Origin of the sequence: Stutzerimonas stutzeri (genome assembly GCF_024448695.1) — a bacterium.
GTDB lineage: Bacteria > Pseudomonadota > Gammaproteobacteria > Pseudomonadales > Pseudomonadaceae > Stutzerimonas > Stutzerimonas stutzeri_T.
This window is the reverse complement of the sequence record NZ_JAMOHY010000009.1, coordinates 1-57,671: the sequence shown is the minus strand read 5'-3', so window position 1 is coordinate 57,671 and position 57,671 is coordinate 1. Positions and strand designations below refer to the sequence as shown.

42 protein-coding genes are annotated in these 57,671 nt (G+C 61.0%); 22 read left to right on the top strand and 20 right to left on the bottom strand.

All coding sequences use genetic code 11. From position 1 onward, the window contains the following. The first annotated feature begins 124 nt into the window (after positions 1–124). Positions 125–502, top strand: coding sequence for a DUF6746 family protein (locus NAV32_RS09505; RefSeq protein ID WP_256052552.1), 378 nt, complete (start codon positions 125–127; stop codon positions 500–502). 23 nt (positions 503–525) lie between these two features. Here the strand turns inward: NAV32_RS09505 and NAV32_RS09500 are convergent, their stop codons facing one another. Next, on the bottom strand, positions 526–2,115 hold the full coding sequence (locus NAV32_RS09500; protein WP_256052551.1) for an ABC-F family ATPase: 1,590 nt from the start codon (positions 2,113–2,115) through the stop codon (positions 526–528). Between the two features lie 182 nt (positions 2,116–2,297). On the opposite strand from NAV32_RS09500, the gene zapE reads away from it, so the two are divergent. Continuing rightward, positions 2,298–3,437 (top strand): cell division protein ZapE, encoded by a 1,140-nt coding sequence (zapE, locus tag NAV32_RS09495; RefSeq protein WP_256052550.1) that lies wholly within the window; start codon positions 2,298–2,300, stop codon positions 3,435–3,437. On the opposite strand, the gene NAV32_RS09490 is transcribed toward zapE, so the two are convergent. From NAV32_RS09490 to xthA, 4 genes are all read right to left on the bottom strand, one after another. Then, on the bottom strand, positions 3,425–3,703 hold the full coding sequence (locus NAV32_RS09490; RefSeq protein ID WP_256052549.1) for a peptidylprolyl isomerase: 279 nt from the start codon (positions 3,701–3,703) through the stop codon (positions 3,425–3,427). The genes zapE and NAV32_RS09490 overlap by 13 nt on opposite strands. A 77-nt stretch (positions 3,704–3,780) precedes the next feature. Further along, positions 3,781–4,689: a LysR family transcriptional regulator gene (locus NAV32_RS09485; protein ID WP_256052548.1), complete on the bottom strand. Its 909-nt coding sequence runs from the start codon at positions 4,687–4,689 to the stop codon at positions 3,781–3,783. Between the two features lie 122 nt (positions 4,690–4,811). Then, complete coding sequence (locus tag NAV32_RS09480) at positions 4,812–6,182, bottom strand: substrate-binding domain-containing protein (protein ID WP_256052547.1); 1,371 nt, start codon at positions 6,180–6,182, stop codon at positions 4,812–4,814. A 72-nt stretch (positions 6,183–6,254) separates the two neighbouring features. Continuing rightward, on the bottom strand, positions 6,255–7,067 hold the full coding sequence (gene xthA, locus NAV32_RS09475; RefSeq protein ID WP_256052546.1) for an exodeoxyribonuclease III: 813 nt from the start codon (positions 7,065–7,067) through the stop codon (positions 6,255–6,257). Between the two features lie 183 nt (positions 7,068–7,250). Between xthA and NAV32_RS09470 the strand changes: the two genes are divergently transcribed. Both NAV32_RS09470 and NAV32_RS09465 read left to right on the top strand, forming a co-directional pair. Then, positions 7,251–8,972 carry an autotransporter assembly complex protein TamA gene (locus tag NAV32_RS09470; protein ID WP_256052605.1) on the top strand — a complete coding sequence of 574 codons (1,722 nt, stop codon included), beginning with the start codon at positions 7,251–7,253 and terminating at the stop codon, positions 8,970–8,972. Between the two features lie 8 nt (positions 8,973–8,980). Beyond that, positions 8,981–12,658: a translocation/assembly module TamB domain-containing protein gene (locus NAV32_RS09465; RefSeq protein ID WP_256052604.1), complete on the top strand. Its 3,678-nt coding sequence runs from the start codon at positions 8,981–8,983 to the stop codon at positions 12,656–12,658. Between the two features lie 2 nt (positions 12,659–12,660). Here NAV32_RS09465 and murJ read toward each other — a convergent pair whose 3' ends face one another. Further along, positions 12,661–14,127 (bottom strand): murein biosynthesis integral membrane protein MurJ, encoded by a 1,467-nt coding sequence (murJ, locus tag NAV32_RS09460; RefSeq protein ID WP_256052545.1) that lies wholly within the window; start codon positions 14,125–14,127, stop codon positions 12,661–12,663. Between the two features lie 264 nt (positions 14,128–14,391). On the opposite strand from murJ, the gene NAV32_RS09455 reads away from it, so the two are divergent. The 5 genes from NAV32_RS09455 to NAV32_RS09435 all read left to right on the top strand — a co-directional run bounded on the left by NAV32_RS09455 (position 14,392) and on the right by NAV32_RS09435 (position 25,126). Beyond that, positions 14,392–15,627 (top strand): MdtA/MuxA family multidrug efflux RND transporter periplasmic adaptor subunit, encoded by a 1,236-nt coding sequence (locus NAV32_RS09455; protein ID WP_256052544.1) that lies wholly within the window; start codon positions 14,392–14,394, stop codon positions 15,625–15,627. Beyond that, positions 15,624–18,704: an MdtB/MuxB family multidrug efflux RND transporter permease subunit gene (locus NAV32_RS09450; RefSeq protein WP_256052543.1), complete on the top strand. Its 3,081-nt coding sequence runs from the start codon at positions 15,624–15,626 to the stop codon at positions 18,702–18,704. Before NAV32_RS09455 ends, NAV32_RS09450 begins: the two co-directional genes overlap by 4 nt. 10 nt (positions 18,705–18,714) lie before the next feature. After that, positions 18,715–21,819, top strand: a complete 3,105-nt coding sequence (locus tag NAV32_RS09445) for an efflux RND transporter permease subunit (RefSeq protein WP_256052542.1) — start codon at positions 18,715–18,717, stop codon at positions 21,817–21,819. Positions 21,820–21,830: 11 nt separating this feature from the next. Further along, positions 21,831–23,303, top strand: a complete 1,473-nt coding sequence (locus tag NAV32_RS09440; RefSeq protein ID WP_256052541.1) for an efflux transporter outer membrane subunit — start codon at positions 21,831–21,833, stop codon at positions 23,301–23,303. A 626-nt stretch (positions 23,304–23,929) separates the two neighbouring features. Then, positions 23,930–25,126, top strand: coding sequence for an MFS transporter (locus NAV32_RS09435; RefSeq protein WP_256052540.1), 1,197 nt, complete (start codon positions 23,930–23,932; stop codon positions 25,124–25,126). On the opposite strand, the gene NAV32_RS09430 is transcribed toward NAV32_RS09435, so the two are convergent. The 4 genes from NAV32_RS09430 to NAV32_RS09415 all read right to left on the bottom strand — a co-directional run bounded on the left by NAV32_RS09430 (position 25,106) and on the right by NAV32_RS09415 (position 29,182). Beyond that, entirely contained in the window at positions 25,106–26,092 is a 987-nt protein-coding gene (locus tag NAV32_RS09430) for a lysylphosphatidylglycerol synthase domain-containing protein (protein ID WP_256052539.1), read from the bottom strand. The genes NAV32_RS09435 and NAV32_RS09430 overlap by 21 nt on opposite strands. Next, positions 26,089–27,324 (bottom strand): cardiolipin synthase ClsB, encoded by a 1,236-nt coding sequence (gene clsB / locus NAV32_RS09425; protein ID WP_256052538.1) that lies wholly within the window; start codon positions 27,322–27,324, stop codon positions 26,089–26,091. Before clsB ends, NAV32_RS09430 begins: the two co-directional genes overlap by 4 nt. After that, on the bottom strand, positions 27,321–28,124 hold the full coding sequence (locus NAV32_RS09420) for an endonuclease/exonuclease/phosphatase family protein (protein WP_256052537.1): 804 nt from the start codon (positions 28,122–28,124) through the stop codon (positions 27,321–27,323). Before NAV32_RS09420 ends, clsB begins: the two co-directional genes overlap by 4 nt. Positions 28,125–28,261: 137 nt before the next feature. Further along, positions 28,262–29,182, bottom strand: a complete 921-nt coding sequence (locus NAV32_RS09415; protein WP_256052536.1) for a LysR family transcriptional regulator — start codon at positions 29,180–29,182, stop codon at positions 28,262–28,264. Between the two features lie 104 nt (positions 29,183–29,286). Here NAV32_RS09415 and NAV32_RS09410 point away from each other — a divergent pair, with 104 nt between their 5' ends. From NAV32_RS09410 to NAV32_RS09380, 7 genes are all read left to right on the top strand, one after another. Further along, positions 29,287–30,141, top strand: coding sequence for a DODA-type extradiol aromatic ring-opening family dioxygenase (locus NAV32_RS09410; RefSeq protein WP_256052535.1), 855 nt, complete (start codon positions 29,287–29,289; stop codon positions 30,139–30,141). Continuing rightward, positions 30,131–30,925, top strand: coding sequence for an SDR family NAD(P)-dependent oxidoreductase (locus tag NAV32_RS09405; protein WP_256052534.1), 795 nt, complete (start codon positions 30,131–30,133; stop codon positions 30,923–30,925). The genes NAV32_RS09410 and NAV32_RS09405 overlap by 11 nt, the downstream gene beginning before the upstream one ends. Continuing rightward, a complete protein-coding gene (locus NAV32_RS09400) occupies positions 30,909–31,226 on the top strand; it encodes a DUF2218 domain-containing protein (RefSeq protein WP_256052533.1) in 318 nt (105 codons plus the stop codon). The genes NAV32_RS09405 and NAV32_RS09400 overlap by 17 nt, the downstream gene beginning before the upstream one ends. A 31-nt stretch (positions 31,227–31,257) precedes the next feature. Next, a complete protein-coding gene (locus tag NAV32_RS09395; RefSeq protein WP_256052532.1) occupies positions 31,258–31,779 on the top strand; it encodes a cytochrome b in 522 nt (173 codons plus the stop codon). Between the two features lie 178 nt (positions 31,780–31,957). After that, positions 31,958–32,542 (top strand): Fe-S biogenesis protein NfuA, encoded by a 585-nt coding sequence (nfuA, locus tag NAV32_RS09390; protein WP_256052531.1) that lies wholly within the window; start codon positions 31,958–31,960, stop codon positions 32,540–32,542. 137 nt (positions 32,543–32,679) lie between these two features. Continuing rightward, complete coding sequence (locus NAV32_RS09385; RefSeq protein ID WP_256052530.1) at positions 32,680–33,663, top strand: response regulator; 984 nt, start codon at positions 32,680–32,682, stop codon at positions 33,661–33,663. 2 nt (positions 33,664–33,665) lie between these two features. After that, positions 33,666–34,631: a sensor domain-containing diguanylate cyclase gene (locus NAV32_RS09380; RefSeq protein ID WP_256052529.1), complete on the top strand. Its 966-nt coding sequence runs from the start codon at positions 33,666–33,668 to the stop codon at positions 34,629–34,631. Here the strand turns inward: NAV32_RS09380 and NAV32_RS09375 are convergent. The 7 genes from NAV32_RS09375 to putA all read right to left on the bottom strand — a co-directional run bounded on the left by NAV32_RS09375 (position 34,624) and on the right by putA (position 43,822). Further along, the gene (locus NAV32_RS09375; RefSeq protein WP_256052528.1) at positions 34,624–35,712 is read right to left on the bottom strand and encodes a DNA topoisomerase IB; all 1,089 of its coding nucleotides are present in this window, start codon (positions 35,710–35,712) and stop codon (positions 34,624–34,626) included. The two genes, NAV32_RS09380 and NAV32_RS09375, sit on opposite strands and share 8 nt — an antisense overlap. A gap of 86 nt (positions 35,713–35,798) precedes the next feature. Continuing rightward, entirely contained in the window at positions 35,799–35,963 is a 165-nt protein-coding gene (locus tag NAV32_RS09370) for a hypothetical protein (protein WP_256052527.1), read from the bottom strand. Between the two features lie 80 nt (positions 35,964–36,043). Further along, entirely contained in the window at positions 36,044–36,736 is a 693-nt protein-coding gene (locus NAV32_RS09365) for a DUF421 domain-containing protein (protein WP_256052526.1), read from the bottom strand. An 83-nt stretch (positions 36,737–36,819) separates the two neighbouring features. After that, a complete protein-coding gene (locus NAV32_RS09360) occupies positions 36,820–37,101 on the bottom strand; it encodes a hypothetical protein (RefSeq protein ID WP_256052525.1) in 282 nt (93 codons plus the stop codon). 134 nt (positions 37,102–37,235) lie between these two features. Then, positions 37,236–37,505 carry a hypothetical protein gene (locus NAV32_RS09355; protein ID WP_256052524.1) on the bottom strand — a complete coding sequence of 90 codons (270 nt, stop codon included), beginning with the start codon at positions 37,503–37,505 and terminating at the stop codon, positions 37,236–37,238. Positions 37,506–37,864: 359 nt separating this feature from the next. Further along, positions 37,865–39,499, bottom strand: a complete 1,635-nt coding sequence (locus NAV32_RS09350; protein WP_256052523.1) for a methyl-accepting chemotaxis protein — start codon at positions 39,497–39,499, stop codon at positions 37,865–37,867. Between the two features lie 375 nt (positions 39,500–39,874). After that, positions 39,875–43,822 carry a trifunctional transcriptional regulator/proline dehydrogenase/L-glutamate gamma-semialdehyde dehydrogenase gene (putA, locus tag NAV32_RS09345; RefSeq protein WP_256052522.1) on the bottom strand — a complete coding sequence of 1,316 codons (3,948 nt, stop codon included), beginning with the start codon at positions 43,820–43,822 and terminating at the stop codon, positions 39,875–39,877. A 172-nt stretch (positions 43,823–43,994) separates the two neighbouring features. Between putA and NAV32_RS09340 the strand changes: the two genes are divergently transcribed. Together NAV32_RS09340 and hemH are read left to right on the top strand one after the other, a co-directional pair. Continuing rightward, entirely contained in the window at positions 43,995–44,213 is a 219-nt protein-coding gene (locus NAV32_RS09340; RefSeq protein WP_256052521.1) for a hypothetical protein, read from the top strand. Between the two features lie 307 nt (positions 44,214–44,520). Then, on the top strand, positions 44,521–45,546 hold the full coding sequence (gene hemH / locus NAV32_RS09335) for a ferrochelatase (RefSeq protein WP_256052520.1): 1,026 nt from the start codon (positions 44,521–44,523) through the stop codon (positions 45,544–45,546). Positions 45,547–45,617: 71 nt separating this feature from the next. Here hemH and NAV32_RS09330 read toward each other — a convergent pair whose 3' ends face one another. Then, entirely contained in the window at positions 45,618–47,156 is a 1,539-nt protein-coding gene (locus NAV32_RS09330) for a diguanylate cyclase domain-containing protein (RefSeq protein WP_256052519.1), read from the bottom strand. 170 nt (positions 47,157–47,326) lie between these two features. Between NAV32_RS09330 and pqqF the strand changes: the two genes are divergently transcribed. The 4 genes from pqqF (at position 47,327) to nahK (ending at position 55,271) form a co-directional block, all read left to right on the top strand. Then, positions 47,327–49,858: a pyrroloquinoline quinone biosynthesis protein PqqF gene (pqqF, locus tag NAV32_RS09325; RefSeq protein ID WP_256052518.1), complete on the top strand. Its 2,532-nt coding sequence runs from the start codon at positions 47,327–47,329 to the stop codon at positions 49,856–49,858. Between the two features lie 210 nt (positions 49,859–50,068). Further along, positions 50,069–51,259 (top strand): porin, encoded by a 1,191-nt coding sequence (locus NAV32_RS09320; RefSeq protein ID WP_256052517.1) that lies wholly within the window; start codon positions 50,069–50,071, stop codon positions 51,257–51,259. Positions 51,260–51,574: 315 nt separating this feature from the next. Next, a complete protein-coding gene (gene nosP / locus NAV32_RS09315) occupies positions 51,575–52,702 on the top strand; it encodes a nitric oxide-sensing protein NosP (protein WP_272890227.1) in 1,128 nt (375 codons plus the stop codon). Next, positions 52,632–55,271: a hybrid sensor histidine kinase/response regulator NahK/ErcS' gene (gene nahK / locus NAV32_RS09310; RefSeq protein WP_256052515.1), complete on the top strand. Its 2,640-nt coding sequence runs from the start codon at positions 52,632–52,634 to the stop codon at positions 55,269–55,271. The genes nosP and nahK overlap by 71 nt, the downstream gene beginning before the upstream one ends. Positions 55,272–55,833: 562 nt before the next feature. Here nahK and NAV32_RS09305 read toward each other — a convergent pair. Then, positions 55,834–56,499, bottom strand: a complete 666-nt coding sequence (locus NAV32_RS09305; RefSeq protein WP_256052514.1) for a response regulator transcription factor — start codon at positions 56,497–56,499, stop codon at positions 55,834–55,836. 159 nt (positions 56,500–56,658) lie between these two features. Further along, complete coding sequence (locus tag NAV32_RS09300) at positions 56,659–57,450, bottom strand: ABC transporter permease (protein ID WP_256052513.1); 792 nt, start codon at positions 57,448–57,450, stop codon at positions 56,659–56,661. Positions 57,451–57,671: the final 221 nt, after the last annotated feature.

Here is a 57,671-nt window from a genome sequence, read left to right as displayed (position 1 = left end):
GTGTGGCGGGTGGGTCGCAGGATGTTGCGACATTGGGACGCGCTTTGTATCAGTGTGTTTGATTGCGAATAGTTTTCATTGGCGCTATGTTTTCCGCACCTTATCAATGACCAAGAGAACATCAATGCAGACTTCATTTCGCCTGATCACAGGGGCTATTGTCCTCGTCCTGAGTACCGCCAGCTGGGCTGAGAGTCCCCGGCCGGCTCACTATAAGGGCGAGCCTTCAGCAAGCACGCAGCAGGCGACCGTCAACCTGAACGAATACAACCCCAAGCTTGAAGCGATCCTGGCCAAGGATGAGCTGACAGCGATGGACATGCATGAGATCCACCAGCTGACTTATACCCTGGAGAATGCGTTACAGAGAATCCAGGCTGATCTGGAAACCACCGCAGCATTGCTGGAAGAGGTGCATATTGCGTCCGAGACGGACAAGCCTGAAGTCGTCAAGACTCGCGGCAAGGCTTATCTGGAAGGTGCCCGCGCGCTGGTCAAATAGACCGGAACGCGCGGACGAAGGGATCAGACCAGCACGCCCTGGCTGCGCAGGTAATCATCGTAGGTGCCGCTGAAGTCGGTCACACCCGAATCGGACAATTCGATGATGCGCGTGGCCAGGGAGCTGACGAACTCGCGGTCATGGCTGACGAAAATCAGCGTGCCCGGATAATTTTCCAGCGCCAGGTTCAGCGCTTCGATGGACTCCATGTCCAGGTGGTTGGTCGGTTCGTCCATCACCAGCACATTGGGTTTTTGCAGGATCAGTTTGCCGAACAGCATACGGCCCTGCTCGCCACCGGAAATCACCCGGACCGATTTCAGAATCTCGTCATTGGAAAACAGCATGCGTCCCAGCGTGCCACGCACCAGTTGCTCGCCGCCCTGGGTCCAGCGGCCCATCCAGTCGAACAGGGTCATGTCGTCTTCAAAGTCGTCCGCATGATCCTGCGCGTAATAGCCGACTTCCGCGCTTTCGGTCCATTTCACCGAGCCGGTATCCGGCTTGAGTTCGCCCACCAGGGTGCGTAGCAGGGTGGTCTTGCCGATGCCGTTGGGGCCGATGATGGCGACGCGCTCGCCGGCTTCCACGGTAAAGCTGAAGTTCTTGAACAGCGGCTTGCCATCGAAGCCCTTGGCCATGTTTTCCACCGTCACGGCCTGGCGATGCAGCTTCTTGGTCTGTTCGAAGCGAATGAAGGGACTGATACGGCTGGACGGCTTGACTTCATCGAGCTGGATCTTGTCGATCAGCTTGGCGCGCGACGTGGCCTGTTTGGCTTTCGAGGCGTTGGCCGAGAAGCGGCTGACGAAGGTCTGCAACTCGGCGATCTGCGCTTTCTTCTTGGCGTTGTCCGACAGCAGACGCTCGCGACTCTGGGTGGCAGCCGTCATGTATTCGTCGTAGTTGCCAGGGAACAGGCGCAGCTCGCCATAATCCAGGTCAGCCATATGGGTGCAGACCGAGTTCAGGAAGTGGCGGTCGTGGGAAATGATGATCATGGTGCTGTTGCGCACCGTGAGAATGCTTTCCAACCAGCGGATGGTGTTGATGTCCAGGTGGTTGGTCGGCTCGTCCAGCAGCAGCACTTCCGGGTCGGAGAACAGCGCTTGCGCCAGCAATACGCGCAGCTTCCAGCCTGGCGCCACTTCGCTCATCAGGCCGAAATGCTGTTCCAGCGGAATGCCCAGGCCCAGCAGCAGCTCGCCGGCTCGGGATTCGGCCGTGTAACCGTCCAGCTCGGCGAACTCGGTTTCCAGCTCGGCTACCGCCATGCCGTCCTCTTCACTCATTTCCGGCAACGAATAGATGCGTTCGCGCTCGGCTTTGACCTTCCACAGTTCCTCATGACCCATGATCACGGTGTCGATGACACTGAAGTCCTCGTAGGCGAACTGATCCTGGCGCAGCTTGCCCAGACGCACATTGGGTTCGAGCATGACTTGACCGCCGGACGGCTCGAGATCGCCACCGAGGATCTTCATGAAGGTGGACTTGCCGCAGCCGTTGGCGCCGATCAGGCCGTAGCGATTGCCGTTGCCGAACTTGACGGAAACGTTTTCGAACAGCGGCTTGGCGCCGAACTGCATGGTGATGTTAGCGGTGGAGATCAAGGCATTTTTCCAGGGAAAAGAATGAAACGGCCCGGTAGCGTGTCCAGAGAGAGGTTCGAGCAGGCACGCGGGCTAAAAAGGGCCGCTATTGTAGTGTGCTTGCGTGCCAACTGACAGAGCCGAGGGGCAAGCAGCTGCTGTTCGCGCTACCATCGCGGCTGTCTTTTCAGATGGCCGGTGCCATGAAACACCCGTCTCCGCGTGTGCTTTACCAGCAAGCAGTAGCCCGCGAGGGATTCGTCAGCGATGCAGCGCAGTTGCATGCTGTCGAGTCGTTACAGCGCTGCCATGAAAGCCTGCATCGAATCGGAGGCGACACTGAGCCGGCAGGGGTGTATCTCTGGGGGCCGGTTGGGCGTGGCAAGACCTGGCTGATGGACATGTTTCACGGCAGCCTGAGGGTGCCATCGCGCCGGCAGCATTTTCATCACTTTATGCGCTGGGTGCATATCCGCCTGTTCCAGCTCAATGGCACCGCCGATCCGCTGCAGGCTCTTGCCCGTGAACTGGGTGAGGAGATTCGCGTGCTGTGTTTCGATGAACTGTTCGTTGGGGATATCGGCGATGCGATCATCCTTGGACGCCTGTTCCAGGTCCTGTTCGAGCAGGGTGTAGTCATCGTGGCGACCTCCAATCAGCCGCCGCAGCAGCTGTATGCCGATGGCTTCAATCGTGATCGCTTCATGCCCGCCATTGAGGCCATCGTACGTCATATGCAGGTGGTGAGCGTGGATGGCGGTGCGGATCATCGCCTGCGTCCCGGTGCTGCGCTTCAGCGGTACTGGGTGGCCGACGTGGACAGCGATAACACGGCATTGCAGGCGGCATTCGATGAGCTGGCAGGTGCTGCGTATAGCGCCTCGCCGGTGGTTCTCGGCAGGCGTTCCTTGCAGGTGGCACGTTGCAGCGGATCGGTTATCTGGTGCCGTTTTGCCGACCTGTGCGAGCAACCGTTTTCAGCGCTGGATTTCATCGAGCTGTGCGACCGATTCTCCACGATCATGCTCAGTGAGGTGCCGCAGCTTGGCAGCGCGCCGCGCGAAGGGCGTATCGCCCGCGGCACCGAGGATGCCGCCACGCGGGTGGCAGCAGGGGATCGCGAACTGCCGAAACTGGCTGCGCGGGACGATGCCGTCCGGCGCTTTATCGCGCTGGTGGACGAGTGTTACGACCGCCAGATACCGCTGTATCTGCAGGCGCAGGTGCCACTGGACGAACTTTATACCCAGGGCTATCTGTCATTTGCCTTCCGCCGCACATTGAGCCGGCTGCAGGAGATGCAGCTGCAGCGCTTCGCAATGGCGCACCATCAATCCCGATAGAACACTTGCACCAGGTGATAACCAAACTGGCTCTTCACCGGCCCATGCACCTCGCGTAGCGGTTTTTTGAAGATCACCTGGTCGATGCTGTGCACCATCTGGCCGGGGCGTACTTCGCCCAGGTCACCACCGCGCTTGCCGGAAGGGCAGGTCGAGTGTTTCTTCGCCAGCACATCAAAGGCCTCGCCACTGGCGATGCGCTTCTTCAGTTGCGCGGCTTCGGCTTCGGTCTTTACCAGAATATGGCGGGCCATGGCTTTGGGCATTGCAGGTCTCCTCGGATGCGCCGGCCATTGTAGACAATGGCGCGTTGCAGCGCTGCCCTGAGTTCGTTTGCCGAGGCCTACTGCGCCTGCGCGGTGACCTGCTGGGCGATCTCGATCAACTGTTCGCGCATCCAGCGGTTGGCCGGGTCCTGATCGGTGCTTTCGTGCCAATAGATATGGGTTTCCAGTGGAGGGATGTCCACCGGCAGAATGGCCTGGTGCAGGTCGTGGCGAAGGGCGAAGCGCTCCGGCACCGTAACCGCCATATCGGTGTGCGGGATGACTTGCGTTGCCATCATGTAATGCTGTGAGCGCAGGGCGATCCGGCGTTGCAGGCCCATCTTGCCCAGCGCCAGGTCAACCATGCCCAGGCCGCTGCGGCGGCTGGAAATGTGGATGTGCGACAGCGACAGGTATTGCTCGATGCTCAGCTTGTCCTTCGCCAGCGGATGACCGCGGCGCATGGCGCAGATATAGCGGTCCTCCAGCAGCTTGACGTGGCGTACCTGCGGGTCGGTGTTGAGCGGGGCGTCCATGGCGAAGTCCAGCCGTCCGGCTGCCAGTTCCTTGGTGGTTTCCCGGCGCTTGGCCAGCATGCTTTCGATCTTGACGTTTGGCGCCAGGCGGCGCAGACGCTGAAACAGAGGCGGGAAGATCACTGCCTCGGTCAGGTCGGTCATGCTGATGCGGAAGGTCTTGTTCGCCTGCAGCGGGTTGAAGGTACGGCTTTCCTGTACTGACACCCGCAACAGCTGCAATGCATTGCGCACCGGGCCGATGATGTTCTGCGCCATCGGCGTCGGCACCATGCCTTGGGCGGTGCGCACGAACAGGGGGTCATTGAAGGTCTCGCGCAAACGAGCCAGGGCATTGGAGACAGCAGGCTGGGTGATGCCGACTATCTGTCCCGCACGGGTCAGGTTGGCTTCGGTGTAGATGGCGTCGAAGACGATGAACAGATTGAGATCGACCTTGTGCAGGTTCATTTCCGCAGGCACTCCGGCTGGGATATTTGCGTCGATCATATATCGCTTATGAATGAATGTGCACCATGAAAATAGTCTGTGCAAATTATGGTCTGTTCTTGTGGCGACATCTCCTGCAGCGGTCAGTACACCCAGACTTCCACGCGCCTGTTCTTGATACGGCCCATTCCGGTATTGGCCGCTACAGGCAGTCGTGCCCCCAGACCCTCGATTTCCCTGACCAGGATGCCGCCGCGTACCAGCTCACGACGGACTGCCATGGCGCGTAGCTTGGACAGCAATTCGGCCCGTGACGGATCGCTGCGGTCATCGCCAAAACCCACCAGTACGGCCGAACGCATGCTCTTGCCGTTGGCTTTGAGGTAGTCAACCAGCCGCCCGATATCACGCTGGGCCTTGTTGTCCAGCTGTGCGCTGCCTTCGGCGAAACGAAAATTGACGGTCAGGCGCTGCGCTTCGGCGGCCAGCTGTCGATAGGCTGGTGGCAGGTCCGCCTGCGCTGACTGGGTGATCGGAACGATGGTCTGCGCGATGTAGCCGGACGCCTCGACAATGGCCTGGCCGGCGGTGCTGTGAACGAAAGCGAGGTAGTCGCGTGTCCACTGCGATTGCAGGCCGGGGTTGGCATACAAGAACAGGCGTCGCGACAGCGGATAGTCCTCGGTGGCCACCGAGGCGCTGGTAGGCAGCATGGGCAGCGAATCGCCATCGGCAATCGCCAGCGCCCTGGAGTCGCCAATCGAAGCAAGGCCGACGAAACCGATGGCGCCAGGGTGCAGGCTCACGGTGCTGGAAAGCTGATCATTAGATTCGTAACGGGCCGCTGCCGGAGAAAGTGCTTTGCCCTGGGCGCCGAGCACCAGTTCCTTGAAGGTGTCATAGGTGCCCGACTGGTCATCGCGGGCATGTAGTTCAACGGGCAGGTCGCTGCCGCCCAGCTCTCGCCAGTTGCCGATATCGCCGGAAAACAGCCGGGCAACCTGCTCGACGCTGAGCGCTTCGATGGGGTTATCGGGATGGACGATGATCGCCAGGCCGTCGATGGCGATGACCTGTTCGGCACTGGAGTCGCGCAGGTCGCCGAGTGCAGCCAGGCTTTCGTATTCGTTTTGCTTGATGGGTCGCGACGCCGCAGCCAGATCGGCAGAGCCATCCTTGAGTCCCGCAAAGCCAGTACCGGTGCCGTGGGCGGCGACCAGCGCATGAAAGGTGCGGCCGGCGGCATTGCTGGCGATGACGCGCTGCTCGTTTTCGTGCTCGGTCGCCACGATGCGCACCGACTGCAAGCCGCGGGCTTCGAACAGCCCGGCGATCAGCATCGGTGCCAGTTTCGCACCGACCGTATTCGAGCCCTGGATACGCAACACTTCGTTGCTCTTGGTCAGCGCCAGTTCGCTTGCGTTTGCCGCGAGCGAGCCGGCATTCCAGATGCCAATAAAGCCAAGGCACAGCGCCCGGATGCCGATGCTGCGCAAGGTCGCTGAAAGCCTCATCCAGACACTCCCCTGTCAAAGAAGCGGGGAGGTTAGGCGTCTCTGGTTACTGTTATGTGACAGCCACTGCAATCAGCGAAGGTCAATCCAGACCGGGCAATGATCAGAAGGTTTTTCCATGCTGCGGATGTCGTAGTCCATCCCGGCGTCAACGACCCGTTGGTGCAGGCTGGCGGTGGTCAGGATGTAGTCGATGCGCAGACCGCGACGTGGATCATCCTCGAAACCACGGCTGCGGTAGTCGAACCAGCTGAAGCGATCCACGACATCCGGGTTGAGTGTGCGGAAGCTGTCCTGCAGGCCCCAGCCCTTGAGCCGCGCCAGCCACTCGCGCTCTTCCGGCAGAAAGCTGCACTTGCCCGTGCGCAGCCAGCGTTTGGCGTTCGCTTCACCTATGCCGATATCGCAATCCTGGGGCGAGATATTGAAGTCGCCCATAATCGCCACCTGCTGATCCGGGGTGAAGCGTTCTGCCAGCAGGGCCTGCAGGTCGGCATAGAACCGGGTCTTGGCTGGGAATTTGGTGGGATGATCGCGGCTTTCACCCTGGGGAAAATAGCCGTTCATGACGGTCACCGACTGCCCCTGGGCATCGGCGAAGCGTCCCCAGATAAAGCGCTTCTGCGACTCGTCGGTATCACCGGGAAAGCCCTTGTGGACTTCCAGCGGCGCCTGGCGCGACAGCAAGGCAACACCGTAATGGCCTTTCTGACCGTGGTAGTGCACGTGATAACCCAGGGCCTCAATGGCTGCCTGGGGAAACTGCTCGTCGGCGACCTTGGTTTCCTGCAAGCCGATGACGTCCGGCTGGTGCTTTTCGATGATCGCCTCCAGCTGATGAGGCCTTGCCCGCAATCCATTGATATTGAAAGAAACAAGTTTCATCAGTGGCTCTCCGGAAAAAGCGTGATTCTAGCAGTCCTCATGGTCGAGAATTCTCCCAGCTGCCAGCAGTCCAAGCGGTGAATGGCAGCGATGAATCCTTCCCGATGCCTATCTGCATCGTATGCGCCGTTGTTGTCTTACCAGGATTGGGTTTATGCCGTGCTAGCATTCCGCGCCATGCGTATCTCTTTCATGGGCCGATTCGTAACGGCCGGCCTTGCCCTGCTTGTTGCATCATCTGCTTTCGCTGCGCGGCTGGAGGTGAATATCGAGCCCTCCAGCCGCGCCTTGCGCGAGAACGTGGAAAACCATATCGGTGATCTGGGTGACCGAGACGAGCGCGAATTGCTGCGTTACAGCCGCATCGCCCGACAGCAGGCGGAAAAGGCCATGCAGGCGCTGGGTTACTACAACGCCACAATTGAAACCGAAGTGCTGGGGGGCGACGAGCCCCGGCTGGTGCTGCGTATTGCGCGCGGTGAACCGGTGCGATTGCGCGCCATCAATGTGAGGGTAGATGGGCCGGCGGCGCAGCTGAGCGCCTTTGAGGTCCCGCGCGATATGCTCAAGAGTGGCGCCGTGCTCAATCATGGCCGCTATGAGGGGGTCAAGCAGCGTATCCTCAACCAGGCTTCGCGCTACGGTTTTTTCGATGGCCGCTTCGCCTACCAGCGCCTGGCCATCGATCCGGTGGAAAATGTTGCCGATGTCGAATTGATCTTCGACAGCGGACCGCGTTACCTGTTGGGCGAGGTGAGTTTCGAGGGTGACTCGCCGTTCGATCCTGATCTCTTGGCGCGCATGGTGCCGTTCGAGACCGGCACGCCTTATGATTCGGAGCGTGTCGCCGAACTCAACCAGGCGATGCAGGCCAGCGGTTATTTTGAAGGTGTTCGCGTGGATGCCAACCCGGCCAATGCCGTGGAACAGCGCATTCCTGTGGTAGTCCAGCTGGCCACGCGAGACCCGCGCACCCTGGGCCTTGGGCTGGGCTTTTCCACCGACGTCGGGCCACGCATGCGTTTTGATTTCCGTCGCCACTGGGTCAACCCGCAGGGCCATAGCTACGGCCTGGAAAGCGAGCTGTCGGCGCCCCGGCAGAATGTTGGCCTCTGGTACGACGTGCCGCTGGATCCTCCGCTTACCGATAAGCTGCGTTTCGCCGGTGGTTATCAATATGAAGAACTGGGCGACAACGACAGCCTCAGCCGACTACTGACCGTCGGGCCCGAATGGCATCGCAAACTGCCCAACGGCTGGCAGCGCGTCTGGTCGCTGAAGTGGCGGCATGAACAATACAACCTGGGCGACGATTCGGGCTTGAGCAACTTGCTGATGCCGGGCATCGCCTACAGCTTCCTGCGCAGCGATAGCCGCATCGACCCCAGCCAGGGCTACCGGCTGGAGTTCGAGCTGGGTGCGGCCAAGGATGGGGTCTTTTCCGATGCCGACCTGATCCATGCCAACGCCATGCTCAAGGGGCTGGTGACGGTGTTCGACCGGCACCGCTTGCTCGGACGCGCGCAGATTGGTGGCAACTGGACCAATGAATACACCAACGTGCCGCCCTCGTTGCGCTACTTCGCGGGTGGCGACCAGAGCGTACGCGGCTACGACTACCAGAGCCTGTCGCCGACCAACTCAGATGGCGACCGCATCGGTGGCCGCTATCAGCTCGCCCTCAGCGCCGAATACCAGTACGAGGTGGTCGAGAAGTGGCGCGTGGCGACCTTCTACGACCAGGGCAACGCCTTCAATTCGCTGGATTTCCCGACGCTCAAGAGCAGCGTGGGCCTGGGGCTGCGCTGGGTGTCGCCAGTAGGGCCGATCCGTATCGACCTGGCCCATCCGCTGGATGGTAACGGCGGTGTGCGCCTGCACTTTTCCATGGGACCTGAACTGTGAGGCGAGGGCTGAGAGTACTTTCCTGGACGCTGGGGCTGCCGCTTGCGCTGGTACTGCTGGTGGTTCTGGCGCTGGGTATGCTGCTGGGCACCTCAGCTGGCGGCAGCTGGGTGCTGGGGCTGGTTCCCGGTTTGCAGGTCGAGCAGTTTCAGGGGCGACTGGGCAGCCGCTGGCAGGCTGAGCGGCTGGTCTGGGAGCAGGATGGCAACCGCGTGGAAGTGGCATCACCCCGGCTGGACTGGTCGCCGCGTTGCCTGCTGCGCATGGCGCTCTGTATCGAGGCGCTGCAGGCAGGTGATATCGACCTGGTATTCCCGCCCGGCAGCGATGAAGCCGGCAGCGAGCCCTTCAGCCTGCCGCAGCTCCAGCTGCCGCTGGAACTGCGCATCGGGCGGATCGAGGTAGGGCGGGTCAGACTGAATGCGGTCGAGCAGGCGCAGACCCTGCAATTGCGGGCTGATTGGCGTCGTGATGGTCTGAATATCCGGGCACTGCAGCTACGCCGCGAAGACCTCACGCTGGACCTCGCCGGACGTTTGCGTCCCGAGGGTGACTGGCCGCTGGAGTTGCGCGGCGATGCAGCAATCCATCTGCCCGAGCTGCCGGCCTGGGCACTGAAAATCGCCGTGGACGGCGAGTTGCGCGAACACCTTGTGCTGGCCGTACAGAGCCGTGGCTATCTAAATGGCGCGCTCAGCGGTCGGGTACGGCCGCTGGAAACCGACCTCCCGGCGAACCTGCGGCTGACTGTGGAGGGCTTCAAGGTCAGCCCTGACCTGCCCGACGCGATGCGCCTGGAACGACTCGAACTCAGCGCCCAGGGCAATCTGGATGATGGTTATCGGCTGGCGGGTGACGGCAGCCTGCAAGGCGAGGGCGGAGCGGTTGCCATCGTGCTGGATGCCTTGCTCGATGCCGCCCAGGTGCGTGTTGATGCGTTGCAGCTGGACGCCGGTCAGGAGCAGCGCATCGATCTGAAGGGACAGCTGGGCTGGACCGAAGGCATTCGAGGTGAAGCCGAGCTGGCCTGGCAGGACTTCCCCTGGTGGCGGCTCTACCCGCAAATGGACGAGCTGCCCGTGGCACTGCACCGCCTGTATGCGCAGGTGCAATATGACGATGGCAACTATCTGGGGCACTTCGATGCGGCATTGACCGGTCCGGCAGGCGACTTCAGCCTGCGCAGCCCGGTCAGCGGCGATCTGGGCATCGTGCATCTGCCCCAGTTGCAGCTGATCGCCGGACAGGGTCAGGCCAGCGGCAATCTCAGCCTGGGCTTCGCCGATGGTATCGACTGGAATACGACGTTGACCCTGAGCGCCTTCGATCCCTCCTACTGGGTGGCCGAATTGCCCGGCCAGCTCGGTGGCACCCTGGCCAGCCGTGGCACCCTGCGCGATGAAGCCTTGCAGGCTGAGGCGCAGCTGGATATCAACGGCGCCCTGCGCAGGCAGCCGCTGCAGCTGCAGCTGGACGCCAGCGGCCAGGATGCCGCCTGGGACGTGCCTCGGCTGGAGTTGCGCCTGGGCGACAACCGCATTAACGGCAGCGGCCGTTGGGCTGAAACACTGCATGCCAACCTGAACCTCGATCTACCCCGTCTGGCGCAGCTCTGGCCGCAGTTGCAAGGGCAGCTGGCGGGCAACCTCGCATTGGCAGGCACGCCGCAGGCACCGCAGGGCAACCTGCAACTCAAAGGCAGCCGCATTGCCATGCAGGACAACCGGATTGAGCGTCTGGAACTGAGTGCTGCACTGGCTGAAGGTCAGCGCGGTCAGCTTCGGCTGAGCGCCGGGAATCTGCAGGCAGGAGACACCGAGCTGGGCGATCTGCAACTGGCTGCCGATGGCACGCCGCAGGCGCACCAGGCCACGATGCAAGTCGAGGGCGGGCTGCTCGACTTGTCACTGGCTGTCGATGGCGGGCTGGGTGGCGATAACTGGCGCGGGCGTCTGCGCAGCGCCGAGCTGCAGGCCGAAGGGCATCAATGGGCGCTGCGCCAGCCGGCATCTCTTGAGCGGCTGGCCAGTGGGCAGCTTACAGTCGGGGCCCACTGCTGGGTGAGCGGTCCGGCCAGCCTGTGCGCCGACAATCAGCGCCTGCTGCCCGATCCGCAACTGCGCTATCGCCTGCGTGATTTTCCGCTGCAGTCTCTGGCTGGTTATCTGCCCGACAACCTGCGCTGGTTGGGCGAAGTCAATGCCAATCTCACGCTGGACCTGCCCGCTGCCGGCCCCAGCGGTAACATTCGTGTGGACGCCGGCCCCGGCACGCTGGCACTGCGTGACGGCGAGCAATGGCTGGAATTCCCCTATGCCACCCTGACCCTCAACAGCGAGCTGTTGCCCCAGAGCATCGACAGCCATCTGCGTTTCGAAGGCGGCGAGCTTGGTGCGCTGGAGCTGCGTCTGTCCATCGACCCAAGCAGTGCAGCCAAAGATATCGCCGGAGACTTTCGCCTGAGCGACCTTGACCTGTCGGTGGCGCGACCCTTTGTTTCCGTAGTCGAACGACTCGAAGGCCAGCTCAACGGCAGTGGCCAGCTCTCCGGCTCGCTTCAGCAGCCCTGGATTCGCGGCGAGCTGCGGCTCGACGACGGTGAAGTTGCGGGCAGCGAATTGCCGGTGAGTTTCGAGCAATTGCAGGTTCGTGCGCTGATCGACGGCGAACGGGTACGGATCGACGGAGGGTGGCGCAGCGGTGAGCAGGGCCGCGGTGAAATCGCCGGCACCCTGGACTGGCGTGATGCGCCGGATCTGGATGTCGCCGTGCGTGGCAGCCGCCTGCCAGTGATCGTCGAACCCTATGCAGAACTTGAGATCGAGGCTGATCTGCGCCTGCGCCTGGCCAATGAAAAGCTGGCCGTGAGCGGCAAACTGAGCGTGCCCCGTGGCGAGATCGTCGTGCGTGAACTGCCGCCGTCCACGGTGACGGTTTCCCAGGATGCGCAGATCCTCGGCGAGGAAGCCAAAGAGGCGAGCACGCCGCTGGCGATCCACATGGACATCGATGTCGAGGTCGGTCAGGAGCGCCTGCGCTTTTCCGGTTTTGGCCTTAGCGCCGACCTGGCCGGTCATCTGCATATCGGCGACAACCTCGATGCCCGTGGTGAGCTCAATCTCAACAATGGCCGTTACCGAGCCTATGGCCAGCGTCTGACCATCCGTCGCGCGCAACTGCTGTTCACCGGCGTGCTGACCCAGCCATTCCTGAACATCGAGGCTATCCGCCGCATTGAGGCCGACAATGTCACCGCCGGTCTGCGCGTCACTGGAAGTACCGAGCAGCCTCGGATCGATGTCTTCGCCGAACCGGCCATGAGCCAGGAGCAGGCGCTGGCCTATCTGGTGCTGGGACGTCCACTGGGTGCCGATACCGGGGACAACAATATGCTGGCGCAGGCGGCGCTGGGGCTGGGTTTGGCGGGGAGTGCCTCAATCACCGGCAACGTCGCGCAGCGCCTCGGCATCCAGGATTTCCAGCTCGACACCGAAGGCAGCGGCGGCGACACCAGCGTGGTAGCAAGCGGACGTCTGACAGATCGCCTGACCCTTCGCTACGGCGTCGGCGTATTCGAGCCGGCCAATACCGTTGCGTTGCGCTATCAGCTGACCCGACGCATCTTCCTCGAAGCCGCCAGTGGCTTGGCGAGTTCGCTGGATATCTTCTATCGCCGCAACTTCTGAACTCAGGGTTTTTTCAACGACCAGTAAGCGGGTTTGAACAGGTCGCGCTCACCCAGTAGCAGCACTCCTGCGGCGTATGCGGCCAGCACCAGTGCGATATACAGACACAGCTGAATCAGGCCGTGGGGCATGGGTACCCAGTGCAACACCACGGCAATTGCCGCGCCTGTAACCAGCCAGCGCAGGAGAACGCCAAGCGCCAGGCTGTGGGGGAGCGAGCGGTAGACATACAGCCCCATCAGGACCGCTTGCAGGATCGCACCGCTGGAAAATGCAACGGCCAGCCCCTCCGCCCCGTAGGCGCGATAGAGCAAGGCATCGAGGGCGATGGTCAGCGCGGAGCTGGCCAGCGTGATCATCAGAAACAGGCGTGACCGATTTTGGGCGAGGAGGGCGCGGCCCCAGAGCAGAGCCAGCCCCATCGCGGTAAGGCCCAGCGCATACAGGACCACCAGGGATGCGGTGGCTTCTGTCTGGGCGGCGCCAAACTGACCGCGTTCCAGCAGCACGGATACCACCGATTCAGGGAAGGAACAGAGCACAATCGTGGCCGGAAGCAGAAACAGCAGTGTTGCAAGCAACCCCTTGCGCACGACTGTGGCGTAGCCGTTCAGGTCCCCGTCATTCCAGTTTGCAACGAAGCGCGGAAAAAGCACTGACAGCACCGAGAGTGCATAAAGCGTGAGCGGAATGGTGACGATGCGGAAGGCAAACGACAGCATGGTGATGCTGCCTTCTTCCAGATAGGAGGCAAATATCCGTTCGGCAAGAATGCAGCTCTGCTGCGCACTGGCTGCCAGAAGGACAGGGGCGAAGGCCAGGCTGAAGCTGGCGCCATGCCCGCCAGCCACTGTCTCGGTCTGGCCTCGCAGATAGGCGATGCGGCGATGCTGCACCACGATCAAGCCCAGCTGGGGCAACAGCATGCCGATGAAGATCGCCATGTCGGTGGGTTGGAAAAACAGAATGCCGATGATGGCGCCGGTGTTGAGCAATACCGTGCGGGTCATCGGTAAAAGGAATATTTCATCCATATTGAGTAGCGCGCCCTGGCAGTAAAGCGCTGCCTGAGCCGCGATCAGCAGGGCGCCGGCACAGAACACGAGTTGGCCGGCCTCGATCTGAGCGGTTGTCCAGCCGGGGGCAAGCAGATTGAGAATCCAGTAGCTGCCGACAATGGCGAGGGTGCTGGCCAGGACACCCAGCAGCATGACGCGCCAGTAGAGCCAGCGGCTGACGGCCTCGAACAACGCCTGGGACTGGCTGCGCAATTTTTGCAGGTAGGGAATCATCGCGTCGCGCAGAGCGAGGCCCAGGAAATTCTCGAAGAAGATGGGCAGGATCAGCGCCACGAAGATCAGGTCCGCTTCCCAGCTCAGCCCGAAGGTCTTGGCGATAAACAGGTCTCGCAGAAAACCGAGAAGGAAGCTGGTGATGGCCAGCACCAGGATGATCAGTGATGTGTTCATTCCATTGATCCTGTACAGACCACGGTCGGCGGGCCTGATTGAGTGGCGTATGGCATCGGTGCGATGCGCTGGATTCCTGAGCTGCGCTTGTCGGCAAGCGTTCTCTAGACTGGTTGTTCAACTCAGGGTTCCGCCCGCCCGTTCAGCATTGACGAGCGGTTAATCCCCCAGACAGACGCCGATACGTAAAAATGCCGTAAATCCCCTTTGCGAGCGGACCGCGACTGCTTATGGTTCACGCTCTTAACCAGGCGAACCGCGTTCATGTCCGAGGCAAACACTTCTTCCAACAGCTCCTTTCGGCGCTGGGCGATCATCATTTTGGTGCTGGCAGCCGCCGTGCTGCTGGTCTGGTGGCTATGGCCCGGCGCCGATGAAAGTCCCCAGCAACCCAGAGGACCGCGCGGCATGCTCGGTGGTCCGACACCGGTGCGCGTGGCGCCGGTGGAGCAGGGCCGCTTCGAGGTATACGTCAAGGCGCTTGGCACTGTCACGCCGCTGAACACGGTCAACGTTCGTAGCCGCGTGGCCGGCGAGCTGGTTGAGGTGCGTTTCGATGAGGGGCAGCGGGTCACGGCAGGCGATCTGTTGGCCGTGATCGATCAGCGTCCCTATCAGATCGCGCTGCAGCAGGCTGAAGGCACCCTGCAGCAGAACCGTGCCCTGTTGCAGAACGCTCAAGTCGATCTGAAGCGTTATCAGGGGCTGTTCGCCGATGACAGCATTGCCAAGCAGACCCTGGATACCCAGCAGGCGCTGGTCAGTCAGTACCAGGGCACCCTGGCGTCCAACCAGGCGGCGGTCAACGAGGCCCGTCTGAATCTGAAGTTCACCGAGATCCGGGCGCCTATCGACGGTCGTGTGGGCTTGCGTCAGCTGGATCAGGGCAACCTGGTCGCGGCCAACGATGCCACGCCGCTGGTGGTCATCACCCAGACCCAGCCAATGGCGATCAGCTTCACCTTGCCCGAAGGGGAGCTGCCGCCGGTCATCAGCCGTTTCCGGCGCGGTGATGAACTCCAGGTACAGGCCTGGGACCGTGGTGAACGGATGCTCTTTGGCGAGGGCGTGCTGGAGAGTCTGGACAACCAGATCGATGTGACCACCGGCACCCTGAAGCTCAAGGCGCGTTTCGACAACGAAGCGGAACTGCTGATCCCCAACCAGTTCGTCAACGTCCGGCTGCGGGTGGAAACCCTCGGTGATGCCATTCTGATCCCCTCCGAGGCTCTGCAGTTCGGCTCGCGCGGTCATTTCGCCTATGTCGTCGGCGAGGACAACAAGGTCCAATTGCGGATTCTCGAGGTGGGGCCCGGCAATGGCGAGAAGACCGTGATCAACAGCGGGCTGGTCGCGGGTGAGCGGGTCGTCATGGAAGGCACGGACCGTCTGCGTGACGGCTCCGAGGTGGAAGTGGTCGATCGCCGGAAGCTGGCCGACGAGGCTGCGGAAAGCCCCGTGATCGAAACTCAAGGTGGGCAAGGACGTCCCGCGCGATGAACATTTCGCGGCTGTTCATCCTGCGGCCCGTGGCGACCACGCTGAGCATGGTCGCGATTCTGCTGGCCGGTCTGATCGCCTACCGCATGCTGCCGGTGTCGGCGCTGCCACAGGTGGACTATCCGACCATCCGGGTCATGACGCTGTACCCCGGCGCCAGCCCGGATGTGATGACCAGTGCCGTCACTGCGCCGCTGGAGCGCCAGTTCGGGCAGATGCCCGGTCTGACCCAGATGTCCTCGACCAGCTCCGGTGGCGCCTCGGTGATTACCCTGCGTTTCTCCCTGGAAGTGGCGCTGGATGTGGCCGAACAGGAAGTGCAGGCCGCCATCAACGCCGCCGGCAACCTGCTGCCCAACGATTTGCCGTCGCCGCCGGTGTACAACAAGGTCAACCCGGCGGACACCCCGGTCATGACCCTCGCCATCACCTCGGAAAGCCTGGCGCTGCCGCAATTGCACGACCTGGTCGACACGCGCATGGCGCAGAAACTGGCGCAGGTCAGTGGCGTGGGCATGGTCAGCATTGCCGGTGGTCAGCGACCGGCGGTGCGCATCCGGGTCAATCCCGAGGCATTGGCGGCCTATGGCTTGTCGCTGGCTGACGTGCGCTCGCTGGTGACCAGTTCCAACGTCAATCAGCCCAAGGGCAACTTCGACGGCCCGACGCGGGTGTCCATGCTCGACGCCAACGACCAGCTGAAGACGCCGGAGGAATACGCCGAGCTCATCCTCACCTACGACAACGGCGCCACGCTGCGTCTCAAGGACGTTGCCGATATCATCGACGGCGCCGAAAACGAACGCCTTGCCGCCTGGGCCAACGAAAGCCAGGCCGTGCTGCTCAACATCCAGCGCCAGCCGGGCGCCAATGTCATCGAGGTAGTCGAGCGCATCCAGGCCCTGTTGCCTGAGGTCAATGCCAGCATGCCGGCGGGACTCGACGTGGTGGTGCTGACCGACCGTACCCAGACCATCCGTGCCGCCATCACTGACGTCCAGCACGAGCTGCTGCTGGCGACCTTTCTGGTGGTGATGGTCACTTTCGTCTTCCTCAAGCGGCTTTCAGCCACCATCATCCCCTCGATTGCCGTGCCGCTGTCGCTGATCGGCACCTTCGCGGTCATGCACCTGGCCGGCTTTTCGCTGAACAACCTGACATTGATGGCCCTGACCATCGCCACCGGCTTTGTGGTGGACGACGCCATCGTCATGTTGGAAAACGTCGCCCGTCACGTCGAGGAAGGTGAAACACCCCTGCAGGCCGCGCTCAAGGGCGCGCGGCAGATCGGTTTCACCCTGATTTCGCTGACCCTGTCGCTGATCGCCGTGCTGATCCCGCTGCTGTTCATGCAGGACGTGGTGGGGCGGCTGTTCCGCGAGTTCGCCATTACCCTGGCGGTGGCTATCCTCATTTCCCTGGTGGTGTCGCTGACGCTGACGCCGATGATGTGCGCCAAGCTGCTCAAACCGGCTACCGTCGATAAGGCCAAGCCTGACTGGGTCGAGCGCCTGATCGGCGGTTACGCCGGATGGCTGACCTGGGTGCTGAAGCACCAGACACTGACGCTGCTGGTGGCGGTGGGAACCCTGGCGCTGACCGTGGTGCTCTATCTGATGGTGCCCAAGGGCTTCTTTCCGGTGCAGGATACCGGCGTGATCCAGGGCATCAGCGAGGCGCCACAGTCGATTTCCTTCCGCGAGATGAGCGAGCGCCAGCAGTCGCTGGCGCGGGTGATTCTGGACGATCCGGCAGTGGTCAGCCTGTCGTCCTATATCGGTGTGGACGGCGACAATGTCACGCTCAACAGTGGCCGGCTGCTGATCAACCTCAAGCCCCACGGCGAGCGCGACGTGACCGCCAGCCAGGTCATCGACCGGCTGCGACCGGAGCTGGCCAAGCTGCCGGGTATCGAATTGTACATGCAGCCGGTGCAGGACTTGTCCATCGAGGATCGGGTCAGCCGCACCCAGTTCCAGTTCAGCCTGGAATCGCCGGATTCCGAGTTGCTGCAGGAGTGGACGCCGCGTCTGGTGGCGGCGCTGCGCGAGCATCCCGAACTGACCGATGTCGCCAGTGACCTGCAGAGTGACGGCCTGCAGATTTTCCTGGATATCGATCGCGACGCCGCCGCCCGTCTGGGTATCGGGATTTCCGCGATAACCGACGCGCTCTACGACGCCTTCGGTCAGCGGCAGATTTCCACCATCTTCACCCAGGCCAGCCAGTATCGCGTGGTGCTGGAAGCCGAGGCGGGTAACCGCTTAGGCCCGCAGGCGCTGGAACAATTGTTCGTGCAGAGCGAGGGCGGCACACCGGTGCGGCTGTCGAGCCTGGCGCGACTGGAGCAGCGCAATGCGCCGCTGCTGATCAACCATATCGGCCAGTTCCCGGCGGTAATGCTGTCGTTCAACCTGGCCGATGGCGTGTCGCTGGGGCATGCGGTCGAGATCATCGAAGGAGTGGAGGCCGAGATCGGGCTGCCGGCCGGTATCCAGACGCGCTTCCAAGGCGCGGCTGCAGCCTTCCAGGCGTCGCTGTCGAGCACGCTGCTGCTGATTCTGGCGGCGGTGGTGACCATGTATATCGTGCTGGGCGTGCTCTACGAGAGCTATATCCACCCCATCACCATTCTCTCGACGCTGCCCTCGGCGGCGGTCGGTGCGCTGCTGGCGCTGCTGCTGACCGGCAACGACCTGGGTCTGATCGCCATTATCGGCATCATCCTGCTGATCGGTATCGTCAAGAAGAACGCGATCATGATGATCGACTTTGCGCTGGAGGCCGAGCGCCATCAGGGCATGAGCCCGCATGACGCCATCTACCGGGCTGCGCTGTTGCGTTTCCGTCCGATCCTGATGACCACGCTGGCCGCCCTGTTCGGGGCGGTGCCGCTGATGCTGGCCTCGGGTTCGGGTGCTGAACTGCGCCAGCCGCTGGGGCTGGTGCTGGTGGGCGGCCTGTTGCTTAGCCAGTTGCTGACCCTCTTTACCACGCCGGTCATCTATCTGTTCTTCGACCGGCTGGGCGCTCGCTTTGGACACAGGGACGTGGCAGGGCGAGAGGCGCAAGCGTGAGCAGCATGCCATGAACCTTTCGGCCCCCTTTATCGCCCGTCCCGTGGCGACCATGCTGATGAGCCTGGCGATCCTGCTGCTGGGTGGGGTGAGTTTCGGCTTGCTGCCGGTGTCGCCGCTGCCAAATATGGATTTCCCGGTGATTACCGTGCAGGCCAGCCTGCCGGGTGCCAGCCCGGAAATCATGGCGTCCAGCGTGGCGACGCCGTTGGAGCGCTCGCTGGGCAGTATCGCCGGGGTCAGCCAGATGAGCAGCCGCAGCAGCCAGGGATCGACACGGATCATCATCCAGTTCGACCTGGAGCGCGACATCAACGGCGCGGCGCGAGAGGTACAGGCAGCGATCAACGCTGCGCGCAACCTGCTGCCCAGCGGCATGCGCAGCATGCCCAGCTACCGCAAGGTCAACCCGGCGCAGGCACCGATCATGGTGCTGTCACTGACCTCCGAGGTACTGGACAAGGGCCAGCTGTACGATATCGGCTCGACCATCCTGGCGCAGAAGCTCTCGCAGGTGCCCGGCGTCGGCGAGGTGCAGGTGGGTGGCAGCTCGCTGCCGGCGGTGCGGGTCGAATTGCAGCCGCAACAGCTGGAGCAGTATGGGGTTTCCCTGGACGAGGTACGCCAGACCATCGCCGACGCCAACGTGCGCCGACCCAAGGGCATGGTCGAGGACGAGCACCGTCACTGGCAGGTACAGGCCAGCGACCAGCTGCATCAGGCGGAGGACTACCTGCCCCTGATCATTCGCTACCAGGAGGGCGCAGCCCTGCGTTTGAGCGATGTGGCCAAGGTGCGCGATGCGGTGGAAGACCGCTACAACGACGGTTTCTTCAATAACGACCGTGCGGTGCTGTTGATCATCAACCGTCAGGCCGGCGCCAATATCATCGAGACCATCGAAGGCATCCGTCAGGAGCTGCCTGCGTTGCAGGCCATCGTGCCCGGTAGCGTCAATCTGGCGGTGGCCATGGATCGCTCGCCCGTGATCCGCGCCACGCTGCAAGAGGCTCAGCGTACCTTGCTGATCGCTGTGGGGCTGGTCATCGTGCTGGTGTTTCTGTTTTTGGGGCGCCTGCGTACCGCGCTGATCCCGGCACTGGCGGTGCCGGTGTCGCTGGTGGGCACCTTCGCGGTGATGTATCTGTTCGGGTTTTCGCTCAACGTGCTGTCGCTGATGGCGCTGATTCTCGCTGCCGGCCTGGTGGTGGACGATGCCATCGTGGTGCTGGAGAACATCGCGCGGCATATCGATGATGGCGTGCCGCCGATGCGCGCCGCCTATATCGGTACACGCGAGGTGGGCTTCACGCTGCTGTCGATGAACCTCTCGCTGGTGGTGGTGTTCGTTTCCATCCTGTTCATGGGCGGCATCGTCGAACGCCTGTTTCGCGAATTTTCCATCACTCTGGCGGCAGCCATTCTGGTGTCGTTGCTGGTATCGCTGACGCTGACGCCGATGCTCTGCGCCCGCTGGCTGAAGCCCCACGATCCTCAGGATGAGGGACGCCTGTATCGCTGGAGTCACGATGCTCATCAGTGGCTGTTGCGCCATTACGACCGATCCCTGGGCTGGGCGCTGCGGCATCGGCGCATCACTCTGATCAGCCTGCTGGCGACCATCGGCCTGAACGTCTTCCTGTATATCGAGGTGCCGAAGATTCTGCTGCCGCAGCAGGACACGGGCCAGCTGACGGGGTTCATCCGCGGCGACGATGGTCTGTCGTTCCAGGTCATGCAGCCGAAGATGGAAATCTACCGTCAGGCCGTGCTGGCCGATCCGGCTGTGGAAAGCGTCGCCGGCTTTATCGGGGGCAGTGGTGGCATCAATAACGCCTTCATGATCGTCCGTCTCAAGCCGCTGGATGAGCGCCGGATTTCCGCGCAGAAAGTCATCGAGCGGATTCGCGCCAACCAGCCGAAAGTGCCGGGCGGGCGCATGTTCCTGATGGCCGATCAGGATTTGCAGTTCGGTGGAGGCCGCCAGAGCAGCTCGCAGTATTCCTACAACCTGCTGGCCAGCGACCTGGCTGATCTGCGCACCTGGACACCACTGGTGACGCGGGCGCTGATGGCCTTGCCGGAACTGACCAGCATCGATGCCAACGACGGCGAGGGCGCGCAGCAGATCAGCCTGAAGATCGACCGCGACGAAGCCAAGCGCCTGGGCATCGACATGAGCACGGTGACGACGTTGCTCAACAACGCCTTCAGCCAGCGACAGATTTCCACCATTTATGAATCGCTCAATCAGTATCGGGTGGTGATGGAAATCGATCCGGCTTACGCCCAGCATCCGGAGGTGCTGGAGCAGATCAATGTCATCACCAGCGATGGCAGGCGGGTGCCGCTGTCAGCGTTCGCCCGCTACGAGCGCAGCCTGGAAGAGGACCGTGTCAGCCATGAAGGTCAGTTTGCGGCGGAAAATATCGATTTCGATCTGGCACCGGGCGTCAGCCTTGACCAGGCGACGCGGGCGATAGAGCGTGCGGTGGCGGCCATCGGTATGCCCAGTGAAGTACAGGGTCGCCTGGGCGGCAGCGGTAGCGCCTTTGAAAGTACCCAGCAGGGGCAGCCGCTGATGATTCTCGGCGCGCTGGTGCTGGTGTATATCGTGCTGGGCATTCTCTACGAGAGCTATATTCATCCGCTGACGATCCTCTCGACGCTGCCATCGGCAGGTGTCGGTGCACTGCTGGCGATCATCCTGACCGGCGAGCAGTTCAGCCTGATTTCGCTGCTTGGCCTGTTCCTGCTGATCGGCGTGGTGAAGAAGAACGCGATCCTGATGATTGACCTGGCGTTGCAGTTCGAGCGCAACGACAAGCTGCCGCCCGCGGAGTCGATCCGCCGCGCCTGCCTGCTGCGTTTCCGCCCGATCCTGATGACCACCATGGCGGCGATTCTCGGTGCGTTGCCTCTGCTGATGGGCGGCGCGGAAGGTGCCGAAATGCGCCAGCCACTGGGCCTGACCATCATTGGGGGGCTGATCCTCAGCCAGATTCTCACGCTCTACACCACGCCGGTGGTCTACCTGTACCTGGATCGCCTGCGTCATCGCTTCAACAGCTGGCGCGGTGTTCGCACCGATGCCGCACTGGAAAATCCGTTATGAGTTCGTTGCGCATGAAATGCTCCCTGCGTCCCCTGGCCGTGCTGGCCATGAGCCTGTCACTGGGCGCCTGCACCCTCGGTCCTGATTATCAGCGTCCGGATCTGCCGACGGCTGGCCAGTTCAAGCAGGCCGAAGGCTGGAAGCCGGCCACGCCTGCCGACGAATTTCTCGGTGGGCCGTGGTGGCAGCTGTATGAGGATGCCGAGCTGAATGCACTGGTGGAACGGTTGAACGTTTCCAATCAGAACCTTGCAGCAGCCGAGGCCCAGTACCGCCAGGCCAGGGCGTTGGTGCGTGGTGCCAGGGCCGGTTTCTTCCCGTCGCTGTCCGGCAATGTCGGCAAGACACGTTCCGGTCGTGGCACCGGCAGCAGCACTACTACGGTGGATGGCTACGCGGTCAGTAGCTCGGGGGGCGGCGGGATTTCCCAGAGCTACGACCTGAACGTCGCCGCCAGCTGGGAACTGGACCTCTGGGGGCGCCTGCGCCGGGGGCTGGAATCCAGTCAGGCAAGCATGCAGGCCAGCTCCGCCGACCTCGCGGCGGTGCGTTTGAGCCTGCAATCGGAGCTGGCGCAGAACTACCTGCAACTGCGTGTGCTTGATGCCCAGAAACGACTGCTTGACGCAACAGTGCAGGCCTACGCGCGTTCACTGCGCATCAGCGAGAACCAGTACCGCGCCGGGATCGTGCCAAAGTCCGACGTCACCCAGGCGACCACTCAGCTGAAGAGCACACAGGCCCAGGCCATCGATCTTGAGTACCAGCGCGCCCAGCTGGAACATGCCATCGCCGTGCTGATCGGCGTGCCACCCTCGGCGCTGTCAGTGGCCGAGGTGGACGATATCCCGCGCCTGCCGCAGATCCCCGGCCTGCTGCCGTCGCAACTGCTGGAGCGGCGCCCCGATGTAGCGGCTGCCGAACGTTCTGTCATGGCCGCCAATGCCGAGATCGGTGTGGCCAAGACCGCCTGGTTTCCCAGTCTCAGCTTGAGTGCCGCGGGTGGTTATCGCAGCGGCACCCTGGACAACTGGATCCAGACGCCCAACCGCTTCTGGTCCATCGGCCCGGAATTCGCCATGACCCTGTTCGACGGCGGGCTGATCCGCTCGCGGATCGAACAGGCCGAAGCCAGCTACGACCAGACAGTGGCCAGTTACCGGCAGACGGTGCTGGACAGCTTTCGCGAAGTCGAAGACAACCTGGTGCAGCTACGGGTAATGGCCGAGGAAGCGCAGGTGCAGCGCGAAGCGCTGGAGGCCGCACAGGAATCGCTGCGGCTGATCGAGAACCAGTATCGCGCCGGGACTGTGGACTTCCTCAGCGTGGTGACGGTGCAGACTACAGCGCTGAACAACGAGCGCACCAACCTGAGCTTGCTGGGTAGTCGCCTGGCGTCCAGCGTCCAGCTGATAACTGCTCTGGGCGGTGGCTGGCACAGCGATGAACTGGCACAGGTACCCGCGTCGGCAACCGAGCGGTAGCGTGGCTGAACACCGCAGACAGGCACCGGTTTTTCTACATCATCTTCGGCGGTTGATCGGTGCGGCGATCAACTGTCACGGAATTTATGAAAAATGTGATTTAAGGTCGTCGAAGATGTGACTCTTTTGGTTCTGTGAAGTCTCAACTGACATGCAGGCCATTGAGCACTCAGTTGTGCTTCGGTTGGCCTGCATGGCGTCACCAAGCCAGGCCCAGGGCAAACGTACATGGATTGAATTTTTCAATGCGGTCCATGGCTTTTGTTCGTTTCCACAAGAGACCAGGGCAAGGCAGACTCTCAACCAGCCCCATAACCTTCGGGGCAACCAATGTTATGCCAATGGAGGCAATTGTGAATTTCCCGCATCAGGTCTACCTCGCCGAGTCTGCTCTTCAGCACGCACGTCGTGGAGTCGTCACCTACTACTACATGGCCAGCGCCCTAAAGCGGAGTCTGTCTCGCAAGGTAGTGACTTCCTGATCAATTAGCGGATCTTCATCATCAACAGCGGTTAAAAGGCCCTAACGTCCGGGGCCTTCTGTGTAAGGCCTCGTCGCATTTGTCGAGGCCGCCTGGGCGGATCGTCCATAATGCTTGGCCGGCCTTACGCTCTGCAGGCATTCAATGAAAAACAACTGGTCAGCCTTTCCCTGGGTCTGTTTCGCCATGTGCGTTGGCGTTATGGGTACAGCGCTCATTTCCCCCCTCTATCCCCTGTATCAGGAAACCTGGCAGCTGCGAACCAGCGAGATTTCGCTGATTTACGTGCTGTATATGCTGGGCGCCTTGTGCGGCCTGCTGTTCATGGGGCGCTTGTCGGATACCCTCGGATTTCGTGCGGTGATGCTGGTCGGGCTGTTACTGGGCTGGGGCGGAACGCTGCTGACGATGCTCGCGTGGGACCTGACGAGCCTGAATATCGGACGTTTCGCCGTAGGCCTTTCTTCCAGCCTGATCGTCACCAGTGCCACAGTGGGGCTGATGCAGATATCCAAAGGCGACAATTCGCAGTGGGTATCGATGATGACCAGTTTTCTGCTGGCCTTCGGCTTCGGCCTGGGGCCGCTTACCGGCGGGGTCATCGGACAATGGTTGCCGCATCCGCTGATCGTGGCCTATATCCCGACGTTGCTGCTCTGCGTGCTGGCGGTTTATGCATTGCTGCGCATAGAACTGAAACCCCACGCGTCAGCCGCGACGAGCGCGCTTGGCTGGCGATCTTTTATCCCGCGCCTGACCTGGACGGCCCGACGCGATACCTGGCCTTTTATACTGACCTGTGCCTGCCCGTTTTTTGCCTTCGGAGTGTTTGGCCTCTACGCCTCGATGGCGCCGCTGTTCCTGGAAAAGATGCTGCCCTGGCACGGGCCAGTGGTGAGCGGGACGGCCATTGGCGTGATTCTGCTGGCTTCGGCTGCAACCCAATTGCTGTGCGCGCGGCTTCCGGTGCGTTGGTGCGGTCTGTTTGGCCTGCTGGCGGTTGTGCTCAGTAACGCCTTGCTGATCCTGAACTTCACGGCTGGTTCCAGCTTGATGTTCATGATCGGGGTTGCTGCCACCGCGCTTGGCCATGGCTTATGCCTGTTGAGCGGAATCAGCATGGTCAACCGTATCGCCAGTCCGGCCCAGCGTTCCGGCCTGATTTCCACCTATCTTGTGTGTGGCTACGTCGGCAGCATCGCGCCACTGTTTGCTGTCGGCTGGATCGCCGACCATTACGGCCTCCCCACGGCGATCACCCTGTTCGGCAGCACGGTCATCGTCCTGGCTTCACCGCTTGCACTGTGCTTCTTTCTGCACTCAAGGATGCGTGGGGGCTGAAGAGCCGCGCAGCTTTTTGGCGCGGGCTTCGAGAAGGATGTAAACCAGCGTCGCGAAGAGCAGGGGGATGAGGAAGTAGATCATGCGGTAGCCGATAAGGCCGGCGATGATGCTGCCCTTGCTCATTTCACCGGCAAGCAGGGCGACGAACACCGCTTCAATGACGCCCAGGCCGGCGGGGATATGGGTGACCACCCCGGCGATGCTGCTGATCAGCAGAATACCCAGCACCAGCGGGTATTCGACATTGCGCGAGAACATGAAGTACACCACCAGGGCCATCAGGGACCAGTTGGCAGCGCCCAGCAGCATCTGGATCAATGCCAGTCGCCAGGAGGGCAGTTCAATCTCGTGCCCGCGAATGGTCCATTGCCGACGTTTGGAAAAACGGCATAACCCCAGATAGAGCAGGCTGGTCGTGATCAGGGCTACACCCAGCAGGCGTAGCGCGGTCGCGCCGATCTCCCAGTCCGCAGGTGGCTTGATCCAGCCCATGAGGAAGATTGCGCCGGCCAGCCAGAGGTAACCCATCCAGTTGGTCAGCACGCTCATGGTGAAGATTCGAGTGATCTGCGCGGTGCCCAGGCCCAGGCGTGAATAGAGCCGGTAGCGCAGGGCAATGCCGCCGACCCAGGCGCTCAGGTTGAGGTTGAAGGCGTAGCAGACGAAGGTAATGGGCACGACCTGTCTGACTGGCAGATGGTGGCCGACATAGGCCTTGCCGAGCACGTCGAAGCAGCAGTAAACAGCATAACTGGCCAGCGCCGCGCCACCGGCCATCAACAGGGTTTGCCCGCTGTAGCTGCGCAGGGTCTCGCTGACTTCGGCCCAGTCGAGGTTGCGCGCCAGGCTGATCAGCAGGCCGGCGACCAACAGGAAGAAAGCCCAGGTAAGCCCCTTTTTTATCATCGGCCAGCGCTGTTTCCAGACGCTGCGAGGCTCATCATTTATTGTCTGCCGGGTCATTGATGATCTCGCTGCAAGGGCATTGGGCTGGGTTCCAGCGGGGTGGGATCGAGCAGCTGCATCCTGGGCTTGTGTGCCGGGAAAAAGCCCACCCACTGTGGGAAATGGCGCAGGAAGTGGAAGATCAAAAAGGCCAGCGGGGCGCGCCACCAGAAGCCGCGCACGATGCGTTCGAGCGGGATGCGCCGGCAGTCCTGCTGCAACAGCCGGTCGAGGTTTTCGTGCAGCTTGCGATTGAAGCCGTGATCACGAATGATCAGGTTCGCTTCCAGGTTCAATGACAGGCTGAGGGGGTCGAGGTTGCTCGAACCCACGGTCGACCATTCGTAATCGGCCAGCGCAACCTTGCCATGCAGCGGGCGTCGGCAGTATTCGTGAATCTCCACGCCGGCATTCATCAGATAGTTGTAAAGCATGCGCGCGCCGAACTTGGCGATGGGCATGTCAGGCTGGCCTTGCAGGATCAGGCGTACCCGTACGCCGCGCCGTGCCGCATTGCGTATCTCGCGCAGCACCCGGTAGCCGGGAAAGAAGTAGGCATTGGCGATCAGCAGGCGCGAGCGTGCATCGCGAATGGCCTGCAGATAATGCTGCTCGATGTCGTTGCGGTGGCTGTCGTTGTCGCGGGTAACGAAAAGCGTCCGCGCCTCGCCGCGGCTGACCCCAACGAAGCCGTTGTGCTGAGTGCGAACCCGGCGTTGCCACCAGCGGCGTCCGGCCTGGGGCGGGGCGATATTGGCAAGGGTGAAGCGGTGGATATCGTGAACCACCGGCCCTTCGACCTGCAGGGCATAGTCCTGCTTGGCTTCCGGGCCGAAATCCCCCAGATGATCCGCCGAGAAGTTGATTCCGCCGACAAAGGCCCGCTCGCCATCCACCACCACCAGCTTGCGATGCATCCGGCGGAATACATTGATGCGCTTGCCGAGCAGGCGCTTGCCCGGATCGAACATATGGATGCGCACGCCAGCCTGAACCATGGCAATGGCGAAATCCCCGTCCAGGTCAGCTGAGCCATATCCATCAACGGTCACGTCGACACTGACACCGCGTTCAGCTGCGCTGATCAGTACTTCCTGAAGTTGTGTGCCGACCTTGTCCTTGAAGAAGATGAAGGTTTCCAGCAGGACTTCCTTTTTTGCGGCTGCAATAGCCTCGAATACTGCTGGAAAGAATTCCTCTCCGTTTTCCAGCAGCTGCAGACGATTTCCGTCTCTCCAGTGAAAATTCATAACCGTATCTCCACCGCCAGGGGCAGATGATCGGACAAGTGCGTCCAGGGTTTGTTGCTCAGAATTCTCGGCTGATGACTGCTGGCATTGCGCACGTAAATGCGGTCCAGCCGCAGCAGGGGCCAGCGTGCAGGAAAGGTCTTGGCTACCTGGCCGTGGGAGAGCGCGAACACTTCGTGCATGCCGGCGCAGCGGTTGAGGGTCTGGGCGGCTTTCAGGCGCCAGTCGTTAAAGTCGCCGGCAACCACCACGGGAGCGTTCTCGGGCAGCGAATCAAGCAGTTGGCAGAGCAGTTCGAGCTGCTTCTGGCGATGTGATTCACGCAGGCCCAGATGCACGCAGATCGCATGGAAGTCGTTGTGCCCCGGCACCTGCAGAACGCTGTGCAGCAGCCCGCGCCGTTCCGGCCCGCCGATGGACACGTCTAGGTTCTCGTAGCGAGTGATGGGGAATTTGGACAGCAGCGCATTGCCGTGATCGCCATCGGGATAGACCGCGTTGCGACCGTAGGCGAAATCGGTCCAGATGCTGTCGGCGAGAAATTCGTACTGCGACATCTTCGGCCAGTCCTGGAAACGCAGGGCGTGCTTTTCGTGGGTGCCCAGCACTTCCTGGAGAAACACGATGTCGGCTGATACGGAGCGCACCGCTTCGCGCAACTCCGGCAGGATGAAGCGGCGATTAAGTGCGGTGAACCCCTTGTGTGTATTGACTGTGAGAATGCGGACCGATCCGACCGCTGTGGCCATATGGCTATCAAGGTCGGCGCTGTCCAGGTGATGATTTTTGTCCAGAGTCACGCAGGCGCTCCTTCAGGCTGGCCAACATGGGCTCTGAATCTTTCTGGTCCCAGGCGGCGCAGCGTCGGATAAAACGGTCATGCCGTTGACGGCAAGTCTGTTATTCCGACTTGTCGAGCCGGCGGCAGTTCAGCTTTTCATCGCCCCTGGACTGTCCAGGGGTGCGCGCCGCTGAACGCTTCGGCGAGAAAATCGATCATCACGCGCACCTTCGCCGGCGGGCGGCGATCCGGTGGGTAGAGGATGTAGATGCCGTCAATGGACAGCGTCGGGTGGTCCATTTCCAGTACCACCAGCTCGCCACGGCGTACCGCCTCCACGGCGATGAACAGCGGTTGGTAGATCAGGCCCTGGCCCTGCACCGCAGCGGCAAGCAGCGCTTCGCCGTTATTGGCCAACAGGTCCCCATCGACCTTGATCCGTACGTCGCCGTTGCGCCCGAATGCCCATTCCTGGGCGCTGGTCGTGGTGGACAGGCTGTAAGTCAGGCAATTGTGCTGCGCCAGATCGGCAACTCGTCGTGGAACGCCACGGGCATCGAGATACGCGGGGGCTGCACACAGCACCAGAGGAACATCGCCGAGCTTGCGCGCTTGCAGCGAGCTGTCGCCGAGGCGACCGATGCGCACTGCCATGTCCCAGCCGCCGTCGATGAGGTCAACCTGGCTGTCGGTCAGGCCCAGCTCCACCTTCACCGCGGGATGCCGATGGCTGAACTCGAACAGCAGCGGTGCGATGTAATGGATGCCGAAGGTCAGTGGCACGTTGAGGCGCAACAAACCGGTGGCCTCGATACGTTGCGAAGCGATGCCAGCTTCGGTTTCGTCGATATCGGACAGAATCCGCTGGCAGGCTTCCAGATAGCGGCTACCCGCTTCGGTCAGCGTCAGCCGTCGAGTGCTGCGATGGAACAGCTTGACCCCCAGCCTCGCCTCCAGGGCGTCGACGTGCTTGGTTGCCATGGCCGGTGACATCCCCTGATGGCGTGCCGCGGCGGACAGGCTGCCGGCGCTGGTCGCACGCACGAACACACGCATGCTGGTGATGCGGTCGAGCATATAACCTCCTACTGCTGGTGATAACTGTTCGTAAAGTTTGCCAGCTTCTAACAGTATGGATGTTAATAGATACTGCTCGCACGTTGCTTACATGAGGGCAGATCATGCCAGCCTCCAGCGTTTCATCGAACGGCGAGCGCATGCCTACGCTGTTCGTTCCCCATGGTGCCGGGCCGTGTTTTTTCATGGACTGGAACCCCGTCCATGCCTGGGACGCAACAGCCCGATTTCTCAAGGGGATTGCGGCGAGCCTGCCGGAGAAGCCGAAAGCAATCCTGATGGTGTCGGCACACTGGCTGGAATCCGGTTTCCGCGTCACCGGCGCGGTGCAGCCTGGGCTGATCTACGATTACAACGGGTTCCCGGCGCATACCTACGAGTTGCGCTATCCGGCGCCGGGCCATCCCGAACTGGCCACGCGCATTGTTGCGTTGCTGGCTGCAGCAGGTCTTGAAGCGAGCCGGGACGACGCCCGTGGTTACGATCACGGCATGTTCATTCCACTGAAACTGATGTTTCCCGAGGCGCAAATACCGGTCGTGCAGTTGTCATTGCGCAAGGATCTCGATCCCCGGGCACTGCTCGAAGCGGGCCGGGCACTGGCCAGTTTGCGTGACGAAGGCGTACTGATCGTCGGCAGCGGTATGAGCTTTCACAACATGCGCGGCTATGGCGATCCCCGTTTCGGGCCGATATCCGACGAGTTCGATGCCTGGCTGGTCGACGCGGTTGAGTTGCTCCCGGTACAGCGCGAGGCGGCGCTTGTGCAGTGGGAGCAGGCGCCTTCTGCGCGGCTCTGCCATCCGGAGCGTGGCGAGGAACACCTGCTGCCGCTGATGCTGGTGGCCGGTGCGGCCAGTGATTCGAGCGGGCGCAAGCTGTTCAGCGACCGCGTCATGGAAACCACATTGTCAGCTTTTGGTTTTGGCTTTATCGAGGAAAAGACAAATGCAGATTGATCTAACCGGCAAAAAGGCCATCGTGACGGGCTCATCTGATGGTATCGGCCTGGCGATTGCCATTGGCCTGGCCAGGGCGGGCGCAAGCCTGGTACTGGTGGGGCGCGAGCAGAGCCGAATCGACGCGGCGCTGGCAAGCCTGAAGGCCGCCAGCGGACGAGACACCGCCGTTGCTGTCGTCGCCGATGCAGGGACTGCCGAGGGCTGCAAGCAGCTGATTGCAGCGCAACCTGACGCGGATATTTTGATCAATAACCTCGGTATCTATGGCGCCAAGCCGTTCTTCGAGATTAATGACGAGGACTGGGAGCAGATCTTTCAGGTCAACGTACTCAGTGGTGTGCGTCTGGCGCGCCATTACGCCCAAGGCATGCAGGCCAGAGGCTGGGGTCGCATCCAATTCATTTCCAGCGAGTCGGCGCTGAATATTCCGGCGGAGATGGTCCACTACGGAGTTAGCAAGGCCGCTTTGCAAGGCGTTTCCCGTGGGCTGGCCAAGGTGCTGGCCGGCAGCGGAGTGACCGTGAACAGCATTCTGCCCGGCCCGACCCGTACCACTGGCGCGCTGGAGATGATGGCCGGCATGGCCAGGGAGCGGGGTGTTTCAGTGAGTGAAATGGAAACCCTGTTCCTGCAGGAAAATCGGCCATCGACGCTGCTCAGGCGCTTTGCCACTCCCGAGGAAGTCGCCAATCTCTGCGTTTATGCGGCCTCGCCGCAAGCCAGTGCAACCACGGGCGCGGCGTTGCGCGTCGAAGGGGGCATCGTTGAAAGCATCGCCTGAGCATGGCTCCGAATTCCTGACGTTGGCGGCGAACACTACAGTCGTGACTGAAAACCCGTCGCGGCTGATCAACCGGCTCTGCAAGCATTGGGGCCACAAGTTTCCTGTTCGCCATGACGAGCGCGAGGGTGAGATTCAGCTGGGCATTGGCCACTGCCGGCTTGCTGTTGTCGAGGCAGGGCTTGAAGTCTCTGTGGCAGGCGAAAGTGCCGAACAGCTGCAACAATTGCAACAGGTGGTGGCTGATCATCTGAAGCGCATGGCGTCTGGTGAAATCCTGGATTTCAGCTGGCGCCTGTGATTTTCAGAGCGTGTATGTAAGGAGCGAGACCATGATTCATGACTCGAAAGAGCGTTACGGCAGTATCAGCAAGTGGTTTCACTGGCTGATGGGTGGGCTGATCATCTGGCAGTTCCTCAAGCTGGGTGATCGCATCAGCGAAGGCGAGCACTGGGTTGGCCAGACGCTGGTGCCCTGGCATGTCTCTATCGGCGTGCTATTGCTGGTGCTGGTTGTTCTGCGCGTTATCTGGGCGACCAGCCAGCTCAAGCAGCGTCCGCAGCATGATCCGGCGACGGCGCGGATGGTCAAGGCGGGGCACCTCGCACTGTACCTCGGCATGCTGCTGCTACCGATCAGCGGCCTGCTGACCATGCTTGGCAACGGTTATGGGCTGACTGTATTTGGCATGCAACTGGCGGCAAAGGGGCCTGAAATTGCCTGGGCGGCAAGCCTTGGCAGCGTGCATTCGCCGCTGGCCTGGATCATGGTGCTGCTGGTGATCGGGCACGTCGGCATGGCGCTGCTGCACCATTTCGTCAAACGTGATGATGTGATGCGGCGGATGCTGTAGCCAAGCCGCTGAAAACCATCTGCGTTGGCCATACGTCGTTAAACAGTGCCCGCCTGTGTTTTTCAACGGTGGCAGGGCCAGGCTTCAGCCCTCATGAAAATTGTCCTACCAAGATACTGGGACTTTGTCCGGCGCAGTGGTTGGCGTACACTGCGCCTCATGTCTGAGAGGAGTTCCCATGAGCGCCATTACCATTACCGACGCTGCACACGATTACCTGGCCGATCTGCTTGAGAAGCAGAACACCACGGGCATCGGCATTCGGGTTTTCATCACTCAGCCGGGCACGCCCTATGCGGAAACCTGTATTGCCTACTGCAAGCCGGGTGAAGAAAAGCCCGACGACATCGCCATCGGTCTGAAAAGCTTTACTGCCTGGATCGACGGTACCAGCGAGCCCTTTCTGGAAGATGCGCTGGTTGATTACGCCACCGATCGCATGGGTGGCCAGCTGACCATCAAGGCACCCAATGCCAAGGTGCCCATGGTCAATGAAGACAGCCCGATGAACGAGCGCATCAATTATTACCTGCAGACCGAAATCAACCCCGGTCTTGCCAGTCATGGCGGGCAGGTGACGCTGATTGACGTGGTTGACGAAGGGATCGCGGTACTTCAATTCGGTGGCGGCTGCCAGGGTTGTGGACAGGCGGATGTGACACTCAAGGAAGGGATCGAAAAGACCCTGCTGGCCCGTATTCCCGAGCTCAAGGGGGTGCGCGACGTCACCGATCATACCAATCGAGACAATGCCTACTATTGACACGAAGGGCCGTCACAGGGTCCGTTTTGGTAGTTTTTGGCAAAGTGCCACTATTTAGTAGCATCCACCCCACAGCGCTTGTCGGCTGAGATAAGCTGTCCACATTCGGTATCTGGACAGCAAAAGGCGAGCGCTGCATGTCTGCTGTTTCCCTGTTGATTTGTGACGATTCAAACCTGGCGCGCAAGCAATTGCTGCGTGCGCTGCCGGCTGCCTGGCCGCTGGAGATTCACCAGGCGGCCGGCGGGCGAGAGGCACTGGCACGGATAAGGCAAGGCGGCATTGATGTCGTGCTGCTTGATCTCACCATGCCCGACATGGACGGCTATCAGGTATTGGCCGAGCTGCATGCGGATTTGCTTGGTTGCAAGGTCATCGTGGTTTCCGCGGATATCCAGGAAGAAGCGGTACGCCGCGTGCTGGATCTAGGTGCGCTGGCTTTTATCCGCAAACCCGCCGACCCCGTGCATTTGCAGCAAACGCTGGCAGGCCTGGGACTGATGGGCAGCGAGCTGTCCATGCTCGGTACCCGTGACGCGGGCGAAGTGGAATTTCGCGATGCGTTTCGTGAAGTCGTGAACATTGCCATGGGCCGGGCTGCCGCGTTGCTGGCAAAAGTACTCGGCGTATTCGTGCAGTTGCCCGTGCCGAACGTGAATATTCTTGAAGTCGGCGAGCTGCACATGGCCCTTGCCGATGCGGCTCACAGCGACAGGCTCACGGCGGTTTGCCAGGGCTATATTGGCGGTGGCATTGCCGGCGAGGCGCTGCTGATCTTCCATGATTCGGAAGTGGCCGAGATGGCTCGCCTGATGCGCACCGCCGAGTACCGTGAACTGGAGATGCTGCTTGACCTGTCGAGCCTGCTGATCAGTGCCTGTCTCAGCGGTATTGCCGAGCAGATCGACGTGGTGTTTTCACAGGGACATCCTCAGGTGCTCGGCCAGCACGCCTCCATCAGCGAACTGATTCGCCTCAACCATCAGCGCTGGAAGAGTACGCTGGCGGTGGAGATCAGCTACAGCCTGGAGGGGCACGACATTCATTTTGACCTGTTGCTGCTGTTCACCGAGGATTCGGTTGAGCTGCTGTCCCGTAAACTCGACTACCTGATGAAGTGAGCATGGCCGACTCGATCGAATTGAGCGAACTCCATTGGCTGCTGGCGATTGTCCAGAATATCGATGTCGGCGTCGTGGTCCTGGACCGTGACTACCGGGTGGATGTCTGGAATACCTTCATGGAGAATCGATCCGGGTATCTTCCGGTCGAGGCCAGGGAAAAGTCCTTCTTCGAGCTGTTTCCCGAGGTTGACGAACAATGGTTTCGGCGCAAGGTCGAGAACGTCGTGGCCCTGGGTACGCCATCTTTTACCGTGTGGGAGCAGCGCCCATATCTGCTGCGCTTCAAGAATTACCAGCCCATTACCGGGCTGGAGGAGTTCATGTATCAAAACACCACGCTGCTGCCTTTGAAGAGCATCAGCGGTGTGATCGAGCAGGTTTGTCTGATTATCTACGATGTAACCGATGTGGCGACCAACCGGCATCAGTTGCAGGCGGCGAACCAGGAACTGCAGCGGTTATCCAGTACGGATCGCCTGACCGGACTGTTCAATCGTGGTCACTGGGAGGAAATACTGCGTCAGGACTATGCCCGGCATCGGCGTTACGCCATCAATTCGGCGCTGGTGATGTGCGATATCGATCACTTCAAGCAAATCAACGATACCTACGGCCACCAGGCTGGCGACAGGGTGATTCAGCACACGGCGAACCTGATCCGCCAGAGTATTCGAGACTCCGATGTGGCAGGCCGCTACGGTGGCGAAGAATTCGTGGTGCTGCTGCCTGATACCGATAGCCAGGGCGCGCTGGTATTCGCCGAACGGTTGCGCCAGTCCGTCGAAGCCTACGAAGTGCAGCATGAGAGCCACACTATCCGCTTCACCATCAGCCTGGGGATCGCCGACCTGGGCCAGCCTTCCAGCGGTCATGCACAGCTCATCGAGTGGGCGGATAACGCGCTTTATACATCCAAATCAGGTGGGCGCAACCAGGTGACACTGTACGAGAATACCGTCAGGTAACACCTTGCTCTTCAAGAAATTTCAGCAGAGTCATTTCGGCGCTGCTCATCCATTTTCGTTTCCGGACACTGTGTAATCGCGCCAGCTCGCCGCAGGTAAATGCGTTAAGTACCGCGGGGTGGATATAACACTGCCGGCAGATCGCCGGGGTGTTGCCGAGTTGTCTGGAGACTTCCCGTACGGTCTCGACAAGATTGCGCTTGGCGACCGCTTCCGGTTGCCAGTCACGTTTGCGCAACGCTTCCAGAGCCAGCACGCTACCAGCCCAGGTGCGATAGTCCTTTGCGGTGAAATCGTCGCCCGTCAGCGCCTGAATGAATTGATTGACGTCGCTTGAACTGACCGCGCGGGGTTGTCCGTCTTCGTCCAGATACTGAAACAGGTGCTGGCCAGGCAACTCCATGCAGCGGCGAAGGAGGCGTGCCAGGCGCTGGTTCTTCAGTGTCATCTGATGCTTGACGCCGCTTTTGCCCCGAAACCGAAAGCGGATCGCGGCGCCACGCACGTCGACATGGTGTGCACGAAGGGTCGTCAGACCGTATGAGCGATTCTCCCGCGCATAGCGAGAATTGCCGATACGTATCAATGTCGACTCCAGTAGCTGAAGGATGAGCGCCATGACTTTCTCGCGTGGCATTCCCCTCAGGGCAAGGTTCTTTTCCAGGCGAACACGCAGCTTTGGCAACGCTTTACCGAACGCCAGGGTGCGTTCGTACTTGTTGCAGTCACGGATCTCTCGCCATCTGGCGTGGTAACGGTACTGCTTGCGCCCGCGAGCATCGCGCCCAGTGGCCTGCATATGACCCATCGGATCTGGGCAGATCCAGACATCGGTGTAGGCAGGCGGTATAGCCAGCTTGTTGATTCGCTCGATCTCGTCGACATCCTCGAGCTTTTCGCCGCTGGGTAGAAAGTAGGCGAATCTGCCTTTCAGCATCCTGCGTGTTATGCCTGAGCTGCTGTCGTCGACGTAATGAAGATCTCCGGCAAGCGTTGGCTGCAAAGCCTTGCAGGCTTCGGAGGGTGCAATGCCTGCCTGTATGGATGGCGGATCCGCTTCCGGAGCTTGATTGATCAGCATCTAAAGCTCCTTCAGGAGCGGCTCACCTGGTATCACAGTCTGCAAGCGAAGGGCAGAAAGAGCCGTACTGCGCTGCGTAACTGCTATCAGTTCTCGCTTTCCTGGCTGTTGCGCATCAACAGGCGGATGGCGGCCACCAGCTCATCGATGGCTTCACGATACAGAGCAGGATCGGCGCTGGTTTCGGCATGGTCAGCATGTTTGCGCGCGGTTTCCAGATGATCATTTATCGATGCGTAATCGCCCAGCATGTGTTCAATCTCCGTGTCGGGGAAGGAAAGCCTTGTCTGTTCTAAGGACAGGCATGAGCGCGGTCGGTTCGTCCCGCCTGTCAGCGCGTCAGTTGTGTACTCAGGGCCAAGCTCCATTGCTCGTTTTGGCAGCGTGGGCAGGCGGCACGCTGCCGGCTTTCAAGGGCGTGTGCAAAGCCGCAACGAGTGCAGGCATAGATGGCGCTGTAGGGAGCTTCGCGGTAAGCCGGACGATGCTCGACCGGCAACACTGAAAGCCCGGGCTTCACCGCGCTCGGTTGAGCGAAAAAAAGGCTGATGTCGCCGTCGGTCTCAACGATGCCGAGACGGACCTGTCCCAGATGTTCAACGCCTTGTTGCCGCAGTTCCATGAAAAATTCATCGGATGAAATATTCAATCGATCCAGGCTCTTGAGCTCGTACAGGCCGTCCTTGATGATGGTGATGGGCTTGCCTTCCATCCAGCTCGCAAGCCGCGTGCTATGCGCCATTGCCAGCATGGTCAGGCGATAGAGTAGTAACAGTGTGACGAATACCGCGAGGATCGGCAGCAGGGGTACATCGTCATAAAAGGAAACGTCACCCGCGGCCGAACCGAGGGTGAGAATCACCACCAGCTCGAACAGCGACAGCTGTCGGATACCACGACGTCCGCTGATTTTCAGAAACAAGAACACCGCCACGTAGGCGAAGAGGGCGCGCAACGCGACCTCGGCGACGAATAGCAGCGGTAAGTCGTTCAGCCACATGCGTTGCCAGTCGAAGGGGGTCATGTCTGTCACTCGTGAAAGAACATTGCTTTGAGCGGAAATCACGATGGCGTGAAGTCGGGGTTAGCGCCGGTTCACGTTCGGCATCACTCGGCAGCAGCCACCTCGAAGATCAGGTCGATGCCATCGCCGCTGCCATCTCCTACTACTGAGCCAACGACGGGTTTGTGAGTCACCTGGCGGCCCGCATAGTGCTCGCTCAGTCTTTTCTCGGCGACCTCACAGACATGAGTGATCAGCCCCGTGAACTGGGTGTCCCGGGGAATGATGAATTTCAGGGTAATGCAATGCTTGTCGGGGCCTTCGGGCAGATCTGCCAGGCCGCTGCTTTGCCATTGGTCATTTATGTAGGCTTCGGCACCTTTCATGAGTCGCTCCTGTTGATTTCGTTACAGGTGGGACCATGAAACGCAAGAATTGATCAGTTGCCAGGGGGGAGGGCATGCGCTTGAAAACAAAAGGCCCGGCGCTTGCGCAGCCGGGCCCTGGTGTATTGCTGAGCTTATTCGGGCATCTGCCATGGGGCGAGATGCGCGCCCTTGCTGCTGAGGTCTGCGCGTGCCTGTTCCAGGGTCTGACCGAGTTTGACCGGGTCGGTGTAGACGCTGCTGGATAGCTTGCAGTGGCCCAGTGTGCGGGATTCGCTGTCATCGACGACGGTGATGCTGAGCTCGCCGTTGCCTTCGAGCAAAGTCCAGGCTACGCAATGGAATGGCTTGAATGCGCGGTCAGTGATCAAAAGGGCGTCATTGAAGCGAAGGGGGCTGTTCATGGGGCAAATGTCTCTCTGTGTGATACCCGGAAACCTAATTTGTCCAGGCGTTGGGTTGCCGCCGTTGGACTTACATATCATTGATGTACACAGGGGACCGGGAAGTCACATCGAAAGTTCGTGGTGGCTGACTTTTTTTCAATTAGCCGAAGGTATAAGGTTTTCGGGTGCCGGAGTAGAGGCTGAGTGGGTGGCTTAACCCATTGATTTTTATCTACTTAATGGGGTTATCAGTATTCCGTCTCTGCGATTCTTGCTAAGCATGGAAAGTGGCGTGGCAAAAAGACGCAGATACCCAACATGAAAAAAAACGGCCGAGCTCCGCAGGAGCCCGACCGTTTGAGTCATAACCGTAGCGGTTAGACCTTGAACTGCCTGAGCAGCCGATTGAGCTGTTCTGCCAGCTCGCCCAGTTGCTTGCCCGCAGCGCTTGATTGCTGCGCTGCGTTGGTGCTCTCCTGGGCCAGGCCGGCGGCCTGGGTCACGTTCTGGTTGATGTCTTCGACCACATGAGTCTGTTGCAGTGTCGCGCTGGCAATCGAGGCATTGAGTCCCGACAGGTTTCGCAGCGCCTGGGCAATCTGACCAAGGCTTTCGCCTGCCTGACTGGCCTGTTCGACAGTGGCCTGGGTGGCGCGATTGCTCTCCATGATGACGTTGACGGCTGCGCCGGAATTCTTTTGCAGACGTTCGATCATCGTATGGATTTCAGCCGTCGATTGCTGGGTGCGCTGTGCCAGCAGACGCACCTCGTCAGCGACGACAGCAAAGCCTCGCCCTTGCTCACCCGCACGCGCGGCCTCGATGGCTGCATTGAGCGCAAGCAGGTTGGTCTGGTCCGCAATCGAGCCGATGACTTCAAGAACCGAACCGATCTTGGTGGTTTCGTCTGCCAATGACTGAATCACGTCGACAGCCTGGCTGATGGTGCTCGACAGCTGGTCGATCTGCTGCAGGCTGGCTTCGATGTTCTGCTGGCCAAGTCCTGCCTGTTTATCTGCCTCACCGACCTCGTTGGAGGCGTGTTCGGCGTTCTTGGCCACTTCCTGTACGGCGTAAGTCACTTCGTTTACTGCGGTGGCAACCAGCTCCATTTGCTGAAGCTGCTGTTGGCTTTGCTGATGCGTCTGTTCGGAGAGCTTCTCCAGAGTGTCGGATGAATGATCCAGCGAGCTGGCAGTCTCCGATAACTGGCCGACCAGTTTGCGCAGCTTGCGGCTGAAGGCGTTGAAGTCGCGACCCAGGGCGGTCAGCTCGTCGTTACCGGAGACATCGAGCTCGCGCGTCAGGTCGGCCTCGCCACTGGCGATATTGGCCATGGCCTGCATGGAATGTTGCAGCGGTTGAGTGATGCTGCGGATCAGGATGGCGACCATGGCCGCCATCAGCACTGCAATAGCCAGACCAATCAGGGAGAAGCGAACCAGGTAGCCCTTGAATTCGGCTTCCACGTCATCCACATAAATACCCGAGCCGATGATCCAACCCCAGGGCTTGAACAGCTCGACATAGGAAATTTTCGGTACGGGGTCCTTCTCGCCTGGCTTGGCCCACTCGTAATCCACCAGACCTGCGCCCTGCAGGCGAGCCACCTTGACCATCTCGTTGAACAGCTCCTTGCCGTTCGGGTCCTTGCTTTTGGACAGGTCTTGGCCATCGAGTTCCGGCCTCATGGGATGCATCAGCATCGTCGGACCCATGTCGTTGATCCAGAAGTAGTCATTCTCGCCATAGCGCAGCACCTTTACCTGCTCCATCGCCGCCTTCTGAGCAGCGGCCGTGGTCATGGCGCCGCTCGCTTCAAGCTGCTGATAGTGGGTGAGAATGCCCAAAGAGGTTTCGACGATATTCTGGGTCATGACCTGCTTGCCCTTGTACAGGTCGGTACGCACTTGCTGAATCATCAACAGGCCGAGGATGAAGAGCATGGCGACAGCCACCAGCGGGATCAGCCAAAGACGTTTACTGATTGGAAAATTTCGCAGCATATTCATTGGCTTGTAAGCTCCTTTGGAGGGCGGTGAACTCATTATTATCCGCACGCTGTCATGCATGGTGCGTTGCAGGTTGCCCCAGGCCTATAGTTGGCGATGCCATGTTTTCCACTGGCTTGTGGATAGTGTTTCGGCATTCCGTCCGAAAAGATGAGGGAGACATCGCAGCGCCGGTGAATTTACTTGTCCGAGACGCGCCAGAATAGCGTCGAGATGGCTATCTGACATATACCTTTGTTGCATTGCTGAAAAAGGAATGGCCAGTTTCCGTCAGGTGTTTTTACAGCAGGTGTAGGCGGCACACTGACAAGCAGTGCCTCGGAGGGGAGTAACGCTATGGGGCGGTGGCGTGCAGCGGCGCCGGCACAACGCCACTCAATCGATGGTCATCAGGCTTGCATTGCCACCCGCTGCGGCGGTGTTGATGCTCAGGGCGCGTTCGATCAGCAGGCGTTCCAGTGGTATATCGGTTTCGCCAGGGGCCAGCCCCTGTACGCCGACGATAGGCCCGCTGCGGCGCGACAGTTGCTGGCTGAGGTTGCGTAGTTGGTCGGCATCACCGTGGTGCAGCACGGTATCGAAACGCACCTCGTCGCGGGTCCAGTCGGCGACACAATGGATTTGCGCACCGACTGGCTCTGGCAGTCGCTCAAGCAGACGAGTGGTGAGCGGGCTGTGCGGCAGCACCGCCTGACTGCCGACCGCTAGTACGGCGGCCAGCTGAGTCAACAAATCCTGTTCCGTTTCGGCCAGACACAGCACGTGTTCACGCGGCAGCAGGCTGTAGCTGTTGCGCTCGCCGGTGGGGCCGTTGAGCAGGCGGGTGCTGCCACTCTGGGAGTGTTCGCAGTAGCGCTCAAATAGTGCAGCCAATTCATCCAGGCCGCTGTGCTGTGCCCACTGTATAAAGAGCCGAGTGGCATTTTCCTGTTCTTCATTTCGATGGGCTTCAGGTGCTGTCTGCGTGCTGCCAAAATCCAGAGCCTGGCGCAGCGCGTCATCGGGTCTGGCCGAGAGCAGCCGATAGAGATACAGCGGTCCGCCAGCCTTGGGACCGGTGCCCGAAAGCCCCTCGCCACCAAAGGGTTGCACTCCGACCACCGCGCCGACGATGTTGCGGTTGACGTAGAGATTGCCGACTTTGGCGCGCTCGACGACCCTGGCAATCATTTCGTCGATGCGTGTATGCACGCCAAGGGTCAGCCCGTAGCCGGCGGCATTGATCTGGTCGAGCAGGGCGTCAAGTTCGGCGCGACGATAGCGCAGCACGTGCAGTACCGGGCCGAACACTTCCTGCTGCAACTCATCGAGGTGTTCCAGCTCGATCAGGGTCGGCATTACAAAGGTGCCATGGGCGCACTCGGCCTCATCAGCGCGGGCCATCTGATGAACTGTCCGGCCTTTGTCGCGCATGGTCTGCAGGTGTTTTTCGATGGTCTCTCGGGCTTCGTGGTCGATGACCGGACCGACATCCACCGACAGCCGTTGCGGGTTGCCCATGCGCGCCTCGGCCATGGCGCCCTTGAGCATGCCGATGATGCGCTCGGCCACCTCTTCCTGCACGCAGAGTACGCGCAACGCCGAGCAGCGTTGCCCAGCGCTGTCGAAGGCCGAGGCCATGACGTCCATCACCACCTGTTCGGCCAGCGCCGAGGAGTCGACGATCATCGCGTTCTGCCCGCCGGTTTCGGCGATCAGCGGAATGCTCCGGCCACGGGCATCCAGGCGTCCGGCAATGCTGCGCTGCAGGATCGAGGCGACGCCAGTGGAGCCGGTGAACATCACGCCACGCACCCGCTCATCCGCCACCAGCCGTGCACCGACGGTTTCGCCACGGCCCGGCAACAACTGCAGCGCGCCCCGCGGAATGCCGGCTTCATGGAGAATCTGTACCCCGAGAGCGGCGATCAACGGGGTCTGCTCGGCGGGTTTGGCCAGCACCGTGTTACCCGCAGCCAACGCAGCACAAACCTGGCCGGTGAAGATCGCCAGCGGGAAATTCCACGGGCTGATGCACACCACAGGTCCCAGAGGCAGGTGCGTATCGTTGTTGAAATTGCTGCGTACTTCAGCTCCGTAGAAGCGCAGGAAGTCCACCGCTTCGCGCACTTCGGCGATGGCGTTGACGAAGGACTTGCCAGCTTCACGGACCAGCACGCCGATCAGCTCCTGAATTCTGCTTTCCATCAGCTCTGCCGCGCGCTCCAGGGCTGCCGCGCGTTCGCTCGGTGCGGTCGTCTTCCATGCCTGCGCGCTTTCCTGGGCACAGCGCAGGGCGTTGTCCACGTCTTCTTCGGTGGCCTCCTGAACCATGCCCACCTGGTCACGGTGGTCGGCCGGGTTGAGCAGCGGTTCGGCAACAGCCGTTGCGGAGGTTTCGCAACCCAGCAGGGGCGTTGCGCTGTAAAGCGTGTGTGAGCAGGCAAGCAGGGCAGAGGAGAGTGATGCCAGTCGATGCTCGTTGGACAGGTCGATGCCACAGGAGTTGAGCCGTGCTTCCCCGTAGAGGTCGCGCGGCAGTGGAATGCGCGGGTGCGGCAGGCCGAGTGTGCCTTCTTCGGCCAGCAACTGTTCGACTGTGACGACCGGATCGGCTACCAGCTCCTCCAGCGAGATGCTCTTGTCGGCGATACGGTTGACAAATGAGGTATTGGCGCCGTTTTCCAGCAGCCGGCGTACCAGATAGGCCAGCAGGGTTTCGTGGCTGCCCACCGGCGCGTAGATGCGGCAGGGGCGGTTGAGGCGGTCGTCGCCCTTGCCCACCACCTGCTCGTAGAGGGGTTCACCCATGCCGTGCAGGCACTGGAATTCATACTGGCCGGCATAATAATTCTGCCCTGCAAGCTGGTAGACCGCCGCAAGGGTGTGGGCATTGTGGGTGGCGAACTGCGGATAGACTGCCTCTGGCGCAGCCAGCAGCTTGCGCGCGCAGGCCAGAAAGGACACGTCGGTATAGGCCTTGCGGGTGTAGACCGGGTAATCCTCCAGGCCGTTGACCTGCGCCAGCTTGATTTCGCTGTCCCAGTAAGCGCCCTTGACCAGCCTGATCATCAGCCGGTGTCGGCTGCGCCTGGCCAGATCGATCAGGTGATCGACCACATGGGGGCAGCGCTTCTGGTAGGCCTGGATGACGAAGCCGATGCCATTCCAGCCCGTCAGCGAAGCCTCGAAGCAGAGGCGTTCGAGCAGATCCAGCGAGAGTTCGAGGCGGTCGGCTTCCTCGGCGTCGATATTGATGCCGATGTCGTACTGCCTGGCCAGTTGCGTGAGTGAAAGCAGGGTCGGGTAGAGCTCATCCATCACCCGCTCGTATTGCGCACGGCTGTAACGCGGATGCAGCGCCGAGAGTTTGATTGAAATGCCCGGACCTTCATAAATACCGCGTCCACGTGATGCTTTGCCGATGGCATGAATCGCCTGCACGTAGGAAGCGAGGTAGCGGCGTGCATCTTCGGCGGTCAGTGCAGCTTCGCCGAGCATGTCGTAGGAATAGCGAAAACCCCTGGCTTCCATGGTCTGGGCGTTGTCCAGCGCCTCGCCAATGGTTTCGCCGGTGACGAACTGCTCGCCCATCAGCCGCATCGCCATATCCACGCCCTTGCGGATCAGCGGTTCGCCTCCTTTGCCAATCAGCCGATTGAGCGAAGAGGTGAGGCCCGTCTCGTTGTGCGTGGCGACCAGCCACCCGGTCAGCATCAGGCCCCAGGTCGCTGCGTTGACGAATACCGACTGGCTGTGACCCAGGTGTGGTTGCCAGTTGCCGGTGCTGATCTTGTCGCGGATCAGCGCATCGCGGGTGCCCTTGTCCGGCACCCGTAGCAGGGCTTCTGCCAGGCACATCAGCGCCACGCCTTCCTGGGACGACAGGGAAAACTCCTGCAACAGTCCCTGCACCAGCCCCTGGCGCCCTCCGGCGCTTTTACGGTTGCGCAGCTTTCCGGCAATACGCATGGCCAGGCTGTGTGCCGCTGTGGCCTTGTCTGGTGCAAGCCGGGCCTGCTCAAGCAGCACCGGTACGGCTTCGGGCTCGGGGCGGCGGTAGGCTGCAGTAATGGCAGAGCGCAGTACCGATTGCGGCAGTATGGATTCGGCGAATTCGATAAACGGCTGGCTGGCTGGCTCGGCGTTGAAATCTGCTTCCTGCTCGACAGTGTCTGCGTGCCGGCTCTCGCCCGTCTCGCCGGCGCTGTCGAACTGTTCGAGGAAATTGAAGATAGCTTGCCGGACCAACCATTGCGGCGTGCGATCCAGCTGGCGGGCGGCTGCGGCGAGTCGCTCGCGAGTCGCATCATCGAGCCGGATGCCGAGCGTGGTGGTCTTCATGGTGTCTGCCCTCGATGGTCATGGAAGAGAGCTTAGACCTTTCCGGAAGATCTTTTGAAACAGCCTGTAAAGGGCGTGCCAGACACACCAATGAAACAAAAATGTGTTTGCGCATACGTGCATGATGACTACGCTGACCCTATACGAGGCCACAACAACAAGAGAGGCTCGCATGACCAACAATCGAAACGCTCAGGTCGTTGCTATCGAATTGTGGCGCTTTTGCGCGCATTGCCTGGCTGTCATCGTGGTTGCAGGTGCCGTGTTGATCGGCTTTCTGGTTTCCTGGGCGCTGGCACTGAAAGTCGGCGTCCTGCCGCTACTGGCGTTATTGGTGGCCGACGCCCTGGTCAAGCGGCGCGAGGCAATGGGCCGCACAGGGCACCTTTGAAGCCGGTTGGGTGTCCCGGCACTGCGCTCTCCCTTCTGAAGTGCGGCTGCTCCGGCATCGTCTCCGCTGCAGCCTGCACTTCACAATCGTCAAGATCCTCCTCGGCAACATGGGCTGGCATCCCTTGCCAGCCAATCAGCAGTTAACTCATCGAATGTTCCTGAATGGCGTCGCAGGGCTTGCGCGCACCTCAAGTAAAATGCCGGTTGGGTAGCATCGAAGCGGTCAGCTCGGGCAGTATAGCGGCGCCGCTCAAGAGCCTATTGGTCGCGGCACGATCCTCCCAACACAAAGCAGAGAATGTCGCATGACTGAGCAGGCGTTGTTACTGGTCAACCTGGGTTCACCGGCTTCCACCGAGGTGGCCGATGTGCGTCGTTATCTCAATCAGTTTCTGATGGACCCCTACGTGATCGATCTGCCGTGGCCGCTTCGTCGTCTGCTGGTGTCGCTGATTCTCGTCAGGCGTCCACAGCAGTCGGCTCATGCCTATGCCTCGATCTGGTGGCCTGAGGGTTCTCCGTTGGTAGTGCTCAGCCAGCGACTGACCGATGCTGTGTGCCCGCACTGGAATGAAGGCCCGGTGGAGCTGGCGATGCGTTATGGCGAGCTGTCCATCGAACGCGCGCTGGTAAAACTGGCCGGGCAGGGCATCCGGCAGGTGACCTTTGCGCCCTTGTATCCGCAGTTTGCCGACAGCACCACGACCACTGCTGTCGAAGAGGCGCGGCGTGTCATTCGTGACAGGGGGCTGGATATCACGCTCTCGATTCTGCAGCCTTTCTATGATCAGCCGGAATACCTCGACGCGCTGGTCGATAGCGTGAGACCGCATCTGGCTCAGGATTTCGATCATTTGTTGCTGAGCTTCCACGGCCTGCCCGAGCGTCACCTGCACAAGACCGATCCGAGCGGCGCGCACTGTCTGAAAAGCGACGACTGCTGCCAGCGCGCCGAAGGTGCGGTGCTCGCCAGCTGCTACCGGGCGCAATGCCTGCAGAGCAGCGCCCGGTTCGCCGAGCGTGCCGGACTGCAAGCGCAGCAGTGGTCGGTTGCCTTTCAGTCGCGACTGGGTCGTGCCAAGTGGATCGAACCCTACACCGAGGCAGAGCTGGAGGCCCTGGCGGCCAGAGGTGTGAAAAAGCTGCTGGTCATGTGCCCGGCCTTCGTCGCCGACTGCATCGAGACGCTGGAAGAAATCGGTGATCGCGGCCGTGAGCAGTTCATCGCTGCCGGCGGTGAAGACTTGCAGTTGATTCCCTGCCTGAACACCCATGAAAGCTGGGTGCAGGCGCTGGTGACGCTTTGCCGTCGGGCGCCGCAGGCGTTATAGCCGCTCCTGTTTTCGAGCCGCCTCATTGCGTGGGGACGAATTCATTCGGCCAAGGCCGAACAGGTTCTGCCCTACGCGCTGGCTTCAGACTGATCGCTCTCCAGTTCCAGCGGCTGCTGCAAGTTGTTTTGCATGGCCGAGTCATAGAAACGCAGCGCGTTCTTGCCGTTGTTCTTGGCTTCGTACATCGAGAGATCGGCGCGCTTCATCAATTCGTCGGCGCTGACGCCTGTGCCGCAGAACAGCGCAACGCCAATGCTGCCACTGCTGAGAAGCATTTCACCGTCCAGAGGATAGGGCTCAGCCAGGGTTGCCAGTAGTTTGTCGCCGATATGTCGGGCTTGCCCGGCGGCTGTTTCGGGCTGGCTGTCGAGCTCTTCGAGCATCACCACGAATTCGTCACCACCCAGGCGTGCCACCGTGTCGCTGTCACGCACGCCCTCGCGCAGGCGCTGGGCGGCCTGTTGCAGAAACAGGTCGCCGACCGGGTGACCATGCACATCGTTGATGTGCTTGAAATTGTCCAGATCAATGAACATCAGAGCACCATGGCAGCCTCTGCGTGCGCTGGTCGACAGCGCCTGCTGCAGGCGATCAAGCAGCAGGCGCCGGTTGGGTAGCTTGGTCAGCAGGTCATAGAAGGCCAGATGCTGAATGCGTTCTTCCACATTCTTGCGTTCGGTAATGTCTCGCAGAATCGCCACCACGGCGCGCTTGCTGTCGGGTGGTGTTTCCAGGCGTTGTATGTGGACGTCATAGAACCTCTGGCCATCTTCAGTCAGATAGGGAAACTCCAGCGCCTGCGGCATATTGCTGGCCAGGGCTTGCTGAATGGTTGCCATGAAGCGTTCCGTATCATCCGCACTCAAGGCGTTATGCGCAGACTGACCGGCCAGTACCTGGCAGCCGGCGAATTGTGGGCTGCTGTCGGACGATATGACTTCCAGATGGTGGCCATCTTCATCAATGACCAGCAGCAGGTCCGGAATCGCCCGGGTGATGGCGCTCAGGCGGGCTTCGCTGGCTTGCAGGGCCTGTTCGGCAAGGTATCGGCGGGACAGGTCATCGAGCAGCAGCCCGACCATTACAGTTGCCAGCGGCATGATCAACAGTGTCGGCAAGGCCAGTTCCCAGATGCTGAGAGAAGCGACGGAAGGCAGTGCGAGCATCGAAAGCAGCGCGGTGACGTGCAAGGTGAGACCAAGTCCCAGCAGCGGCCAGAAGCGAACCGTCAACAGCCCCCGTTTGCAGGCAAACCAATAGCCGAGTCCCAGCAGTGTCGGGGCGATAATGTTGAACAGGCCTATGTAGCTTCCAGCCCCTCCCAGCCACAGCCTGTAGGCTCCGGCTATGGAGCCGGCGATCATTGCGGCGAGTGGCCCGCCAAAGACAGCGGCCATGCTCAACACCACCGCACGGCTGTCATAGAAGACGCCTGGTTGCAGCGTGAAGGGCACCATCATGCCGACTATGCAAGCGCCGCCAAACCAGAGACCGGTGATGATATTGCTGTGCCTGGGGTGACCGTTGCGCATGTGGTGGAGGGTAAAGCCGAGCAGCCAGCACAGCGCGAGAAGGAGGGCGGCATTTTGCAGCAGTGTCAGAGTCATCACGGCACCTCGGATTGACTGACTGGCATTAGGCCATCAGTTTACCTCATGGCTTTTATTGCGGCATTGCAAATCCTTAGCAGTTTCTGAGCCAATACATCGGCGCCCTTGTGCCAGGTGCGACTTGGCGCGATCCTGCATGCATACCTGCCGGAAACCGCGATAGCCTCATGTCTCTGCAAACCGATTGTTCCCAGCGCCCACCGCAGCTCAGCATGCCAAACGGCTTGCGTGTACGTCTGCTGAACATGCCGGAGGGTTCGCCAGCCGCCGCCCTGGTTCGCGTACATGCCGGTGCGCATGACGCACCCGAAGCCTATCCGGGGCTGGCCCATTTTCTCGAGCACCTGCTGTTTCTCGGTAGCCAGCACTACCCTGTCGAGCAGAGCCTGATGCCTTTCGTGCAGGCCTGTGGCGGGCAGTTGAATGCCTCGACCCGCGAACGCCATACCGACTATTTCTTCCAGGTGCCTGCCGAACGGCTTGAAGAAGGTCTGTGGCGCCTGATGGACATGCTTGCCCAGCCGCTGCTTGACCCAGCCGCACAACTGCGTGAGCGTGAAGTGCTGCATGCCGAATACCTGGCGCGCGCCGAGGATGCCGAGACCCTTTGCGATGCGGCGCTGGGGCAGGCGCTTGGCAGCGGCCATCCGTTCAGCGCCTTCCACGCCGGTAACCGCGAGACGCTGCCTGTCGAGGATGAAGATTTTCAGCAGGCGCTATTGGGCTATCACCAGCGCTTCTATCGCACGGGGCAGATCGAGCTGCTGTTGGTCGCCCCGCAAGCACATGACGATCTGCTGCGGATGGCCCGGTCGGCTGACGTCTCGCTCACCGCTGGCCCGTTCATTCAGCGTGAGGCCCCGCCCTTGCAGCATTCGCCGGAGTCCTGGCTGCGATTGCAGCTGGACAAGGCGGCGCCGCGATTGCTGCTGGCTTGCGCCCTCGACAGGATGCCCGAGCACGCCCAGCCGGCACTGGATTATCTGTCCAGCTGGATCGCATCCGAGGCGCCGGAGGCGCTGCTGCCGCGCCTGCGTGATGAAGGGCTGTGTCAGTCGCTCAAACTCCGCGTGCCGTACTGGTATGCGGGGCAGGGCGTAGTGGTGATCGAAGCGGCGCTGACCGAACAGGGACTTGCACGGCGTGCGCAGATTGTCGATGCACTCTTCGACTGGTTGCGTTTCTTTTCCGGCGAAGCCCGCTGGCGGGCTTGCCGCGAGGAATACCGGCGCGTGCTGCAGCGCAGCCTGCAGGTTGCTGAGCCCCTGGCGCGGCTGAAGCATTGGGTCGAGCCGCAGGCCTGGAGTGACAGCAGCGATGAGGCGGCAGTCCGTCAGGCGCTGGAGAGCGTACTTGAGCAGATACAGGTGGCGCAGCCGATAGTGCTGAGCACTGATACGACTGGCTGCGAGCCCGTTGAAACCGAAGGATTCCCGCTACGCCTGAAATTCGAGACGCCCGTGCGCGCAGCAGCCGTCGCCTGGCATTGGCGCCAACCGCAGGCCAACCCCTGGCTCAAGGCCAGCCCGCGCGGAACCGTAGGGGCGATCAATCCAGGCCTGCAATGGCTTGGTTCGGTGGATGCAGCCGGGCGCGGCGCGCTGTACCTGCGCTGTCGATTCACGACCAGTGCGCTTCCAGCTGGATACTGGCACGCGTTTCATCACGCCCTGCAATCACGGGTCTGGGCGGCGCGGCAGGCCGGTGTCGAGCTTCGTTTCGAGGATTTGGGAAATGCCTGGCTGCTGCGTCTGTACGGTATCGCTGAAGCCATTCCGTTGATCGTGAAAGACCTGGGCGCACTGCTGGCCAAACCACCGCAGACCTCTCTGGATCAAGGCCCGCAATTGGCCGAGCGCGCCTTCAGGCTTGGCGGTGATGAGCTGCCCATTCGCCAACAGCTGGCGTTGCTGCCGCGCTTGCTTGCCGGGGCAACATCCAGGGCCGAGCAGGCTCCGCTAGGCCAGTCAGAACTGAACCAGCATTGGCGGGATGCTGAATGGCAGGGGCTGGCCTTCGGTTTTGCAGCTGATCTCCGTGGCCCTTTGCAGTCAGCGATTACTGCGCTGCCGGGACAAGCCGCGTCGGCACCGCCTGGGTTGAAAACCGGGTCAGATGGTTACCACTGGCACAGTCTCGGCGCTGGGCAAAGCGAAGGCGAGACAGCCTTGCTACTGTTCTGTCCGCTGCCGTCAGAGGGTGGTTACGGGGTCGAGGCCGCTTGGCGGGTGCTGGGGCGCCTGCTTGAACGTGCCTTCTTTCGTCGTTTGCGCAGCGAGCTGCAACTGGGCTATGCCGTATTCAGCCGCTTCGCTTCATGTGGTGATCAGGCCGGGATGCTGTTTGCCGTGCAGTCGCCGTCAGCATCGGCCGCAGAGATTCTCGGGCACGTCGAGGTATTTCTTGAAGATTTCGCCACGCAACTGGCGAGCCAGGCTGTACGGGTTGAAGAGGTTGCCCGTGAACTGTCCAAGCGCCATGTGGCCGACACGGCTGACCTGCGTGCGCATGCCGAGCAGATCGGCCAGACCTGGCTGGCGGGGCATGGGCCAGAGCATCCGGCACGGGTGGCGCAGGCCATGACCAGCCTGAATGGGGCGCAGTTGCTGGCGGCGTTGGACGTCCTTCGTCACGGCGCCGGTGGATGGAGAGTTCTGGCCAATGCAACTGCCCCTGATGCACGCTGGCGTTGTGCCTGACAGTCTGTTGAAAAGCACCTGCTAAAGCGCCGCGGCTTACTACCTAAGCGCTGCTTCCTCCGGATCGCTCAATACCTGCTTGCAGCCCAAGCCCCTGGCTACAGCCAAAGTACCAGCGAAGCGCCGCCATGGCAGCGTATGGCTTGCCCGTGGCGCTTTCGATAATCCGCTTCGACACGACTGCCCGTCGTCACATCAGCGGAGAGCGCCATGCACAACAAGAAAAAAACCTGCACCAAGATTCTGCCCCTGGCTCTGGCCAGCGCAGTAGCCATGGGACTGAGCCAGTCCGCCATGGCCGAGATCGTGCTGTACGATCAGGACGACACCACCTTTTCCACCGATGGTTACTTCAACACCTTCTACGTCCACAGCAAGGTGGACCGTGCAGGTGAGCAGTTCGATCGCAACCAGTCGCGGGTCAAGATGGGCTTTCTGCCCAACTACATCGGTTTCAACTTCAAAAAGCAGGTTGGCGACCTCAAGTTGGGTGGCCGCTCCTCGTTCTGGGTGACCATCAATGACAGCGAAACCAATGGCACCGAAAGTGGCATCGACGTTCGCCAGTTCTACGCCACCGTCGCCAACGACGAGTGGGGTGAGGTGCTCTTTGGTAAGGACTTCGGCCTGTTCGCGCGCTCCAATATCCTGCTCGACGAGATGCTCACCGGCTACGGTCAGGTCAGCGACACCCTCGGCCTGGTGGACGGTGGCGGCGTTTCCTTCGGCAATATCGGCACCGGCTACCCTTATCCGTTCCCGTCTGCCCAGGTGACCTATCGCTCGCCGGTGATGAGCGGTCTGCGCGTTGCGGTCGGCATCATGGACCCGGTGGATACCACCGAAGATACCAACTCCGCGCTGGACAAGGCCTATCAGGATACGCCGCGCTTCGAGACCGAGATCACCTACCAGTTTGAGGCGGGTGGCACGCAGTTCTATACCTGGCTCGGCGGTATGCAGCAGAGTTCCGACAATACCGACAGCAGCGTCCGCGACGTGGACTCCAAGGGCATCAGCTATGGCGTTCAGGCGAAAATGGGCAACCTGTCGCTGACCGCATCGGGCTTCCAGGCCGAAGGCATCAACCCCTTCTTCACCAACAACGCCGGCGAGGCGCTGCTGCGCGAAGTCGACAGCGACGGCTACCTGCTGCAAGGCTCCTACCGCTTCGGCAAGAACCGCGTGGCGCTCTCCTACGGAACAACCGAGGATGACGGTAACGGCCTTGGTACCGCAGCCGATTTTGAAACCCGTGGTGTCGCGCTGTTCCACAGCGTTAACGACAACCTGACCCTGGTGGCCGAACTCAACGAGCTGGAAGTCCGTGGTCGCAATGGCAACAACGCGGTGAACGAAGACACCCGTACCTTCGCCGTCGGTGCTGCGCTGAGTTTTTAAGCCGCACACAAGCAGGGCGCGGATGGAGTCCGAACCGTAGGTCGAGCCATCCGTTGCATCGCAATGGCCCGTGCGCTGAGCGCACACCATGCCCCGCTGCCACATCATGAAAAGGCCGGTATTCATCGGGAATGCCGGCCTTTTCGTTTACTGATATGCGTGATTTCGTCGCGTTACGACCTTGGCAGGCTGCGACCGGTACTCAAGTAGCATTTGCCCGCCCCAGAGCCTGCCCAAGAATGGAGTCGAATCCGATTCAGTGGTGCGGGAGTGCGGTGCGTGATCGAACAAAGAACCGAAGTGATACGCACGGCGATGTCCGAAGCCAGGGACGCGGAGACCGTGGCCCAGGATCTGGCCCGCCAGCTGATTCATCCCCACCTCGGTTTTGTGCTGTTCTTCTGTTCTGCCGAATATGATCTGCCGGCCCTGGGTGATGCGCTGCAACAGTACTTCGGCGGTGTGCGACTGGTCGGCTGCACCTCGGCGGGGGAGATCACCGCCCAGGGCTATAGCCGCAGCTGCGTGACCGCTGTCGGCTTTGATCACCGCAGTTTTTCCATTGCCAGCGAACTGATCGTCGAGATGGATCGCTTCAGCCTGACCGACGCCCAGCAACTGGTGGAGCGTCTTGGCAGTGATTGCCGCAGCAACTCGCTGGCGCCGATCAAGGACCACAGTTTCGCCCTGACGCTGCTCGATGGCCTGTCCAGTCGGGAGGAGATCGTTCTTTCGGCACTCAGCGCTGCCTTTGGCAGCATTCCCCATTTCGGCGGCTCGGCAGGTGACGACAACCATCTGACCGATACCTACGTCTATTACGACGGCACCTTCCGCAGCGGCGCGGCCATCGTGGTGCTGATCAATACCTGGCTGGATTTCGAAGTGTTCACCACCCACCACATGCTGCCGCGCAGCGAAAAGCTGGTGGTGACCATGGCCGACAGCAATGCCCGGCGGGTCTATGAGCTGAACGCCGAACCTGCTGCCGAGGAGTACGCCCGCCTGATCGGTGTGGACGTTGCTGATCTCAACCATGCGCTGTTTGCCGCCCATCCGCTGGCAGTGCGCATTAACGAGCATTACTACGTGCGCTCCATTCAGAAGGTCAACGAAGACCTGAGCCTGACCTTCTATTGCGCCGTGGAGAACGGCATCGTGCTGACCGCCATGCGCCCCGGTCCGCTGATGCCCAATCTCGAGACACTGTTCGAGCGCCTTGAGCAACGCCTCGGTGAAACCCTGCTGACCCTGGGCTGCGACTGCTTTCTGCGGCGGATGGAAATCGAGAGCAACGGCACCACGGAGCAGATTTCCGCCTTTCTCCGACGCCAGAGAGTGATCGGTTTCAACACCTACGGAGAACAGTTCAATGGCATGCACATCAATCAGACCTTCACCGGGGTCGCCATTGGTCGCCCCGGAGGACGGGGAGGTCGCTGAGCTGCCGAATCGTCTGGTCGAACTCGAGCGCGAGAACGCCAAGCTGCACCGTATCAATGCGGCGCTGATCGAACGCATCGAATCCAGCAGCTCCGGTCGCGATGCCTCCTATGCGGCATTTCAGCATTCGGTGGTGCTGGCTGAGCAGGTGCGTGAGCGCACCGATGCGCTCAACCAGACAATGGCCGAATTGAAGGCCAGCAACCGCCTGCTCAGCGACGCCCGGCTGCGGGCGGAAACGGCGCACCAGTTGCTGGTCGATGCCATCGAAAGCATTTCCGACGCCTTCGTGCTGTTCGACAAGGATCAGCGCATTGTCCTGTTCAACCGCCGCTTCAAATCGCTCTGGAACCGTACCGGTGCCCGCATCCATGGCGGCACGCGTCTGGCCGACATGCGCCGGTTGGCAGAAAGCAGCGGGCTGATCGCCGAGGAACATCGCGGCAAGGGCAACGAGCCCACGGTCTACCGTCTACATACCGGGCGCTGGGTGCAGGTCAGCGAACGTCCGACCCGTGAGGGTGGCCTGGTGATGCTTTATACCGATATCACCGAGGTCAAGATCAGCGAAACCATGCGCCGCGAACAGGCGCTGGCGCAGAAATCCCGGCTGTTGCAGCGGGCCGTGGACAACCTGTCCCAGGGGGTCGCGATGATCAGCGCCGATGGCAGTCTGGAGTTGTGGAATCGCCGCTTCCTGGAACTCTGCGGCCTGGCGCCGATAGAGGCGCACCGTCCCTTCGAGGAGGTCATGGCCGACAGCGAACTCAAGTTGCTGACACCCGGTACGCGCGGTATCGGTGGCCAGCCACTGACCGAGTTGGAGCAGCATCTGTTCGATGGACGCACGCTGGAGATCCGCACCCATCCGCTGCCTACCGGCGGCTTCGTCAATACCTTCACCGACATCACCGAACGCTACCGGCATGCCGAGGCACTGCGTGAAAGCGAGCGCTGGATACGCCTGATCACCGACCATGTGCCGGCCCTGATCGCCTACGTGTCAGCCGACCTGACTTATGCCTTCACCAACAAGGTCTACGAGGAATGGTACCGCTGGCCCAGGGACGGCATGCTCGGCCAGTGCCTGCGCGACATTCACAGCGGCGAGCACTGGCAGCAGCTTGAACCTTATATCGACCGGGCGCTGTCCGGTGAAAGCATCAGCTTTGAAATGGCCGAGCCCAACCACGCCGGCCAGCAACGCTATATGTTGCGTTCCTATGTGCCTAACCGCCTGGCCAGTGGCGAGGTGGCTGGCATCTTCGTGCTGATCCAGGACATCACCGACCGCCGTCGCACCGCCGAGGCGCTGCACCAGGCCTATCAGAATCTTGAACAACGGGTGCGCGAGCGGACGGCGGAACTGACCAGCCTGAATGAACAATTGCTGTGCGAAATCGACGAGCGTGCTCATGCCGAAGCCCGCCTGCGCGAAGCCAAGCGTGAAGCGGAGCTGGCCAACCTGTCCAAGACCAAGTTCCTTGCCGCAGTGAGCCACGACCTGTTGCAACCGCTCAACGCTGCACGGCTGTTCACCAGCGCACTGCTGGAGCAGGCGACACCGAGCGGTGGGCTGATTCGCAACATCAGCAATTCCCTGGAGGACGTGGAAAATCTGCTGGGCACCCTGGTGGACATCTCCAAACTCGACGCCGGCGTGATCAAGCCGGATATTGCCTCTTTCGCCGTCAGCGAACTGCTGGAAAACCTGGCCGTTGAGTTCCGGCAAATCGCCGGCACCGAAGCGCTGCGCCTGGACTACATCCCCAGCACAGCCCTGGTGCGCAGCGATATCCAGCTGCTTGCCAGAATCCTGCGCAACCTGCTGACCAACGCCATTCGTTACACCCCCACGGGACGTGTACTGCTGGGTTGCCGGCGACGGCGCCAGAGCCTGTCCATAGAAGTCTGGGATACGGGGGTGGGCATCGCGGAAGACAAGCTGGAAGAAGTGTTTCAGGAGTTCAAGCGAGGCGATGCGGTGCAACCCAGTCAGGATCGCGGTCTCGGCCTGGGCCTGGCCATCGTTGAAAAGATTGCACGCATGCTGGGCCACCGCATCCTGGTGCGCTCGCAGCCGGGGCGAGGCTCGGTATTCGCCGTCGAAGTGCCGCTGGCCAGACGCATTTCCAGAAGCCGGGTCGAGTCACCCAGCACCGAGCTGCTGCTGGAGCGTCTGCACGGCGCCAGGGTTTGGGTCATCGACAACGATGCAGCCATCTGTGCGGGCATGCGCACCCTGCTCGAAGGCTGGGGTTGCGTGGTGACCACCGCGTTGTCGGAAGAAGATCTGGCGCGTCAGGTGGACAACTTCCACGCCGATGCCGACCTGATCATCGCCGATTATCACTTGGACAACGGCTGCAACGGACTGGATGTGGTGACCACCGTCAATGAGCGCCGCGCACACTCGCTGCCGGTGCTATTGATCACCGCCAACTACAGCAACGACCTCAAACTGCAGGTCCGGGAACTGGGGCACATGCTGATGCACAAGCCGATCCGCCCGATGAAGCTCAAGACTGCCATGTGCCATATGCTGGAGCATGGTCACGCTGCTGGCTGAATATAAGGTTTCCGCATTCCTGGGGATGGATGCCTGCTGCCGGACTGGCAAGAGTGGTGCCTTGCCAGCTTTAGAGGTCAAGGCGTTTATCGAGTGTACTGGGGGGAACGGAGTCCGAGTCGCCTGAGGTTTGAGCGCTTTGCATTTTCCTTTGCACGGCCTGCCAAGCGACACCTAGCGCCCCTTTCAGGAGGGTGAGCGCAATCGTTGCGTAAGGGAGCGAGCCGCATGGATGCGGCGAGAGGCTTAAAGGGCCATGGATGGCCCTTGTAAGCCGGCCCCTGGAGTGACGATTGCGCGAACGAACCCGGATCGCAGCGTAGGGCCGGATGCAGGGGCAAGCGTTTTTGCCTACTTTTTCCGCGATTGGAAAAAGTAGGTCGCCCAGCAGGGCGAAACCAAGCTATCAAGCGACTCAGCAATCGCCATTCAACACAAAACGCCCAATCAGCGCCTGTATTGCCAGTCCGGTGTCATCTCCGCTTCCTCGACAAACCGCGATGCAAAAAAACCGTGGACGCTGGGCGACCACGGCGGGAAGGGCAATGTAGAGAGGGCTGTTTCAGCGGCGCAGATAGGCCGCGAAGTCGATATCGCCGGCCGAGAGAATCGCCTGCACCCGGTTGTGTACGTTGAGCTTGCGCAGAATAGCCGAGACGTGGGCCTTTACCGTTGTTTCGGCGATGTCGAGGTTGTAGGCGATCTGTTTGTTGGATTCACCCTTGGTCATGCGCTCGAGCACCAACAGCTGCTTGCGCGTGAGTGCCTGCAGGAGTTCGGGCGGGATTCCCGGCTCGTTGTGATAGGAGTGACGAGTGGTCGCTTTCTGACTGCGGATGATGTCCGAGGGCAGGTAGACGTTGCCGTTGAGAATCTGCTCGATGGCTTCGGTCATCTGTGCGCGTGGCGAGGACTTGGTGATGAAACCGCAGGCGCCATAGGTGATCGCCTGCAGCACGATCTGTTTGTCCTGTTCGGCGGACACGATCACGACGGGGATGGTCGGTGCTTCGTTGCGCAGATTGATCAGGCCGTTGAGCCCGTGCATGCCGGGCATGTTCAGGTCCAGCAGCACCAGATCAAGATCATCGTGCTCCAGCGTCAGCGCCAGAGCGCTGTCGAGGTCGGCCGTTTCCAGTATCTCGCTGTCCGGAAAGCCGTCCCTGATGACGTTGTGAATGGCTTCCCTAAAGAGCGGATGGTCATCTGCGATCAGTATCTTGTACAAGACCGGTCACCTCATTGTTTTGATTATGGTGGGCAGATCGTTTTTAGCGCGACGGCTGCAATGCCCCAGTACTTCGGTCGGTCTTATTACAATTCACCGGGCGTCTTTTTGAAATCCTACAATCGACAGTCAAACCGGCACCAAAGTAGTAGTGGCTCATCATGCACTGCGGCGCAGCGCGGCATGCTGGGGATTGAAGCTGAGCACTGCAAGCAGGCTGAACAGCAGCGTCAGGCCCAGGCAGACGGCGAGCGCCAGTGTATTCAACTGCCCGTAAAGCGCATAGCGCACCAGCTCCACGGCGTGGGTGAAAGGATTCAGGGCGCAGAGCCAGTACAGCCAGTCGCTGGCTTCACGCATTTTCCACAGCGGATAGAGCGCTGAAGACAGAAAGAACATCGGAAAGATGACGAAATTCATCACCCCGGCAAAGTTCTCCAGCTGGCGGATGCCGTTGGACAGCAGCAGGCCCAGCGCACTTAGCAGTAATGCCACCAGTAACAGCGCGGGCAGCGCCCCGAGCAGGCCCAGTGCCGGTGGTTGCACACCGTACAGCCAGGTAATGCCGAGAAAGGCATACACCTGCAGCAAGGAAATCAGTGCGGTGGCCAGGAGCTTGCTGGCCAGTAGAAAACTGCGCGACATGGGGCTGGTCAGCAGTACGCGCATGCTGCCCATTTCACGGTCATAAACCATCGACAGCGAACCCTGCATGCCGTTGAACAGCAGGATCATGCAGGCCAGCCCCGGCACGATATAGGTTTCATAGGTGATGTAGGTGTCGTAGGGCTCGATGATGGCGATGCCCAGCGCGGCACGAAAACCGGCGGCAAACACCACCAGCCACAACAGCGGTCGCACCAGGGCGCTGAGAAAGCGTGAGCGTTGCTGGACGAAACGCAGCCATTCGCGAAAGACAATGGCCCGCAGGCATTCCCAGTAGGCATTCATCGGCGGATCTCCTTCGTGAAGCCCGGATTACGCCCTCGGAAACCCGGATTACGCCTTCGGCTAATCCAGGCTACGGCTACGGCTACGGTTGATCGTTCGTGATGGATGCTGCGGGGCTTCATGGACAGCTCTCCGTAGGATGGAATCGCCGAAGGCGCTTCCGTCATAGGGGTTCATACAAGGGTTGGCGTGAGGGATTACGCCCTCGGAAACCCGTATAT

Coding starts and splice junctions, on each gene's coding strand:
- NAV32_RS09505 (WP_256052552.1), top strand. CDS start 125: ATGCAGACTTCATTTCGCCTGATCACAGGGGCTATTGTCCTCGTCCTG.
- zapE (WP_256052550.1), top strand. CDS start 2,298: ATGAAACACCCGTCTCCGCGTGTGCTTTACCAGCAAGCAGTAGCCCGC.
- NAV32_RS09490 (WP_256052549.1), bottom strand. CDS start 3,703: ATGCCCAAAGCCATGGCCCGCCATATTCTGGTAAAGACCGAAGCCGAA.
- NAV32_RS09485 (WP_256052548.1), bottom strand. CDS start 4,689: ATGAACCTGCACAAGGTCGATCTCAATCTGTTCATCGTCTTCGACGCC.
- NAV32_RS09480 (WP_256052547.1), bottom strand. CDS start 6,182: ATGAGGCTTTCAGCGACCTTGCGCAGCATCGGCATCCGGGCGCTGTGC.
- xthA (WP_256052546.1), bottom strand. CDS start 7,067: ATGAAACTTGTTTCTTTCAATATCAATGGATTGCGGGCAAGGCCTCAT.
- murJ (WP_256052545.1), bottom strand. CDS start 14,127: ATGAACACATCACTGATCATCCTGGTGCTGGCCATCACCAGCTTCCTT.
- NAV32_RS09455 (WP_256052544.1), top strand. CDS start 14,392: ATGTCCGAGGCAAACACTTCTTCCAACAGCTCCTTTCGGCGCTGGGCG.
- NAV32_RS09450 (WP_256052543.1), top strand. CDS start 15,624: ATGAACATTTCGCGGCTGTTCATCCTGCGGCCCGTGGCGACCACGCTG.
- NAV32_RS09445 (WP_256052542.1), top strand. CDS start 18,715: ATGAACCTTTCGGCCCCCTTTATCGCCCGTCCCGTGGCGACCATGCTG.
- NAV32_RS09440 (WP_256052541.1), top strand. CDS start 21,831: ATGAAATGCTCCCTGCGTCCCCTGGCCGTGCTGGCCATGAGCCTGTCA.
- NAV32_RS09435 (WP_256052540.1), top strand. CDS start 23,930: ATGAAAAACAACTGGTCAGCCTTTCCCTGGGTCTGTTTCGCCATGTGC.
- NAV32_RS09430 (WP_256052539.1), bottom strand. CDS start 26,092: ATGACCCGGCAGACAATAAATGATGAGCCTCGCAGCGTCTGGAAACAG.
- clsB (WP_256052538.1), bottom strand. CDS start 27,324: ATGAATTTTCACTGGAGAGACGGAAATCGTCTGCAGCTGCTGGAAAAC.
- NAV32_RS09415 (WP_256052536.1), bottom strand. CDS start 29,182: ATGCTCGACCGCATCACCAGCATGCGTGTGTTCGTGCGTGCGACCAGC.
- NAV32_RS09410 (WP_256052535.1), top strand. CDS start 29,287: ATGCCAGCCTCCAGCGTTTCATCGAACGGCGAGCGCATGCCTACGCTG.
- NAV32_RS09405 (WP_256052534.1), top strand. CDS start 30,131: ATGCAGATTGATCTAACCGGCAAAAAGGCCATCGTGACGGGCTCATCT.
- NAV32_RS09395 (WP_256052532.1), top strand. CDS start 31,258: ATGATTCATGACTCGAAAGAGCGTTACGGCAGTATCAGCAAGTGGTTT.
- nfuA (WP_256052531.1), top strand. CDS start 31,958: ATGAGCGCCATTACCATTACCGACGCTGCACACGATTACCTGGCCGAT.
- NAV32_RS09385 (WP_256052530.1), top strand. CDS start 32,680: ATGTCTGCTGTTTCCCTGTTGATTTGTGACGATTCAAACCTGGCGCGC.
- NAV32_RS09380 (WP_256052529.1), top strand. CDS start 33,666: ATGGCCGACTCGATCGAATTGAGCGAACTCCATTGGCTGCTGGCGATT.
- NAV32_RS09375 (WP_256052528.1), bottom strand. CDS start 35,712: ATGCTGATCAATCAAGCTCCGGAAGCGGATCCGCCATCCATACAGGCA.
- NAV32_RS09370 (WP_256052527.1), bottom strand. CDS start 35,963: ATGCTGGGCGATTACGCATCGATAAATGATCATCTGGAAACCGCGCGC.
- NAV32_RS09365 (WP_256052526.1), bottom strand. CDS start 36,736: ATGACCCCCTTCGACTGGCAACGCATGTGGCTGAACGACTTACCGCTG.
- NAV32_RS09360 (WP_256052525.1), bottom strand. CDS start 37,101: ATGAAAGGTGCCGAAGCCTACATAAATGACCAATGGCAAAGCAGCGGC.
- NAV32_RS09355 (WP_256052524.1), bottom strand. CDS start 37,505: ATGAACAGCCCCCTTCGCTTCAATGACGCCCTTTTGATCACTGACCGC.
- NAV32_RS09350 (WP_256052523.1), bottom strand. CDS start 39,499: ATGAATATGCTGCGAAATTTTCCAATCAGTAAACGTCTTTGGCTGATC.
- putA (WP_256052522.1), bottom strand. CDS start 43,822: ATGAAGACCACCACGCTCGGCATCCGGCTCGATGATGCGACTCGCGAG.
- NAV32_RS09340 (WP_256052521.1), top strand. CDS start 43,995: ATGACCAACAATCGAAACGCTCAGGTCGTTGCTATCGAATTGTGGCGC.
- hemH (WP_256052520.1), top strand. CDS start 44,521: ATGACTGAGCAGGCGTTGTTACTGGTCAACCTGGGTTCACCGGCTTCC.
- NAV32_RS09330 (WP_256052519.1), bottom strand. CDS start 47,156: ATGACTCTGACACTGCTGCAAAATGCCGCCCTCCTTCTCGCGCTGTGC.
- pqqF (WP_256052518.1), top strand. CDS start 47,327: ATGTCTCTGCAAACCGATTGTTCCCAGCGCCCACCGCAGCTCAGCATG.
- NAV32_RS09320 (WP_256052517.1), top strand. CDS start 50,069: ATGCACAACAAGAAAAAAACCTGCACCAAGATTCTGCCCCTGGCTCTG.
- nosP (WP_272890227.1), top strand. CDS start 51,575: ATGTCCGAAGCCAGGGACGCGGAGACCGTGGCCCAGGATCTGGCCCGC.
- nahK (WP_256052515.1), top strand. CDS start 52,632: ATGGCATGCACATCAATCAGACCTTCACCGGGGTCGCCATTGGTCGCC.
- NAV32_RS09300 (WP_256052513.1), bottom strand. CDS start 57,450: ATGAATGCCTACTGGGAATGCCTGCGGGCCATTGTCTTTCGCGAATGG.